Source organism: Ruminococcus flavefaciens (assembly GCF_900108555.1).
GTDB lineage: Bacteria > Bacillota > Clostridia > Oscillospirales > Ruminococcaceae > Ruminococcus > Ruminococcus flavefaciens_P.
In genome coordinates this window covers 115,343-173,013 of the sequence record NZ_FNWV01000001.1, presented here as the reverse complement: position 1 = coordinate 173,013, position 57,671 = coordinate 115,343, and the positions used below count along the sequence as shown (strand labels likewise).

The following is a 57,671-nucleotide window of genomic DNA, read 5'->3' as shown; positions in this document are numbered from 1 at the left end:
TATCGTTGCAAATAAAGCAAATGATGATCGTACAGAAAAGGTTACAATTGCAGGTAAATGCTGCGAGAGCGGTGACCTTATCGGCGAGAATATGCCGCTCCAGCACGCAGAGTCGGGAGATATTATCGCTGTATGTGCTACAGGTGCATATAATTATTCAATGTCATCAAACTATAACAGACTCCAGAAGCCTGCTGTTGTATTTGTAAACGAAGGCAAGTCGAGAATTGCTGTTAAGAGAGAGACACTTGACGATATCATAAGAAACGATATATAAAACGTAAAGGCAGGGAATATCCCTGCCTTATTTTTCTGTATATAGCCTGCCTTGCCATGTGTCAAGTTCGGCAAGCTTTTTGTCTATTCCTCCGAGGACTGCAATTTTGTCCGCACTCCACATAGGTGCAATAAGCTTTGATTTATCGCCGTCACCTGTTATGCGTTCAATAACTGTCTCAGGCGGTAATAATTCAAGCTGTTTTACGATGATATCTATGTATTCATCACGTTCTAAAAGCCTGAATTCATTATTATGATACATTATTTCAAGCTGTGTGTCTTTGATAACATGAAGCATTTGAAGCTTTACTGCGTCTGGCTTCATTGCTGCGACTTCATGTGCCGTTTCGAGCATCATTTCGGGAGTTTCAAACGGTAGTCCGTTGATGATATGCAGACAGACCCTTATGCCTTTGCTTTTGAGTTTGTAATAACCTTCAAGGAATTCCTTGTGGGTGCAGCAGCGGTTTATAAGCTTCAGAGTTTCTTCGTGACAGCTCTGCATCCCAAGCTCTACGGTAAGAGCAGTTTTTTCATTTATATCGTTTAATAGTCCGATGATATCATCTGACAGGCAGTCAGCACGAGTTCCTATGGATAAACCGCATACGTTAGGGAATTCCAAAGCTGAATAAAATAGCTCTTTCAGAACGCTGCAAGGGGCATATGTATTTGTGTTTGCCTGAAAATATGCGGCGAATTCAGCGTCAGGACCGTATTTTCGAGATATGCGTTCATATTCTTTTTCGAGCTGGTTTTTTACAGTGAGACCGCTGTGTGTGAAATATCCGCTGCCTCCGTCACAGAAAATACAGCCGCCTACACCTTTTGTACCGTCTATATTCGGACAGGTCAGACCGCAGTCTATAACGGCTTTGTATATTTTTTTGCCGTATTTGTTTTTGTTATAATAATTCAGCGTATAATAACGCTTGTTATCATTAGAAAATATAAAAGGACTTTTGTTCATTTTTTGCCTCCTTGTGTAAATATGTTACCATATCACTTTAGATTTGTCAATATTTAGTATATAAAAAATAAATATCGCAATATCTGGGCTGATTGTCTATTGACATTTTGCACAAAGTGCGCTAAAATATAAGAGTAATATTTTTTGAGGACCTGATGCTTTTATGGTGAAAAAGAATATTGTTTTAATAGGTATGCCGGGAGTAGGCAAAAGCACAGTCGGAGTTATTCTTGCAAAACTCTTAGGCTGCAAATTTATAGACACTGATCTGATAATACAGGAGCAGGAAAAGAAGCTTCTGAAGGATATCATTGCTGAAAGAGGTGTTGACGGTTTTGTTGAGACCGAAAACAGTATCCTCAGCAGGTTTGATGCGGAAAATTCAGTCATTGCTACGGGCGGAAGTGTTGTTTACGGCAAAGAAGCAATGAAAAATCTTGCTGATAATGGTGTTGTTGTTTATCTGAAACTTGATTACAAAAAGCTCAGATATCGCCTTGGCAACATAAAAAACAGGGGCGTAGTTATCCGTGACGGACAGTCACTGAGCGGACTATATAAAGAACGTGTGCCTCTGTATGAAAAGTATGCAGATATCATCATTGATGAAAACGGTTGCAACGTAGAGAAAACCGTAAGTAAAATAATGGCTGAAATATACGATCATTTGTAAGAAATAGACAATTATAAACCTACAAAAACACTGAATTGCACAATTTTCCTTTTCTATTCAAAAAGTTCTTTGACATTTAGGTAATTATGTGTTACAATGTATAGTAGGATTATTATTATTAATAATTATCAGAATTCGGTGCCGTTTATGCAGCAAAACTGCTTTGGCTTGCGGATATCGGAAAGGAATCGAAATGTCTAAAATTATTGCTATTACCTCAGGAAAAGGCGGAACAGGTAAATCAACAGTCTGTGCAGGACTTGGTTATACTCTCGCTAAACAGGGACACAGAACTCTTATAATCGAGCTTGATTTTGGCCTCAGATGTCTTGACATTATTTTCGGTGTGGAAGATAATATCAAGTATGATCTCGGTGATGTCCTCAGTGGAAAAAAGACTGCTCTCGAAGCTGTTGCTCAGATCCCTATGGCATCAAATCTTAATATTCTGTGTGCTCCCAAAACACTTACTTCTGTAAGTGCAGAGCAGATAGTAGAGATATGCCGTTCCGTAAAGAAGTATTTTGAGTACATCATTATCGACACAGGTGCCGGAATCAATTCTCATGTATTTGATATTGTTGAACAGGCAAATCTTATACTTGTTATCTCGACTCCCGATCCTGTCTGCATCAGAGACGCAAGCCTTATGTCAGATGAATTCTATAACAGAGGAAATAAGAGTCAGAGACTCATTATCAATAAGATCAGTAAACGTATCATCGGCAGTGAGCTCATCACAAACCTTGATGAAATTATAGACAAGGTCGGTGTTCAGCTTATCGGAGTTATCCCCGATGACTTCAAGATGACAGTTGCTACAGGTAAGGGCAATCCTATCCCTACTGACAGTGAGGCACTCAAAGCATTCGATGCTATATCAAAGCGTCTCGGCGGAGAATTCGTGCCGCTTACAGTAAAGACTGTATAAAAATGATAATTAATCCGCTAAGCGGGGAAAGGAAAGATATATGAAGATCGCAATTATAGCACACGACGCTAAAAAAGAGCTCATGGTGCAATTCTGCAGCGCATACTGCGGCATTCTGTCAAAGCATACTCTTATAGCTACAAATACAACAGGAAAACAGGTTAGCGAAGCTACAGGGCTTCCTATCAAAAGATATCTTAGCGGACAGGGCGGAGCTGAGCAGATACTGGCACTTCTTTCATGTAATGAAGTCGATGTTCTTCTCTTCTTCAGAGACCCTATAAACCCAAAGGCAGCAGATGTTCACGGAATGAATCTTCTCAGACTCTGTGACGTTCATAACGTACCTGTTGCAACAAATATCGCTACCGCAGAAGCATTGATCCTTGCACTCGAAAGAGGCGATCTGGATTGGCGTGAGGTCGGTAATCCGAGCATCTAAATGTTCAATTGTCCCTTCTAAAGGGACAATTTTCATGTAAAAAACAAACAGGAAAGGCTTGAAATATATGGCTATGAATATAAAACGTCCAAACGGTACAGAAGATGTTCTGCCAAAGGACGTTCACAAATGGAACACAGTCGAAAAGATAGCAAGAGAAACTGCTGAAAGCTTCGGCTTCTCTGAAATACGTATACCGACTTTTGAGAATACAGACCTTTTCCTTCGTTCTGTAGGCGAGACCACTGATGTTGTTCAGAAGGAAATGTATACCGTAAAGGCTAAGGAAACAGAGTTTACTCTTCGTCCTGAGGGTACAGCAGGTACTATCCGCGCAATGCTCCAGAACGGACTTCTCAATGAGGCACTGCCGCAGAAGGTATTTTATATGCTTTCGTGTTTCAGACATGAGCGTCCGCAGGCAGGCAGACTCCGTGAGTTCCACCAGTTCGGACTGGAAATGGCAGGAAGTGCAGCTCCTACAGCAGATGCAGAAGTTATCTCGCTTGCCAAGACACTTCTCACAAGACTCGGTCTTAAAAATATCGAGCTGTATATCAATTCTATCGGCTGTCCGACCTGCCGTGCTAAATACCATGAAGCACTCAAAGCTTATTTTGAGCCTCATAAGGAAGAGCTTTGCGATACCTGCAAGGAAAGACTTGTAAAAAATCCTATGAGACTTCTTGACTGTAAGAGCCCTATATGTCAGGAGATCGCTAAAGATGCTCCGCTTATCACAGATTATCTCTGTGAGGAATGTGACGATCACTTCAAGAAGCTTCAGACATATCTTACAAATCTTGGTATCGAGTATAAGGTAAATCCAAAGATCGTAAGAGGTCTTGATTATTATACAAAGACTGTTTTTGAATTCGTTACTACCGAGATCGGCGCACAGGGTACTGTCTGCGGCGGCGGAAGATATGATGGACTTATCGAACAGCTCGGAGGTCAGCATATCCCTGCACTTGGCTTTGCAATGGGAATTGAGAGACTTCTTCTCGTTATGGACAAGCAGGGCTGCGATTACCTCACACCTAAGAAGTGCGATATTTACTTTGCCACTATGGGCGATGCTGCACTTGAAAAGGCAATGGAGCTCACAAAGGGACTGCGTGAGTTCGGTTACTGTGCAGAGTATGACCTTATGGGCAGAGGTATCAAGGCTCAGATGAAGTATGCAAACAAGATAGGTGCAGCTTATACTGTTGTTCTCGGTGACAATGAGCTTGTAGAAGGTAAAGCAAGACTCAAGGAAATGGAATCAGGCAACGAGACCGAGATACTTCTTAACGATAAATTTACTGCAAATTTTGAGAATGAATACTTCAATAAAGTTCTCGACATAATGGACGATGAGAACGGCTCAATGTTCGCATTCACAGGGGAGGATAAATAAAATGGCAGACAGTATGAAAGGTTTAAAGCGTACACATTACTGTGGCGAAGTGACCGAAGTTGGCAAGGAAGTCGTTGTAGGCGGCTTTGTTGACAGAATAAGAGATAAAGGCGGCGTTATCTTCATTGTATTAAGAGACAGAACAGGCGTTGTTCAGCTCCTTTTCAATGACGAGACTGACCGTGAGATATTTGATAAGGCAGCTTCATGCAAGAGCGAATACGTTCTTATGGCTAAGGGCGAAGTTCGTGAGCGTGAAAGCAAAAACGATAAGCTAAAAACAGGTAATGTTGAGATATTTGTAAATGACCTCAGAGTACTTGCAAAGGCTCAGACACCTCCTTTTGAGATCGTAAACGAGACAAAGGTAAATGACGAGCTTCGTCTTAAATACCGTTACCTCGACCTCAGACGCGCACCTCTCCAGGAGAATATCATCAAGCGTCATGAGATAGCTAAAGTTACACGTGAGTACTTCTATGAGAAGGGTTTCCTTGAAATAGAGACACCTATGATGATGAAGTCCACACCAGAGGGCGCAAGAGATTATCTTATCCCGTCAAGAGTACATCAGGGCAAATTCTATGCACTTCCACAGTCTCCGCAGATATACAAGCAGCTTCTTATGGTATCAGGCTATGACAGATACATACAGCTTGCTCGCTGCTTCCGTGACGAGGACCTTCGTGCAGACCGTCAGCCTGAGTTCACACAGATAGACCTTGAGATGTCCTTTGTTGACGCGGAGGATATACAGGAGTGCGTTGAAGGATTTATCCAGCGTGTATTCAAGGAAGTTATGGGCGTTGATGTTCCAACTCCGCTTCCAAGACTTACATTTGCTGATGCTATGAACCGTTACGGTTCGGACAAGCCTGATACACGTTTCGGATTTGAGATACAGGATATCACTGATACTGTAAAGGACATAGATTTCGTTGTATTCAAGGGAGCTATCGAGGACGGCGGCACTGTACGTGCTATCAACGTAAAGAACGGTGCAGCAACATATACTCGTAAGGAGATCGACAAGCTTGTTGACCATGCTAAGGGCATTGGCGCAAAGGGACTTGCCTACATTCGCTGGGCAGATGAGCCTAACTGTTCATTCAAAAAGTTCCTTAAAGACGGTGAGCTTGAAAAGATATGCGCAGCAGTTGATGCACACGAGGGAGACCTTGTTCTTATTTGTGCTGATAAGACAAAGACAGTTCTTTCAACACTGGGAGCTATCAGACTTATCTGCGGCAAGAAACTCGATGTTATTCCTGATGATGTTTACAACTTCCTCTGGATAACAGAAATGCCTTTCTTCGAGTATGATGATGAAAATAATACATGGGTAGCAGCACACCACCCATTTACAATGCCTATGGAAGAATGCCTCGGTTATCTTGACACTGATCCTGCTAATGTTCGTGCAAAGGCATGGGATCTGGTACTTAACGGTACTGAGCTTTCAAGCGGTTCAATGCGTATAACTGATTTTGAGCTCCAGCAGAAAATGTTTGAGGCACTTGGCATGACAGATGAAGAGATACAGGCTAAATTCGGTTTCCTTGTTGATGCTTATCGCTATGGCGCACCACCTCACGGCGGAATGGGTATCGGTCTTGACAGACTTGCAATGATAATGTGCAAGGCTGACAGTCTCCGTGATGTAACAGCGTTCCCTAAGGTACAGAATGCGAGCGAGCTCATGTCCGAATGTCCGTCTGCTGTTGATGACGAGAGCCTTGAAGTCCTCGGAATAAGCGTAGTGAAAAAAGAAGATGAGTAATCGTTTTTACGCAGTATGCGGTATTCTCGATATTGACGGCAAGATTCTTTTCGTAAGACATACATATGGTCCTGCAAAGGAACGTATACTTATCCCGGGAGGCTACGTCAAGGAGGGGGAACTTCCCTCTGATGCGGTAAAGCGTGAATTCTTTGAGGAAACAGGCGTTAACGCAGAAGCTCAGTCGGTTTTTGCGGTCCAGTTCCGTTCAGAGCAGTGGATAATAGTATTTCGCCTTAAATATATATCGGGAGAACCTGTTTCGGACGGCTATGAAAACAGTGAAGTATTGCTCCTTACACCTGAGGAAGCTGTAATGAGGAGCGATATCACTAATATGAGCCGTGCGATCCTTAACGCATATATCAAAGATCGTGAAAATACCCTTGAAAAAGGAGATTATAAGTCGATTTCCTTAAAAGCAGGGGAGTATGAGATATTTGGTGTATAAAAATTAATTTAAAATTGAAAAATTTTTATTGACATTTTTATATGTTTGAGGTATAATATTAATTGTCAATGGATATTTGCAAGGGAGCTGTCTGTAGGGAAGGCTCCCTTTCTGTTTATTTTCAGAACTTATTAACATTTTGTCTATTGACTGCCTATATCATTTGTGATATACTAAGGAAGATGAATGACCGACGGTCATTTTTAAAAGGAGGCGTTTTAATGGCATCAGAAGCTGTAAAAAAGATACTTGAAGCTGAGGCGATATCCGACAAGAAAAATGCCGAAGCACGCAGGCAGCGCGATGATATAATCAGTTCTGCCTCGGGCAGTTCTTCACTTGCTATTCAGAAAAAGATCGCAGAAGCTACTTCAGAGGCTGTAAAGATCAGAGAAGGATATAATGAAAAGCTGAAAGAATACGAGAAAAATGCGGAGAGCGAATGTACGAAAAAGATCGGCAGTATAAAGCAGCTTGCTGAGAAAAATATGGAGTCAGCTGTTAATGAAATAATAAGTAGATTTTTCTGAATTTAGCTTTGTGAAAAGGAGAGTGATGTAAAATATGGCGAAGCTCAAAATGAAAAAGATCGAGCTTATTGCTATGCTTACGGACAGTAAAAAGATAATAGAGCTTCTTCAGCGGCGAGGAGTTGTTGAAATATCAAGAAATGATGATGAAGAGCTTGAAAATACGAATGTGACGGCAGTTGTGGGAGAGTTTGATAAATTCCGCAATACTGCTGTTCAGGCACTTGATATCATTGATAATTACGCTCCCGAAAAGGCAAGTATAACAGATATGTTCAGCGGTAAGACCGAGGTCGAAAAGCACGAGTTCGGCCGTGAAGCCATGCAAATGGAAAAGGTAATGAGTGCGGCAAATGAGATAATCAAAAATCAGCGTTTAATTACCGATTCTGCAAACTCTATATCACAGCTTGAAATAAAGTGTGATATGCTGCAAAGATGGCTTCCGCTTGATGTTCCGCTGAATTTCAAGGGAACTGCAACAACTTCGGCGTATATCGGTACTCTTCCGTATCAGATAACGGCAGAGTCACTGGAAGATCAGCTTCCCGATAATTGCAGCGTTGAAGTTGTAAGCGGCTCTAAGGAGCAGACAAATCTTTTTATCCTGTGCAGCAAAAGCTCGTATGATGAAGCAGGAGATGTTCTGAGAAGGCTTGCTTTCGTTTCAGCTTCAGAGCCTGAAAGTCATACTCCATTGGAACTGATATCCATGTATGAGCAGGAGATATCAGACCTTGAAAAGGGTACGGACGAGGCTAAGGAAAACATTGAAAAGCTTGCTGAAAATCGTAAGGAATTGCGTTTTGTCATTGACTATCTCCAGATGCGAAAAGAAAAATACGATGCTCTCAGCGGACTTGGATTTACGGAAAGTACATTTGTACTTACAGGATATATCCCCGAAAAGTACTGTGAGCAGCTTCGTAAAGAAATAGAAGCGAAATACACAGCGTCCATAACTTTCACTGATCCCACAGACGATGACGATGTACCTGTTTTGCTTGAAAACAGCAGTTTCTCATCACCAGTTGAAGGTATCACAAAAATGTATGCACTTCCGGGAAAAGGCGATGTAGACCCGACACCTGTAATGTCGTTCTTCTATTATCTCTTCTTCGGAATGATGCTTTCAGATGCAGGCTACGGACTTTTGATGCTCATTGGAACTACAATAGCATTGAAAAAATTCAAGCTTGAAACAAGTATGAGAAAAACTCTTACTATGTTCCGAAACTGTGGTATATCGACTATTTTCTGGGGCGCACTTTTCGGAAGCTGGTTCGGAGATATAGCGCAGGTCGTTGCAAGGAACTTCTTTGATAAAGAGATAGGCAGTCTTGCTTTATGGTTTGAACCTCTTACGGATCCTGTAAAGCTGCTGCTGGTATCATTCGGACTTGGAATACTTCATCTTTTGCTTGGTGTTGCGGTATCGTTCAAGATGACATGGGATACAGGCAAAAAGCTTGACGCCATATTTGACGCATTGCCAATATATCTCATAGTTATTGGAGTTGCTCCTATAGGCGCAGGAATGTTTATTTCAGTTCCGTCTGCACTTACCAATGCAGGACTCTATATGCTCATAGCAGGTGTTGTGATACTTGTTCTTACAGCAGGAAGAACTTCAAAATCCGTATTCGGCAAGTTCTTCGGCGGTCTGTACGCGCTTTACAATACAGCTACGGGATATCTCGGAGATATTCTTTCATATTCGAGACTTCTTGCTCTCGGACTTGCAACAGGAAGTATCGCAAGCGTTATAAACCTTATCGGTACTATGCCTGAAAACAAGGTATTCAAGCTCATACTTCTTATTATAGTATTTGTTGTGGGACATACCGCAAATCTGGCTATAAATCTGCTCGGCGCATATGTTCATACTGACAGATTACAGTTCGTTGAGCTTTTCAGTAAATTCTACACAGGCGGCGGCAGAGAATTCACACCGCTCACTGTAAATACAAAGTATATAAAATTCAAGGAGGAAAATACAAATGACTAATGGTTTAGTTTTAGCTTTAATCGGAGCTGCTCTTGCAGCACTTCTCGCAGGCATCGGCTCTGCTAAGGGTGTAAGCCTTGTAGGTGAGGCTGCATCAGGTGTCGTATCAGTTGATCCTTCCAAATTCAGCAAGGTGCTTCTTCTCGAGCTCCTTCCTGGTACACAGGGACTTTACGGACTTATCGCAGCAATGTTCATTCTTATCAAGACCAATGTTTTAAGCGGTAATGCTGCTGATCTTACTGTTCAGCAGGGACTTGCATTCCTTGCAGCTTCTCTCCCTATCGCTGTTGTAGGTCTTATCTCAGGTATCATGCAGGGCAGAACTGCTGCCGCAGGTGTAAGCATCACAGCTAAGAAGCCCGATCACAACGGCAAGGCTATCATTATGGCTGCAATGGTAGAAACATATGCTATCCTTGCTCTTCTTATTTCAGTTCTTATGATACTTAACATAGCTGTATAATGGAGGTGGAGATATGTCAGGACTTGACGATATCCTGAACCTCATCGAAGCTCAGCAGAAACAGGCAGAAGACAGTATTATGAAGGCTGCGGCAGACAAGGCTCGCAGAATACAGAACGAGGGCAACGAAAAAGCTCAGAAGGCTTATGAGGAGCACCTCGCTAGATCCAAAGCTCAGGCTGAAAAGGATTTTGAAAATTCATGCGCCTCAGCAGATGCCGCAATGAAGAGAAAAATACTGGCTTGTAAAGTTGAACTTATTGATGAAACTATTGAAAAGACTATAGATAAGCTGAAAAAACTTCCTGATAAGGAATATTTTGATCTTATCCTTAAACTTGCCAAGGGCCATATACAGTCCGATAAGGGCGTTATAGGTCTTGGAAAGGCTGATCTTGCAAGAGTACCAAAGGACTTTGAAAGTGAGCTCAATTCTTTTGCTGCTGAAAAGGGCGGAAGCATACAGCTTTCAAAAGAACCTGCCGACATAGATGACGGATTTATACTCAGCTATGGGCTTATATCTGAAAATTGCAGCTTCAGAGCCATCGTTGAATCGGAAAAAGATGAGATCAGAGATACAGCTGCACGAGTGCTGTTCAGGTAGGTGATAGCATGAACGGAACAAAATACGCAAATGCTGTCGGAGCTGTAAGAGCTATGGAGAACACGCTCCTCGGAAAGAGCGATATGGATCAGCTTATCAACGCAAGAAGCAAGGCAGAGGTCAATTCTATCATTGCTTCTAAAAACGGCGGCGGAGCAAAATCAGAAGATCTTGAAGATGTATGGAATATGCTAAGGGAATATGCTCCTGATTGCAAGGAACTGGAGATACTGCTTTACAGAAACGATTTTCATAATCTTAAAGCTGTATTAAAGGCGATCATTTCAAACAGAGATCCTCAGCAGTACTATATATCACCTTCAAACGTTGAGCTCTCTGTTCTTACAGAAGCCATAAATTCAAAGGAATACGATGCTCTTCCCGAGTATATGCGTGATGCAGCAGCTGAAGCTTACGAGCTCGTAACACGAACACTTGACGGACAGCTTTCCGATTCACTTATTGATACAGCTGCTTTAAAGGCAATGCAGAAAAGTGCGGAAAAGTTCGGCGGAGAGTTTATGCAGCAGTATGCTAAGCTTACAACTGTATGTTCAGATATAAAAACTGCTTACAGATGCTGTCTGCTGAATAAATCCTCACAGTTCATGGAAACGGCTGTATGCGGAAGTGAGGAGCTTGAAAAGAGTGAGCTCATAAAGGCTGCACTCAGCGGTACAGAAGGATTTTTCGGATTTCTTGAGACTACTGATTATGCAAATGCGGCTGCACTTCTTAAAGACTCGGCTGCACAGTATGAAAAGTGGTGCGATGATGTAATTATGGAGCTTGCTGACGGAGCACGTTCGCAGGCTTTCGGCTCAGATCCTCTTGCAGCATATTATATTGCCAAGGAGACAGAGATAAAAAATCTTAGGATCTTATCAGTATGTAAGGAGTTCGGTGCTGATAAGGAAACTATCACGGAAAGGATGAGAAAGCTATATGTATAAAGCAGCAGTTATCGGTGACAGCGCAAGTGTGTCAGGATTTGCAGCTCTTGGGCTTTCGGTATTCCGTGAGACCGAACCTGAAAAAATTACAAAGCTTATTTCAAGGCTTGCAGCCAATGACTTTGCGGTGATCTACATCACAGAGCCTGCCGCTGCACTTGTAAGCGATACAATAAATAAATATCGGAGCAGCAAGCTGCCCTCAATAGTCCTTATACCTGCCATCGAAGGTAATACAGGCGACGGCATGAGAGCTTTGCATGATGCAGTTGAAAAGGCTGTAGGCTCTGATATACTTAATTAGAAAAGAGGCGGATAAGCAGAAATGAACAGCAAAGGTACAGTAGTAAAGATATCAGGACCTCTTGTAGTTGCCGAAGGTATGAGAGATGCTAATATGTTCGACGTTGTTAGAGTTAGTGAAAAGCGTCTTATCGGTGAGATAATAGAAATGCACGGTGATCGTGCTTCCATACAGGTTTATGAGGAAACATCAGGTCTCGGTACAGGTGAGGCAGTTGAATCAACAGGCGAACCTATGAGCGTTGAGCTTGGTCCTGGACTTATCGGAAGTATTTTTGACGGTATCCAGCGTCCACTTGATGATATACGAAAGGTTTGCGGCAATAACATTGCAAGAGGTGTAGAAGTGCCCTCACTTAAACGTGAACCTCTCTGGAAATTCACACCTTCTGTAAAAGCAGGCGATAAGGTGGTCGGTGGAGATATTATCGGTACAGTTCCCGAGACTGATATAGTTCTCCATAAGATAATGGTGCCAAACGGCATTGAAGGTACGATCAAAAAGATATCCGAGGGAGAGTTCCATGCAGATGACACTGTTTGCATCATAGAAACAGAAAAAGGCGAAAAGGAGCTTTCACTTATACAGAAATGGCCTGTAAGACGAGGCAGACCGTATAAGAAGAAGCTTTCACCCGATATGCCACTTGTAACAGGTCAGCGTGTTGTTGACTGCCTTTTCCCTATAGCAAAGGGCGGTGTTGCAGCTATCCCGGGACCTTTCGGAAGCGGTAAAACTGTAACTCAGCATCAGCTTGCAAAATGGGCTGAGGCTGATATCATCGTATATATCGGCTGCGGCGAGCGCGGCAACGAAATGACGGACGTTCTTAACGAATTCCCTGAGCTTATCGACCCACATACGGGAAAATCACTTATGGAAAGAACCGTTCTTATAGCAAATACTTCGGATATGCCTGTTGCAGCCCGTGAGGCTTCTGTATATACAGGTATAACAATTGCAGAATACTACCGTGATATGGGCTATTCAGTAGCTCTTATGGCAGATTCCACATCACGTTGGGCTGAGGCTCTCCGTGAAATGTCAGGACGACTTGAAGAAATGCCGGGCGATGAAGGTTACCCTGCTTACCTCGGAAGCCGTCTTGCTCAGTTCTACGAGCGTGCAGGACGAGTTATCTCAAACGGTACTGACGGCAGGGAAGGAGCACTTTCAGTTATCGGAGCTGTTTCGCCTCCAGGCGGTGATATCTCAGAACCTGTTTCACAGGCTACACTTCGTATAGTAAAGGTTTTCTGGGGACTCGATGCAAACCTTGCATATCAGAGACACTTCCCTGCAATAAACTGGCTCACAAGCTATTCACTTTATGCGGATTCACTGGCTGACTGGTATAATAATAACGTATCAAAGGACTGGATGAAGTCAAGAGCAAGATTTATGTCTATACTCCATGATGAAGCCGAACTCAAGGAAATAGTAAAGCTTATCGGTATGGACGCTCTTTCGTCAAAGGACAGACTTAAAATGGAGACTGCACGTTCTATACGTGAGGACTTCCTCCATCAGCTTGCATTCCATGAAGTTGATACCTATACAAGCCTGAAAAAACAGCTTTACATGATGAAACTCATACTAAATTTCAACGATGAAGCAGCCAATGCAGTCGAAAAGGGTGCAGACATTGAAAGTGTTGCAAACCTTGCAGTAAGAGAAAAGATAGGCCGTTTCAAATATGTTGAAGAAGAAAAAACAGATGCAGAATTTGAAAAGCTCAGTGTGGAGATCTCCTCAGAGCTAAATGACCTGCTCACTAAGGAGGAAGACTGATGCCAAGAGAATACAGAACAATTGAAGAAGCAGCAGGTCCTCTGCTGCTGGTCAAGGACGTTGAGAACGTTACCTATGGTGAGCTTGCTGAAATAAGACTTAAAAACGGCGAAAAAAGACGCTGCCGTGTACTTGAGATAGACGGCACAAATGCTCTTGTACAGCTGTTTGAGAACGCCGCAGGTATAAATCTTCAGGACAGCAGTGTTGTTTTCTCAGGTCATCAGATGGAGCTTGGTGTATCCGAGGATATGCTGGGACGAGTTTTTGACGGACTTGGCAGACCTATAGATGACGGTCCTGAGATAATCCCCGAAATGCGTCTCGATGTTAACGGACTTCCTATGAATCCTGTTGCAAGAAGATATCCTCAGGAGTTTATCCAGACAGGTGTATCTGCTATTGACGGACTCAACACTCTTGTAAGAGGTCAGAAGCTCCCTATTTTCTCTGCCAGCGGACTTCCGCACGCACAGCTTGCTGCTCAGATAGCAAGACAGGCAAAGGTACGCGGAAAAGACGAGCAGTTTGCCGTTGTTTTCGCAGCAATGGGTATTACATTTGAAGAGTCGGAATACTTCGTTCAGAGCTTCAAGAGCACAGGCGCACTTGACAGAACAGTACTGTTCATCAATCTTGCAAACGACTCTGCTATCGAGCGACTTGCTACACCTAAAATGGCACTTACAGCTGCCGAATATCTTGCATTTGAGAAAGGTATGCACGTACTTGTTATCCTTACGGATATCACTAACTATGCCGATGCTCTTCGTGAGGTATCAGCCGCACGTAAGGAAGTTCCGGGAAGACGTGGATATCCTGGTTATATGTATACCGATCTTGCAACTATATATGAACGTGCAGGCCGTCAGAACGGCAAAGAGGGAAGTATCACAATGATACCGATACTCACTATGCCTGAGGACGATAAAACTCACCCTATCCCCGACCTTACAGGATATATCACAGAGGGACAGATAATTCTCTCCCGTGAGCTTTACAGAAAGGGCATAAATCCACCTGTAGATGTTCTTCCGTCACTTTCACGACTCAAGGATAAGGGTATAGGTGAAGGAAAGACACGAGCAGATCATTCCGATACCATGAACCAGCTTTTCTCGGCATATGCGCGAGGAAAAGACGCCAAGGAGCTCATGGTAGTACTTGGTGAAGCTGCTCTTACACCTACAGATCTGCTTTACGCAAAGTTTGCAGATGAATTTGAGAAGAGATATGTTTCTCAGGGCTTTGAAAACAACAGAAGCATTGAGGAGACTCTTTCTATCGGCTGGGAACTGCTTAAACTTCTTCCGAGAAGTGAGCTGCGCAGAATAAGAGAGGAATATCTTGTAAAGTATTATGATACTCAGAAATGAGGTGAGCTGATTGGCAAGACTAAATGTTAATCCCACCCGAATGGAGCTTAGCAAGCTCAAAAAGAAGCTCACTTCCGCACGAAGAGGACATAAGCTCCTTAAAGACAAGAGAGATGAGCTTATGAGGCAGTTTATGAATCTCATAAAGGAGAACCGTAAACTGAGAACTGAGGTCGAAGCTGCAATTTCAGAAGCAAACAGGTATATGGCTGTTGCTGGTTCGGTTATGCAGAGAGAAGTGCTTGAAACAGCTCTTATGCTGCCGAAGCAGGAAGTTGAGCTTGAAGTGACCGAAAAGAACGTAATGAGCGTTTATATCCCAGAATTTCAGACTAAGTTTCGTTCAGGCGATACAAACGACATATACTCATACGGTATGGCTTTCACATCTATCGACCTTGACGGTGCGGTCAGTGCTCTGAACTCTGTTTTGCCTAAGATGATAAGGCTTGCAGAAGTTGAGAAAGCTTGTCAGCTCATGGCTGATGAGATAGAAAAGACTCGTCGCCGTGTTAATGCACTTGAGCATATCATGATACCTGATTATGAGGAAACGATAAAGTATATCACCATGAAGCTTTCAGAGAATGAAAGAAGTACTACTACATCACTTATGAAAGTTAAAGACATGGTGCTTAAAGACAGTCATAAATATCATTAAAACAGGAGCGGTCAAACCGCTCCTTTCTTTATTATTAGTGTTGCTATTCATAGAAAAATGTGATATAATATAATTTAAGCTTTGAAAAAAGGGGGCGTGAAAATGGCTGATACAAAAGAGATACTTAACATTGTTCTGAATGACGAAAAGCTTTTGAAAAGCCGTGCATTCCGTGACAGAGTATATTCCGATGAACCGATAATTCGTCCCGCTTCACAGCTCATAAAGCCGCAGACACCCCCACAGATAAAGGAAATGAAAGGCATTGCCTTTACTCCCGAAGCGTATTGGAAAACATCTGCATGGCTGTTTTATACACAGGGAAAGTTTATGGAAAATTATGAAGATGATTTTTCGTATAATGAGGACTTTATCAAGTACTACCCTTGTTACCGTGATATGACTACAGAGCAGCTGAGAGGCTATTTTTCGTGGAGAACCGATGTCAGAAAAGGCAATATACATAAAGCCCCTTTACCCTATGTTTTTATTTATCTCTATGAGCTTTTAAACTGTATCGGAGCTGAAACGCCTGCTGAATGTTTTGATAAATTAAGCTGCTTTTGCAAAGAATACGTTAAAATTGATGATACTATAGAAAAGTACACAGATACATGGCTCATTGACTTTATTGTATATTACGACCTTGATCCGTCACTTGCAGATGCTATTGATGATATAAAGCATGATAAGGCTATTTTGACGCTTATCCGCTGGGAGGAACATTCAGAAGCCGAGATATTTGACGCAATAGATAAGCTTTCGTCTTATCAGCTGAAGAAATCACTTTATTACATCTCGGAAAGTGAAGATCTCAGAGAAGTACTGGTAAGATGCTTCATAAGGCTGTCGGAGTTTTTCAGAGATAAAAGAAAAAAATCCCTGTGCGAAAAGCTCTTTGGCAATACTGTAGAGTGTATGTATCATATGTTTTCGTCTGCTATTTTCTATGATAAGCAGACATTCAGAAACTGTGAATACAAGCTTAATGAAATTCATTCGTTTTCATGCAGTAATGGTAAGTGGTCGTGCAGAAAATATTACGGAAACCGAGGAAGAAACGGTCATCTCGGAGATATCGTAAAAGCAGTTGACAGCCTTATGCGTGATGAGATAGATTTTAAGTATAAAATAAGTTTTGACGGTATCTCAAAAAATACCGAGAAAATACTAAGATCAGAGATAGAACAGTTTTTTGAAGAAAAAAGACGCAAAGAGTCTATGAAGATTGAGATAGACCTTTCAAAGCTGAGCAGTATAAGAATTTCAGCGGACAAAATAAGAGAAAAGCTTATTGTGGAAGAAGAAACAGATACAGAAACAGAGGAAGTTTCGGTACAGGATAATGTATCGGAAACTGCAAATGATATGGTTCTGGACAAAGCTGAATATGCATTTATATGTGCTTTGCTTTATGACGGAGATCATAAAAAAGCTGCTGCCGAAAGCGGAAAAATGGTCTCTATCCTTGCTGACTCCATAAATGAGAAGCTGTTTGACGATTTCGGTGATACAGTAATTGAGTTTTCGGAAGATAAGCCTATAATAATTGATGATTATACAGAAGAGTTGAAAAAAATGTTTTCCATGCCGTAAAGGAGAAAGAATATGAAAATACCCAAACGAATCGCATCGGCGGTGATAAATTCCCTTAAAGGCGGTGTAGTGCCGCGTACAGGACTGCCGTATATAACAGTAGGCAGAGAAACAGAGATAAATGCTCTTCTGCACGATGTTGATATCATATCTGACGGAGGCGCGTCCTTTCGTTTTATCGTCGGAAAATACGGAAGCGGTAAAAGCTTTCTTTTGCAGACCATAAGAAGTCACGTCATGGACAGGAACTTTGTCGTAGTTGATGCAGACCTTTCACCTGAGCGCAGATTGCAGGGAACAAAAGGACAGGGACTTGCAACATATAAAGAGCTTATAAGAAATATGTCCACCAAGACAAGACCTGACGGCGGTGCGCTTACTCTGATACTTGACCGCTGGATAAGCAGTGTGCAGTCCCAGGTGATATCGGAGAGTGATATATCTGATAATTCGCCTGAGTTTGATAAAGCTGTAGAAAAGAAGATATACGAAGTAATAAACACTCTCAGTGAAATGGTGCATGGTTTTGACTTTTCAAAGCTTCTTACCATATATTATCATGCGTCCAGAGAGGGAAATGACGAACAAAAAGCCAAGGTCGTAAAGTGGTTCAGAGGAGAATACGTCAATAAGACTGAGGCAAAGTCGGAGCTTGGCATCAATATAATCATAACTGATGATGACTGGTACGAGTACATAAAGCTCTTTGCGATGTTCCTGAAAATGGCAGGTTATAACGGACTTCTCGTGCTTGTTGACGAGCTTGTAAATATATACAAGATACCTAATTCCATAACGCGCCAGTATAATTACGAAAAGATACTTACGATGTATAATGATACATTGCAGGGAAAAGCTAAGTATATCGGCATAATTATGGGAGGAACTCCTCAGTGTATCGAGGATACCCGACGCGGAGTATACAGCTACGAAGCACTTCGTTCAAGACTTGCAGACGGACGTTTCGGACGTGAAGGCATAAAGGATATGCTTGCTCCCGTTATACATCTTACTCCTCTGACTTATGAGGAAATGCTCGTCCTTACTGAAAAACTTGCTGATATCCATGCTCAGCTCTTTGATTATCAGCAGAAGATAACCCAGGAAGATATGATATGCTTTATAAAGCTGGAATTCGGCAGGATAGGCTCGGACAGCCATATAACGCCGAGAGAAGTTATCCGTGATTTTATAGAGCTCCTTGATATCATTTATCAAAATCCGAATATAAACATAAGCGAATTCATCTCATCGGAGTCGATAAGCTATTCAAAGCCTGCTATAGAGGAAAATGCAGCAGAAGAAGATGAATTTGCGGAATTTGAGATTTAACAGTTATTATGAGTATTTTTGAACGCTATGCACCCTTTATACAGGACTATATCTACCGAAATAACTGGGAGTCGCTCCGTGCAATACAGACAGCGGCTGCGGACGCTATATTCAATACAGATGAAAACGTGCTTTTATCAGCTTCTACAGCATCGGGAAAAACGGAAGCAGCTTTTTTTCCTATACTGACGCTTTTTTCGGAAGATATGCCGCGTACGGTAGGAGCTATATACATTGGTCCGCTGAAAGCACTTATAAACGACCAGTTCATACGTCTGAACGAACTCTGTGACGAAGCCGATATACCTGTGTGGCATTGGCATGGAGATGTTGCGCAGTCACACAAGAATAAAATGCTGAAAAAGCCTTCAGGCATTTTGCAGATAACTCCCGAATCTCTTGAAGCAATGCTTCTTCGCAAACACGCACTGATACCCAAGCTGTTTGGTGATCTTCGTTTCATAGTCATAGATGAGATACATTCACTTATGCGCGGAGACAGAGGCGGACAAACCATATGCCTTATTGAACGTCTATGCAGAATGGCAGGTGCTGATCCGAGAAGGATAGGGCTTTCAGCAACAATAGGTGATCCCGAAGCAGCAGGAAGATTTCTTGCATATGGTTCTCACAGGGGGACTGTGATACCCAAAATAGAAGCAAAAGGCGTTAAATGGCGGCTTTCAATGGAGCATTTCTACATCAGCCAACAGAATACTCCCGAGGGAAAAGAAGCTCCCGAAGCTCTTCCTGTGCTTGATGAAAAAACAGATATCGCACCCGAGAACGCAGATTCGGGAATGGGATATATTTTTGAGCATACTCGCGGAAAGAAGTGTCTTATTTTCGTTAATTCACGAGAAGAATGTGAAGCAGTCACAACGACTCTTCGTTCATACTGCGAAGCAAAGCACGAGCCTGACCGTTTTCTTATACATCATGGAAATCTTTCGGCAGCCTATCGTGAAACTGCGGAGCAGGCTATGAAAGACGAAGACATATTTATGACGACCTGTACTACCGCCACGCTTGAACTTGGAATTGACATAGGAAGGCTTGAACGAGCCTTTCAGATAGATGCACCGTTTACTGTTTCGTCTTTCTTGCAGCGTATGGGAAGAACGGGCAGGCGAGAGCTGCCGCCCGAAATGTGGTTCGTGATACGCGAGGAGCTTCCCGAGCCTCGGTCAATGCTTCCCGAAACTATTCCGTGGAAGCTTTTGCAGGGTATAGCACTTATACAGGTCTATCTTGAAGAAAAATGGGTAGAGCCGCCAAAGCTTGACCGACTTCCGTATAGTCTGCTCTATCATCAGACTATGAGTACTCTTGCTTCCTGCGGTGAGCTTACTCCGTCTGCACTTGCGTCAAAAGTGCTTTCACTGAGCTATTTCAACAGGATAAGCAAGGATGATTACAAGATACTGCTTCGGCATCTTCTTGAAAAAGACCATATCCAGCGCACAGAAGAAGGCGGACTTATCATCGGCATAACAGGTGAAAGAGTAGTCAACAGCTTTAAATTTTATGCGGTATTTCAGGAAAATGAGGAATACACGGTACGCTGGGGTTCGCAGGAACTGGGTACTATCGTATCACCGCCGCCTGTTGGTGAAAAGGTCGCAATAGCAGGTCATGTGTGGATAGTCGAAGAAGTCGACCATAAAAGAAGGCTGGTGTACTGTGAACAGATCAAAGGTAAAGTCCCTGCTTACTTTGGCGATTGCCCCGGAGACATCAACACAAAAATATTAGAGCGTATGAAACAGGTGCTTATAGAGGACAAGAGTTATCCGTATCTGATGAAAAATGCAGTACTGCGGCTTGATCAGGCGCGGCAGACTGCACGTAATTCAAGTGTTACTGAACGTCCTCTCATATGCCTTGGCGGAAATATGTGGTGCTTATTCCCGTGGGTAGGCACATATGCTTTTTTCGCAATGGAACGCTTTTTAAAGATAAAATGCGCGGAACGACTTGGACTGCGCGGTCTGGACTCTGCAAGACCATACTATATACAGTTCACAATGAAGGTCTCTGCTGAGGAATTTTTCTCAATAATTGCGGACGAAGCAGAAAAAAATTTTGATCCGCTGGAGCTTGTTTATAACGGCGAAGTTCCCGTGTTTGAGAAGTATGATGAATTTTTACCCGAAATTCTGGTAAAAAAAGGCTTTGCTTACGGGATACTCGGAGTTAAAGAAATGAAGGAACGCATTAAAAGCTGGGAATATTTAATTAATTAATCGCAATTTTTGTCTTGATTTCTCAGCAAGAAAGTGATATAATATATAATAATGAATATAGAATAGGATAGGTAGGATGTTTTATGAAAATTCAGCAGCTTGAATATGTAATTGCAGTAGCGAGAGAAGGCAGTATTACTAAAGCAGCAAAAAAATTATACCAGGCTCAGCCTAATATAAGTATTGCTCTTAAAGAGCTTGAAGCTTCTTTGGGAATACAGATCTTCAATCGTTCACCCAACGGAATGATACTCACTCCCGAAGGAGAAGAATTCCTTGCAAGAGCGCAGACGATAGTAGACGAAATGCAGAGCCTTGAGCGTGACTACGCACAGACTCCAGAAAATGAGCTTAAACTTAAAGTAGCAGCAGCTCGTTCAACTTATGCGACATCTGCTATGGGACATCTCATCAGTGAGTATTCCGAAAAAACAAATAAGCTTGAAGTACACGTTATGGAAACAAGTACAGCAAAGGTAATGGAAGATATATGTGCAGGTAAATTCGATATAGGCTTTATACGTATCCCAAGCACATATGCAGACATGATCGAAAGCCGTCTCAAGGCAAGAAATCTTGTGGGAAGAACTATCATGGAGTTCCCGCTCCAGATCGTTATGAACATGAATCATCCTCTTGCCGAATATGATGATATCCCATATGAGGAGCTTAGCAAGTATCCTGAGATCATTCACGGTGATGATGAGCCTGAAATGGTCAGAAGAGCTTCTATCAATCAGGATTATGATGATAAGCGTTCAACAAAGAGAATATTCATCTACGACAGAGGAACACAGATCAGTATGCTCAAGACAGTAAAAAATGCATATATGTGGGTGTCACCTATGTCACAGAGCAGTCTTAAATATAATGACCTTGTAGTTAGAAAGTGTTCATACGCTAATAACCTTAACCGCGATATGATAATCTATCGTAAGGCAAGCGAAAACAGTACACTTATTTCCGATTGCGTAAGAACTGTTTACGAGTACGCAGACAAGATCGAAGGACTTGAAATATAACAGGACTTGAAATATAATTATACCCCGATCAGGCGGTTCACCGTCTTTGATCGGGGCTTTTTTGTAAAAAAAAGAATGAGAGCCATTAGGGGGGAGGTTCTCATTCTTAATAAGGGGATATGAGATTGTCATTTATGAAAGAATGACTTTCCATAAATTATTATAGCATAGTGGGGTATATATTGCAAATATAAAATATTAATCTCTTTATATGTTATATATATTATGCGTTATTTAAGTAAACAATTTACGCTTTATTAATATTTACGCCATTTTTTGGAAATAACTTCAAAGTTATAAAACGTCATTATTAATCAGCGGCACGGAAAATTCCTCCGTGCCGCTGATTTCTCATATACTTATTTATATGTCTGACTTTAGATGAGTCCGTACTCATAATCTATTCCATGTATGGGTAAATTGTATTCTCTTGAAAATCTCACTTTATACGAATGATTTCTTCCGTCATACACGACATTAAGTGTAAAGAGGTCAAGCTCCTCACCAAGTTCGATGATCTTGTGAGATGCCTCACCATTCTGCCATTGCTTTACCTGTATTCCTTTGTCCGTGAAGTCTATTATTTCAAGTATGACAGGGGAGTCTGTTAAGTTGGCAGACAGCACCTTAGTCCATGTTCCGTCCGTTTCCTCACAGAAGATATCTCCTCTTGAAATGCTGTACTCATACTGGAAATTTTCGCTTTTAAGTTCCTTGCCGTCGAAACCGCGCCCACCGTAATGCACATCAACAGTCATGGTATAATCATAGTTATAAGGAGAAGTTAGTTTTCCTCCGCAAATAGTGATAAGCTGTTTTCTAAGCATACAAAGATCGAAAACGTCTATATTGCCGTCTCTGCAAATGTCAGCCGCTGTCCAGTCGGAGATCGTTACATCTCCCGAACCCTCAAGCCATTTCTGTAGAGTCAGCATATCAGCGATACCGAATACCTTGTCGCCGTTTACATCGCCGAGACACTTCCATTTAACATCTTCACCATGGTATGCGTTCTTGGGAACAGCAGCCTGCATGATACAGAAGTAATCCGTATTGCATATTCCGTAATCAGGAGATGGCTTGATATAATATAAGGATATCTTTCCGTTAGATAAAACGGCATCATCTATTGTTATGCTTTTTCCGCCTGTGGATTCAATGGTGAAATCAATGAACAGCACATTATCAGCGAAAAATTTATCATCATACTTTGCGAGAAGATTTTTTTGAAGTTCATCTGCAATATAGCGTGAGAGCACTTCTGAAAGCTCAGCTGTTGAAGTAACTACCGCAGACTTTAAACCATTTATTATGCCTTCTTCTTTTAAACCTCGTGTTGTCGAAATTTCATCTATTGCGCAAGCGATGCCGATAGTTCCACCCGACTTTCTTACATTGAAAACGATATCGGCAGAATTATTAGCATATTCGTTTATCACTACAGCATTTTCGCTGCACGGCGTATATCCTTCGGGCAGATAATCTGTATTGAGTTTAAGATCAGTCAGTTCAGAAACAGGTGTCTTTGTATCGAAATAATATGGATCATTGCCCTCACAGTTTTTAACTGCACCCGAGAATAGTTTCTGTATGTCGTCATATGGTATATCTATGGGCTTTCCAGTGTCAATATCTATGACACTGATACGTTTGAGGTCGTCCTCAAGTATCTCCTCGTCCTGCCATACGACCTCTGAGCCATTATACTTATCCTTTGGTATTTCCACTCTGAGGATATCAAAGTATGATGTTCTCATACGAACTGCATTTACGACAGAGGTATGATCTATCACCAGCTTGCCGTCCTTGTATACTGCATCTTTCAGTCCGTGCTTGAAAACACGTCCCTGATATGGATCAAGATAAGTACTCAGCATAAGTACATAATTCTCGAAGTATTTGTCTGAATACTGAGACACGAAATTATCCAGTGCTTTTTCTTCAAGGAATTCTGAAAGAAATTCCGAAAGTTCCTTTTTGGAGGTGATAACAGCAGATTCAGAGCCCTTATACTGGTCATATATCTCAGTTGATGAAGCCTTGAGCTCTCCCGAATATAGGCTGTAGCTTGTATATGAGAAATAAGCATCATTAATATACGAATTGTCGAGTTTGATTTTATATGTATCAGCGGCTATGGAGCAATCGGCAGTCAAAGTCTTAACGGCAGGGGCTACACCTTCGTCAACGTAGCCTGCAAGCTCCCAGCGTATAATGCCATTACCCTCAGATTTAGCTTTATAAGCTGTAATAAACTTCTGTATGCCTCCGTCCAGAAGTCTTGATGTTTCCATTGAACAAGACGACTGACAAGCTTCTCTGAACATATTCTTATCCACAGTTGAACTCCAGCTGTATGCCGTTCCGATAGCTCTGTCTATACAGAATACAACGAGATCATCTTTTGCGGATACCTCACCGTTCTTTTTCTTGTAAGCCTCATATTCGGAAGCACAGTCGGGAAGCCAGCCGTAAATATCAGTCTCGGTGATCTCCATATCCTCGTCTATAGCAAAGGAGTAGAAAGCAGCAGCGTTAACGCCGCCCAGATCAAGACCTGCTTTCTGGGCAAGGGTATTATTTTCCAAAACAGGATCGTATCCGTCCACGGGCATTATGCATATCTGTATCCATTTGTCGGTGAGGGCAACTGCAAAATCACCCTGTTCCTTTGGAGCGTAGTATACTGCCACTTCATAGCAGTCACCTGTCTCCGAGGTATCAGAGATGTATGTCTCACGTTTGAGCTCGCTCATAATGCCGTCCGTTGTCCTTATCTCGTAACGTGACGCTTCCAGCTCGGCATTTTCAGACATTCCCGCCATACTTTCCTTGAAAACTATACAAACAAGACCGTCCTTTACAAGAGTAGCTCCATAGGTGTTTCTGAATTCCAGAGCACTGTCAAAGCTATTTGGTATCCAGTCGGGGAGAGCAGCTCCCGTGGCGTGGTCGGCTGCATAAACAGCTGTAGGGACGAATACAGAGGGGATATTTGCTGAAATAGGGGGAATTGCAGCTGCAACTGCGGTAAATGCAGCTGCTATTTTCTTGATTTTCATATAATTCACCTGCCATTCTTAATATTTACAGTACTGACTGTTTAGTTCAATTATATAACGTTATTTCACTGAATGCAAGAAAAATCGCATTTTAGTCTTTATACGATATAACGTATCGGAATGGTAAGATGTGCGGCTGAAATCGTAAACTTTTTATGAACGAGTATCAGTTAACACAGAAAAATACCACAGCACAAGGCTGCGGTAATATATAGTGAGAGGGGATCGGGTAACTTAATTCTGTGCGGCTACAGCTTCGTCAAGTGTTACTGTGACCTTATTTTCAACGCCGTCTCTGACGTAGGTAAGCTCGATGGTTTCGCCTGCTTTATGTTCGTTTTTCTTGGCAGTCAGTTCTTCATAAGTTGTAACACTTTCACCATTTACCTTGATGATTATATCGCCTGACTGTATTCCTGCATTTGCAGCTGCACCGTCCTGTTTTACTTCAGTAACATATACTCCCACAGGAAGATCATACATTCTTGAAATGTTCTCGGTAACGTCCTGACAGCTGATACCTAACTGAGGCTTGCCTGTTACATAGCCGTATTCCATTATATCTTCAACGATCCTTGATGCTTCGTTTGAGGGGATAGCGAAGCCGATACCTTCGATGCTTGCCTCAGAATATGATGCAGACATCTTGGAAGAGTTGATACCTATTACCTGACCTTTCTTGTTGATGAGAGGTCCGCCTGAGTTGCCTGAGTTGATAGCTGCATCTGTCTGGATAAGAGTCATTGATTTTTCGTTTATGGTGATCTGTCGGTTAAGTCCCGATACGATACCGCTTGTGACAGTGTTCATAAGGTCAAAGCCAAGAGGATTACCTATGGCAATAACATTCTGACCGAGCTCAAGGTCATCACTGTTGCCGAATTCGGCTGCAACAAGATCCTTAGCGTTTATTTTAAGTACAGCAAGGTCATAATCTGTATCATATCCGATGACCTCTGCATCATAGCGGTCTTCTTCATTGACGATAACGGATATGCTGCTTGCCAGACCTGAGTTATACTCTGTATCATAGATAACGTGAGCGTTAGTTACGATATAACCGTTAGTTGTGATAACTACACCTGTGCCCGTAGCTGTTGCAGTGGAAGTCTGCGGCTGCTGATTTTGACCAAATCCGCCAAAGTTAAAGTAACCGCCGCCGTTGCTCTGTGAAGTCATTGTGAAAGTGGACTCGATACCTACAACAGAAGGGAGTACCTTCTGGACTACTTCTTCTGTGGTGAGTTCATCGCGGTTTGTTTCTGTAAGGTTAGTATAGTTTACGGTTTTAGCTGAGATAGTGGACTCAGCAGCTTTTTCAGTTGTTTCTTCCGTTTCTTCAACGGCTAATGTTGTCAGGTTATTATTTGTTCCGAATGCGTAATGGTAGATACCGATAGAACCACCGGATACAAGAACCATTGCCATGATCGATGCTGCTATCTTAGCAGTCATACGTCTTTTGAATTTCTTAGATACATTGCTGTCTGTTGAAAAGCAGGTATATTCACTGTAATTATTATTCATACCGTTTACCTCATTGTTTTCGTTGTTCTCGTTCATGCCTTTTACTGTGTATTTGTACTCGTTTTTCATAATATTCACTATTCCTTTCAGAATTTTATTTTCGCTTTTATCGGGAGTCTTTCCCGTTGCTGTGATTATATTATATTTCCTCTGTGTGAAATAAATTTGCAATGAATGTAGATTTTTTCTGGATTTTGGGTGTTGTATTTTTCACATATATAAAAGCTGTGTGAATGAATGCGAAAGTTTTGTTAGTGTGTTCTTCACAGTATGAACACTTTTCGGTTCAAAGCACAAAAAAGCTCCCCTCATCAAACAGAGATTCTTCTGCTTGATGAGGGGAAGATAATTATTGTATTCTATTGTGATCGTTATTATCAGGAGCAGTATATCCTGTGGCATCAATTACGTCAGGATTAGAATAATTTGAAGAATTACGCTGATTTATGACGTATGCTACGTAATAGTTGAATGCAGCAAACAGAAGCATTACTATACCGATTATAATGCGAATGATATTTCCGCCCTTGAACGGATTGAATACAAGGAATATAGAGCTTATAAGGAGCAGAATCCCGAATATGAGCTGCAAAAGCTTCAATCCGTTTGTGAAATCCTTGCTCAACGCCTTTACTATCTGAGTAATTGCGACTATTCCTATTATAATGCCTGCAATGAGGGAAAGCTGAGCTGTAATGAACTTCGGGAGATACATGACGAATAATCCGATGAGGACTCCTATTATACCTGCCGGCATGAGACCGGCACCGTCACCGCTGCCAAGTCCGCCCAATACTGTAAAAGCACTTCCCACTATGATTATTCCGCCGATAATATAGAACACCCACGAGAGCACTCCGGGAAAGAATGTAAACAGAATACCGCAGACTGTTAGCAGGATACCTTTAAAAATGTAGTTTGAATTATCTATTTTCACAAAATCCCTCCTATTTCAGTACATTTATGAACTTGAGCCTTAATCTCTGAATGAAGTTTGCGTTATTGTAAATTTTTGCAGAAATATCTTCAACTGTTTTCCTGCACATCTTCAGTTCATCTTCATCGGGAACACCTTGTCCGTAGCAGGCTCTCAGAGCGATATCGGTGAGCTTTTCAAAGCTTCCTGCTTCAAAATAATCTCCTGCAAGCTTTTTCTCGACTTCTTCAGCGAAAGATTTGTAATTACCGTTTTCGCTCGTAAGCTTCAATGAAGCAAGGAGCTTTTCGGAATATGAATAAATATTTTTGACTCTTGAAGGAGTTTTGCCTGAATTGAAATTCTTCTCACGTTTTTGGATTATAAGATATCTTCTTAATGCGATTATAAGTGCAGTAAGGAGAAGAACAAGTAAGAAATGCAGGATATATTTTACAGCCTTAGGCATAGCTTTACCATTGCCTTTTCCTATACCGACACCACCGACTTTGGAAGTAACAGTCTGTGTTGCCTGAGAAGTAGTAAGAGTAGTACGTTTTCCGCTTGTACGTGCTGCTGAACTCAGAGTAGTACTTGCTTGTGTATTTTGTTGTGTAGTTGAAGTAACACTATTTTCAGAAGTTGATTCAGCAGGTTTTGTAGGTTCTGTGTTGATCTCCTTTGCAGAATAGCCTGATGTAAACTCATAAGGGATCCAGCCTATTCCGTCAAGATAGATCTCTGTCCATGCATGGCTGCGGTTATCCTTAACTTCAACAGTAACAGAGTTATCTGAATTTTTCTTGCCTGCGGTCACATCGTCCTCTACGATTATGTATCCTGTAGCATAACGAGCGGGGATACCAGCCATTCTTGCAAGAATAACGCCTGCTGTTGCGAAATTTATACAATAGCCCTTGTGATTTTCTAACAGGAAGTAGTTTACAAAATCACGGTTGGAAGGGGTTTTTCTTGGATAAAGGGAATATACACATTCACCCTGCATTTTATCCTTTATCGCTTTGAGAACTTCCAGCTTTCCTTCGATAGATGAAGTATCGCCTTCAAGAACTTCGGCATATGCTTCTTTAACTTCCTTCATAGCCTTTGTATTCGGAACATCAAGGTATTCATCGTAAACAAAATCCTTATAGCTGTTCTGCAAAAGCTGTGCCATGATAGTGGCACCGTTCTCCAAAACATACTCTCTGTTATATGGGATATCATAGTCTATTGAGAAGAAATCATCATAGGTCAACAGATCGTTTTCGGTACAGTATTCAAGAACATCTTCACGACAGAGCTTATCGTGTATATCGGAAGCAGAAAATACTTCACGGAGATTATGGTTCCTTTGTTTTAATGAGGCTATAGATTCAGATATTGATTCAATATCTATATGGAAGAACTTATATGATGATTCGCCCTTTTTTCCATTCTGAGGAGAAACAGTAAGGTCATTCTGATATGAAAGTCCTCCGAAATTCTCCGTGCCATACGGTGCGTAGACGTATTTCATCTTCTTTTTGCTGTTCTTGATCCATATTGTGTTATCATTGCCACTGTAGATAAGCTTCGTAAATATGGCAGGAAAATCCTGTGGGTATATATCATATTTTTTGAAGTCATCAAATATCTTGTTTTTGTATGCAGATTTAGGAAGCTTGAACCATTCATTATCCTTATAGATAGAACCTACATAGTTTTTTAGATATATAGCACCCTTGACTGGCTGTTCGATCGTAACAGTCAGATCTGTAACATTTTTATAACGTACATGATCGTTTGTGCCGAGCTTGTGATTTTCATATTCAAAATCAAGTCCGAAAGCACTTGTAAGGCTTGAAAGACTTTCTGCAAGATTTTCAAAAGTAAAATCATTCATTGCCTCGGTGATATCACGGCGTTTTTCGTTGATCGCATCGCTTCTTTTATAATGTGTGATCTTCAGGAAGCTGTAAGATACAGCTGTTACCAGCATAACGCTTGCGATAATAAATATACCGCATTTCTCAGTAACTTTAAGCTTCATATGCCGTTTCGGGAAGAAAAGGTTATTCTTCCTTACAAAGCCGCTCTGTCCGCCCGAGTATTCACCAACGTCTATAGTTGACATTGCAAGAAGTGAGAGCCAGTATGCGATACAGAGCATACCCCAGAATACCGAGACTTCTATACCGTTGTACATTCCGAGCTCGAGAAGAGGGAATGTTACCATAAGCGGAAGTACGGGATTTGGACGGCATATAGTAAAGAAATACAATACTATGGCAAGCAGCCATACATAAAATACAAACAGCGTCGTGACAGACTTTATCTCGGAGGATTTTATTATGGTTTTGTAGTAATTGATCTCCGAATGGTACGAGGTTTTATATATGATATTGTAAACGAACTTAAAGCCCATAGAGATGAGCGAAGATTTTTTATACGCATAAATAACAAAAGCTGCTATAGAACCGCCGTACACCCAAAGTGCTTTTTTACCTAAAAGCGATAGTGTAAGGTAAAATATCGAGAAGCCTATTGCAGCCATTGCAACTGTCTTTCCGTTAAAACGGAAAGGGAACATTCCGAAGAATGACATCAGAACTGACGTAAAGCCTATAACAGCAATAAGTGCGGAAAAAGGCTTTCTGTAGTTAGCGTTTTTTCGTTTTACCGACATTACTATGCTGTCACTTATAGAAATGCCGTTTATGTTTTGCGAATTCTTTCTTTTCATTATATATCTATATCCTTTATAGAAGCAGATATTTTGCCGACGATTACGGGGATAATATTAAGAGAAGAAAATCCCGAACTGATATCGGATAGTTCTTCCACAGAGTCAGCAACGATAACTGCATTTTTGAAGTCAGCATCTACATTCTCATCAATATCTCCAAGTATGGATTGGTCAGCAAATGAACTGATATACGTAAATGAAGCAAATGAAAGAGAATTGTTTTCCAGGAAATATTGTTTCGGAGAATGGCTGAACATATTGTCATTTATAGATGTTATAATATTTCGTATAACAGCTGAAAGGTCAGAACTGTCATTGATATCCTGTTCTGCGAATTGATCCTGAGCAGCGTTATAGAAAGTTACTGAATGTACTCTTTCGTTATCAAGAAGGAATTGTGAAATAGAAAGGAATGTCTCAATAAGTGTGTCGAATACAGGAAGAGTGAGGTCGTTATCTTTATAACACTTCAGATCAAGGAACAATGAGCACGGAACATCAATAGGAAGGCTGTATTCCTTTACGATAAAATCGTCTTTCTTTGAACTCAGCTTCCAGTGGATACGGTTGAGTTTGTCACCTGGATTATATTCTCTAAGGTCGAATACCTCTGAGGGATCGTCACCTGGACGATATTCGGAAAACATATCGCTTTCTTCGTTTACACGGTCGCTGTAGTGGACTATTCCGCTGACTTCATGTCCTTCGGGCATTATGACAACTTCGGTATTGATATTCTTTCCTGTTTTGAACTTGAATATCCTGAGTGGATCGTATATATTTAAATAGGAAGTCTTGATCTTTATTATGCCGCAGAATTTTGATTTGAGCTGGAAAGTTATCCTCTGTGAATTGCGCGGCTGTATAGGAAGGTAAAGATCGAATGCCGAAGTCTGATTGCTGAATACATTATAATATATAATATGTGCCTCAGCTTTTCCGATAGGGAAGATGCTTCTGTTGTTAACTACCAGCTGAACGGCAAAATCTTTATTTTTAGCAGCGTTCTTATCTTTGACTGCAAATTCTACCGAGATCATTCTCTTTGTTATATATGTGGTGATATACATTAATATAGGTAAAGCTATCATCACGATGAGCAGTACCAGTGCAAAATCCCATATATATAATATATAGAAGGCAGCACATACAAGTATCAGAACAATGAACAGTATTTTTGTAAGTAACATGATGCCGCCTTACTTTTCAGTTATACCCGGAACAGGAACTGATCTGAGTATCTCTGTTATTATATCAGAAGCTGATGTATCTGAGAGCTTTGCCTTAGAATTGAGCATTATACGGTGTTCAAAAACATCGTTGCATATATAAGAGATATCTTCGGGGATAACGTAATCACGTCCCATTGCAACAGCGATACCCTTTGAAAGCTGCATAAGAGCAAGAGTTCCTCGTGGGCTCACACCGAGCTTGAGCATGGGGTGATTACGAGTAGCTGCTGAAATTGATACGATATATTCATATATCCTGTCGTCGATATATATATTTGATATGTATTCCTGAAGTTCCTTTATAAATGAAGCGTCAGCAACGGGTTTTACGTTTTCAAGTGGATTTTCACTGTGTTTTGCTTTGAGGATAGAGACTTCACCGTCAAAATCAGGATAACCCATACTGAGCTTTATCATAAAACGGTCAAGCTGTGAATCGGGAAGATTATGTGTACCAGCCGAACCAATAGGATTTTGTGTAGCGATTACTGTATAAGGCTCGGGAAGCTTGTATGTATTACCGTCAACAGTGATGCTTTTTTCTTCCATAAGCTCAAGCAGAGCAGACTGTGTCTTGCTTGATGTACGGTTGATCTCGTCAGCAAGGAAGAGGTTGCAAAAAGCTACGCCGGGACGGAATTCAAACTTGCCGTTTGATTTGTTATACACAGAAAAACCTGTAACATCTGACGGAAGTACATCAGGAGTAAACTGCATACGATTATGTTCAAGTGAAAGTGCTTTTGAGAAAGCAAGAGCAAGAGTTGTCTTACCAACACCAGGGATATCTTCAATGAGGATATGTCCCTTACACAACATTGCAAGAAGCACCTTGATAATAATAGCGTCCTTGCCGATAACGGCTTTTTTTACTTCGCTGATCACAGAATTGATCTGGTTTGTATAATATGTATTGTTGTTCATATTGTCTCTCCTATGAAATTTGTTTATACCTAATTATTATATCATTAATAAATGGTTTTTGCAATAGCAATCTGTATATTTTTATAAAATGGAATGTCATCATTCAGTTACCAATTACGGTGTCAAAATATGCTAAAAAAACGTTAATTTCACGTAAAATTGGGCTTTGATTATACCATTTGTCATTTTTTATACCCTCTATATTGTTACTGATTTGTAACAAACTGCTGTTAAAACAGCATATATATTAACATTGAGTTCATAAAATATCCATAGAATATCAAACTAATATGTGCATGATTACTCCGAGGAGTATTTTATTGTGGAAAAATCACGCCAGAAAATGGAAATAATCCTGAAAGTATTGCTATTTCGGGGGAGATGTGTTATCATAACAACAGCCCGAAAAATTTGAAAATGCTTTTTTCAGGAAAGGATGAGTTGATGGGTAATCTTAAGACCGCGGCGTTAGCTTGCGGAGTAGTTGTATCAGTATTGGGCGGAGGAATAGGAGTTGCATATATAACTTCATCTACCGTAAGAAGTGCTGATATGTTAGTTAAGGAGGATGTTGTTCTTCCGATCAAGGCGAGCACATCGAATTTAACAGCTGCAACTATTGCAGATGACATAAAAGCAACTACAAATAACAGAACAACCACCAAGAAATCTTATACAGCCGAAAATACAACGGCTGCAAGCAAAAACTACGTTGCCGCTCAGGAAGGCACAACTTCTCAGCGTGCTACACAGGCAGCTACAACAGCTGCTCAGATTTCAAGATCGGTGCCAGCACCGGCACACGCGCCGGCTGCAATCACAGAGCCTGTAACACAGGCAGCCACAACAGCTGCGATCGTAGCAAAGACCGTAAACGATGCAGCAAAAATTACGTCATTGGTTACAAAACCTGTGACAACTACAACGAAAGCTACAACAACTACTACGACAACAACAGTTATCGAAGAAACTACTACGGAGACAGAACCTGTTGAAACACCAACAGAGGCTCAGGATTTGACTGACGCATACGTTGAACCTGAAGCAGAACTGATAGTAACCGATATCGAGCCTGTAGTTGAAGAGAGCTCACTCGGAATTTCTGATTCGGATTACATACTTCTTTGTAACGCTGTTGCTCACGAGGCGGGCAGCAACGGAATCAGTACATACGATAAGGCACTTGTAGTAGAGGTTATTATGAATAGAGTTAATTCGCCTCGCTTCCCGAATACTATTTATGATGTTCTTACACAGAGAAATCAGTTTACGGGTGCATGGGGATATGTTGATCTGGGCACATATTCTTCATTTGTCACACAGAGTGTTAAAGATGCTGTTACCTATTATTTTGACAACCAGGAATCCTTTACTCAGGGTTACTTTAGTTTCTGGGGTGACGGCTACAGAAATCATTTTAGCTAAGATATTAAACAGTCGACATACGGTCGGCTGTTTTTTTATGTCCGTTTATGTTATAGTTGCGATTTTTGAAGGTGTGTGTTATAATTGATATACTATATAATAAGGAGTTTATCATGGATATAAACGTTAGAAAAATAGCTGACCTTGCGGCTCTTGAAATTGATAAGGAAAAATATTCGGACTTTGAAGCTCAGTTTATGGATATGATCAAAATGGTGTCTGATCTTCCTGAATGTAGTGAATATGACATCATACCTGAACCGATGGAACTCCGAGATGACATTGTTGAGTGCAGCGATATCAGTCAAAGCGAGCTTTTGGGCAATGCCTGTGAGATCGTAAAGGACTGTTTTACAGCACCTCAAACGGTGGAGTACTGATGAGGCTTTGTGATAATACCGCGCTTGAACTTGCTCAGATGCTCCGTAAAAAGCAGTGCAGCGCGAAAGAAATATACCTTGATACCTTACAGAGAGCGATAGAAAAACAGGATACGCTAAACGCATATATCACCTTTAACGATGATGCTGAGAAGGCAGCCGAAGCCGTTGACAGAAAGATAGCAGAGGGAAAAGAACTTCCGCTTATTGCAGGTATCCCTATAGCTGTAAAGGATAATATCTCTACAAAAGGATCAAGAACTACTTGTGCGTCAAAAATGCTCTGTGATTATATCCCGCCATATGATGCGTTTGTGATCGAGAAGATAAAAAATGCTGGCGGAGTTATTATCGGAAAGAGTAACATGGACGAATTTGCCATGGGCTCTGCTTCTGATACAGGATATTTCGGAGCTGTAAGAAATCCTGTAGACTGTAATTATTCAGCAGGAGGCTCGTCCGGCGGTTCAGCCGCAGCAGCTGCAAGCGGCGGAGCTGTACTGTCACTTGGCTCTGATACAGGCGGTTCTGTACGTCAGCCTGCGTCATTATGCGGAGTTGTAGGCTTTTGTCCCTCATACGGGACTGTATCAAGATATGGGCTCATCGCCTTTGCTTCTTCACTTGACAGGATCGGCACCATTGGAAGAACAGTAAAAGACACACATCTCCTCCATAATATAATATACGATGCAGACATCAAAGATGTAACAGCTTTTTATAAAAATTATTCATTTAACTTAAAAGGCGCACTTAATGGCGTAAAAATTGGTGTCATAAAGGAACTGATGAGTTGTTACATGGAAGATGATGTAAGATCATCTTTTATGTCAGCCATAAAGCTTATGGAAGAAAACGGTTCTGTAGTAAAAGAGATATCACTGCCTGATATAAAAGCGGCTGTAAATGCTTATTATATTATATCATCTGCCGAGGCTTCTTCAAATCTTGCCAGATATGACGGTATAAGATATGGCTATCGTTCGGAGAAATGCGGAAGTCTCAGTGAAATGTACAAAAACAGCAGAAGCGAAGGCTTCGGCGATGAGGTCAAGCGCAGGATAATGCTCGGTACTTTTGTTCTCAGTGAGGGCTTTTGCGATGATTATTACAAACGTGCAGCTTCTCTGCGCAGAAGCTTATGTGCAGGATTTGATGAAGCTTTTCAGCAGTGTGATATCATCGCTGCTCCCGTATATCCCAAAGCTGGTTTTAAACTTGGCGAGAGCGCGGTCCCTGCGGAAGTATACTCGGCAGACATATTCACAGTGCCGTCAAGTCTGGCAGGGCTTCCTGCTATAAGTGTCCCATGCGGTAAAAATAAAGAAGGATTGCCTATAGGTTTGCAGCTAATAGGCAGTAGATTTTGTGATAATAAAGTATTTGACGCTGCATACGGATATGAGCTTATCGGAGGTGGATATAATGGCTGAGCTTGAAAGTGTTATAGGTCTTGAGATACACGCTGAATTAAAGACAAATACAAAGATATTCTGCGGCTGTAAGAATTCATTCGGTGCTGCTCCAAATTCTCAGATATGTCCTGTGTGTATGGGACTTCCCGGAACACTTCCGCGTCTCAACAGTAAAGTGTGCGATTATGCTGTAAAAATGGGAATTGCACTTAATTGTGAGATAAATAAAGTCAGCCGAATGGACAGGAAGAACTACTTTTATCCTGATCTGCCCAAAGCTTATCAGATATCTCAGTCTGACATACCTATATGCGGTAAGGGAAGCCTTGATATACTTGTTAACGATAAGGTCAGGACTATAGGCATAACGCGTATACATATCGAAGAAGATGCAGGTAAGCTTATCCATGATGATGAATACAGCGGCACTCTCTGCGACCTTAATCGCTGTGGTGTTCCGCTTATTGAAATAGTTACAGAGCCTGATATAAGGAGTTCCGAAGAAGCAAGGATATTCCTTGAAAACATAAGGAGCATACTTCGTTATATCGGAATTTCCGACTGCAAAATGCAGGAGGGAAGTATCAGGTGCGATGTGAATGTTTCAATGCATGAAAAAGGAACTCCTCTCGGTGTACGCTGCGAGCTTAAAAATGTCAACAGCTTCAGTGCGGCAGTCAGAGGCATTGAGTATGAGATAAAGCGGCAGACAGCGATCATAGAGAATAATGGACAGATCGAACGTGAGACAAGACGTTGGGACGATAAAAAGGGTGTAAGTATCCTTATGCGCAATAAAGAAAATGCTCAGGATTACAGATTTTTTCCCGAGCCTGACCTCGGAGCGGTCGTTATCAGTGATGAAAGGATAAATGCACTTAAAGCTGAGATACCCGAACTTCCTAATAAGAAAATGATACGTTATGTATCCGAATACGGACTGAATTATTTCGAAGCATTTATGATAGCCGATGTTCCTGATAAAGCCGAACTGTTTGAACATTGTATCAAAACAGGAAAATGTTCTCACAGGTCTGCGGCAAACCGTATTGTAGGCGAGATAACAAAGTATGTGAATGATACGGGAAAAAGCGTATCGGAAACCATGCTTACAGCTAATGAGCTTGCTGAACTGTGTCATTCAGCCGAAAAAGGAGTTATCTCAAGTTCAAGTGCAAAAATAGTTCTTTTGGAGCTTTTAAGCAGCGGCGGCAGTACGGAAAACATCATCAGCAGACTGGGACTTGCACAGAATTCAGATGATGAATACCTGAGTAAGCTTGCTGATGAAGTCATTGCAGATAATAAGAGATCAGTTGATGACTTCAAAAACGGTAAGACCAATGCCATTGGTCATCTTATTGGACAGGCTATGAAGCTTTCAAAAGGAAAAGCAGATCCGCAGAAGATAAAAGAAATAATACTGAATAAATTAAAAACGGAGGAATAAAAATGAATTTTATATGTTATCCTAAATGTACTACCTGTCAGAAGGCTAAGAAGTGGCTCGATGAAAAGGGTATATCCTATGAGTTGAGGGATATCAAGGAAAATAATCCGAGCTATGACGAATTGAAGAAATGGTATGAGCTTAGCGGTTTGCCGCTGAAGAAGTTTTTCAACACAAGCGGACTGCTTTACAAATCAATGGAGCTGAAAAACAAGCTCCCGAATATGAGTGAAGAGGAACAGCTAAAGCTTCTGTCAACTGACGGAATGCTTGTAAAAAGACCTCTCCTTATCTGCGATGATACAGTACTTGTAGGATTTAAAGAAAAAGAGTACGAGGAGTTATTTAAATAAAAAACAGGCGGACAATAGTCCGCTTTTGTTCACTCTAAATACTTGACAACTGTCAAGTATTTTGATATAATTTGTATATGGAAATGGAGGTTTAGTTATGAAGCAATACAATGTAACAGGTATGAGCTGCGCTGCTTGCAGTGCGAGAGTAGAAAAAGCAGTTTCCTCCGTTGAAGGTGTTTCATCTTGTTCCGTCAGTCTGCTGACCAATTCAATGGGAGTTGAGGGGACAGCTTCTGATACTGCAATTATTGAAGCAGTAAAAAATGCAGGCTACGGCGCATCGCTGAAAGGTGCAAAGACAGCAGCTAAAACGTCAGATGATGAACTTAAAGATACAGAAACTCCTGCTATGAAGCGCAGACTTGCAGCTTCTCTAATATTTCTGATCGTTCTCATGTATATCTCTATGGGACATATGATGTTTGGAGCACCGCTTCCTGCTTTTATGGAAGGAAATCATATAATGATGGGACTTGCTCAGCTTTTGCTTGCTGCAATTGTAATGGTCATAAATCAGAAATTCTTTATAAACGGCTTCAAGGGGATTATACACCGTTCTCCCAACATGGATACTCTTGTGGCTCTTGGTTCGGGAGCTTCATTCATATACAGCACCTGTGTACTGTTTGCCATGACTGATGCGCAGTTGAAAGGCAATAACGATGCTTTGATGGTTTATATGCATGATCTGTACTTTGAGTCAGCGGCAATGATACTGACTCTTATCACTGTCGGAAAAATGCTTGAAGCAAAGTCTAAGGGAAAAACTACAAATGCTTTGAAAAGCCTTATGAAGCTTTCGCCAGAAACTGCTGTTCTCATAAGAGACGGCGCTGAAGAGGAAGTTCCTGTTGAACAGGTAAAAAAAGGCGATATCTTTTCAGTACGTCCAGGAGCAAATATCCCTGTTGATGGTATTGTTATCGAAGGCGAAAGTGCAGTTAATGAAGCTGCACTGACAGGCGAAAGTATCCCTGTTGATAAGACAGTCGGAGACAGCGTATCAGCAGCTACTATAAATCAATCAGGCTATCTGAAATGTGAAGCCGCAAGAGTAGGTGAGGACACTACATTATCTCAGATAATAAAAATGGTCAGTGATGCGGCAGCAACGAAAGCTCCTATTGCCAAAATAGCCGATAAAGTCTCAGGTGTATTTGTGCCTGTTGTCATTGGTATCGCTCTTGTTACATTTGCAGTATGGCTCATATTGGGAAAAAATATCGGATATTCTTTGGCAAGAGCCATATCAGTCCTTGTAATCAGCTGTCCGTGCGCACTCGGTCTTGCTACACCTGTAGCAATTATGGTAGGAAACGGTGTAGGAGCAAAGAACGGATTGCTTTTCAAGACTGCCATATCCCTTGAAGAGACAGGAAAAGCACAGGTGATCGCGCTTGATAAGACAGGTACAATTACAAAAGGAGAGCCGCAGGTCACTGATATTATAACAGCTGAGGGCTTTGACGAGAAAGAATTGCTGAGTATTGCGTATTCCCTCGAAACGAAAAGCGAGCACCCACTTGCAAAGGCTGTTATAAAATACGGAAATGAAAAAGGAATAACAGGTGAGGAGTTATCGGAATTCAAAGCACTTGCAGGCAACGGTCTGACAGGTAAGCTTAATGATGTAACTTTCAGAGGCGGCAATTTTGAATATATAAGCTCCGCAGCAGCTATTGATGACAAGCTTCAATCAGCGGCAAGGGAATTGTCGGAGCAGGGAAAAACTCCGCTTTACTTTTCAAAGGATGATAAGCTTGCAGGCATTATCGCTGTTTCAGATGTCATAAAGGAAGAAAGTACAGAGGCAATACGTGAATTGCAGAACATGGGTATCCATGTTGTAATGCTTACAGGAGATAATGAGCGGACAGCTAACGCCATAGGCAAGCAGGCAGGTGTTGATGAAGTCATCGCAGGAGTGCTTCCTGACGGCAAGGAAAGTGTTATAAGAAAACTGAAGAAAAAAGGAAAAGTTGTAATGGTTGGCGACGGTATCAATGATGCACCTGCGCTTACTGCTGCTGATACAGGAATTGCTATCGGAGCAGGTGCAGATGTAGCTATAGATGCTGCCGATGTAGTCCTTATGAAAAGCAGTCTGCGTGATGTTCCTGCTGCTGTAAGACTTAGCCGTGCAACTCTGAGAAATATACATCAGAACCTTTTCTGGGCATTTATCTACAATATTATCGGTATCCCCCTTGCAGCAGGTGCTTATTATAAGCTTTTCGGCTGGCAGATGAATCCTATGTTCGGAGCAGCAGCCATGAGCCTTTCCAGCTTTTTTGTTGTTACAAATGCTTTGAGACTTAATTTCTTTAAGCTGCATGACAGCAGTCACGATAAAAAGAGAAAAAATACCGCCGAGAAGAATGTCAATGAAACTGCGGACATAGTAACTGTAAAGATCAAGGGAATGATGTGCGGACACTGCGAAGCACGAGTGAAAAAGGCACTTGAAGAGCTTCCGTTCGTTGATGAAGCAGTTACAAGTCACGAACATGGAACGGCTGTATTGTCAATTTCAAAAGAAATGGACGAAAAAGCCGTGAAAAAAGCAATTACTGATGCAGGATACAAGTATCAGGGCATAAAATAGTAAATAAAGTTGAAAAAGCAGTCTTTATGGCTGCTTTTTTTCAATATATGGGTAAAATGTTACTGCGGACTTGCAAAAAAAAAATAAATGTGATATAATATCTGAGTATGTATAAAAACATGACCGAAAGGCAGAGGATTATGGCTAAGAAACAAGATTACGGCAACGACAGTATATCAATGCTCAAGGGCGCGGACAGAGTCCGTAAGCGTCCTGCTGTTATATTCGGCTCTGACGGATTGGACGGCTGTGAGCACTCGATCTTTGAAGTCATCTCAAACTCTATAGATGAAGCCCGTGAGGGTTACGGCAATAAAATAATAATTACTCATTACAGGAATAACGACATAGAGGTAGAGGACTTCGGCAGAGGCTGCCCCGTTGACTATAACAACAACGAAAAACGTTATAACTGGGAGCTTGTCTACTGTGAGCTTTATGCAGGCGGTAAGTATGATACTGCTGCTGAATCTTATGAATACTCACTTGGTCTTAACGGACTTGGTCTGTGTTCTACGCAGTATTCATCTGAATTTATGGACGTTCAGGTAATACGTGACGGTTTCAAGTACGATCTGCACTTTGAAAAGGGCAATAATGTAGGCGGTTTAAAGAAAGAGCCATGCAAGAAAAAGCAGACTGGTACTAAAACACGCTGGCGTCCCGACCTTGAGGTTTTTACTGATATCAATGTTTCTGACGAGTTCTTCTGTGATATCCTTAAACGTCAGGCTATTGTAAACCCTAATATACTCTTTGTTTTCCGCAGTGAAAATGAAGCAGGCGGTTTTAACGAGCAGGAATTCTTTTACGAATCGGGTATAACCGAGTATGTTCAGGAGATAGCAGGCGAAGGAGCTCTTTCTTCCATACAGCACTGGACTGCCGAGAAAAAGGGAAGAGACCGTGATGACAAGCCTGAATATAAGGTAAAGCTTGATGTTGCACTTACTTTTTCAAATAAGGCTAAACTGACAGAGTATTATCATAACTCAAGCTTCCTTGAACACGGCGGTTCACCTGCCGAAGCTGTAAAGCGTGCATTTCAGGCTCAGATAGACAGCTATATCAAGTCCGTGAACGGCTACCAGAAGAACGAGAGCAAGATAACCTACGCTGATGTTGAGGAATGTCTGATACTTGTTTCATCATCATTCTCCACACAGACTTCCTATGCAAACCAGACCAAAAAGGCGATCACAAATAAATTTATCCGTGAAGCTATGACTGAATTCCTGCGTCATCAGCTTGAAGTTTACTTCATTGAAAATCCTGATGAAGCTCAGAAGATAGCAGAACAGATACTCATAAACAAGAGAAGCCGTGAAAATGCCGAAAAGGTTCGTCTTAACGTAAAGAAAAAGCTTACGGGAACTATCGACCTTGCAAACATGGTGGAGAAGTTTGTTGACTGCCGTACAAAGGACGTTTCACGCCGCGAGATATACATCGTGGAGGGCGACTCGGCTCTCGGTTCTGTAAAGCTTGCGAGAAATGCTGAATTTCAGGCTATAATACCTGTCCGTGGTAAGATACTCAACTGCCTTAAAGCTGAATATTCCAAAATATTCAAGAGCGAGATCATAACCGATCTTATCAAGGTACTTGGCTGCGGAGTTGAGGTAACCACAAAGGCGAACAAGGAGCTTTCAAACTTCGATATAAACAACTTCCGCTGGAGCAAGATCGTTATCTGTACCGATGCGGATGTTGACGGCTTCCAGATAAGAACTCTTATCCTTACCATGCTTTACAGGCTCACACCTACGCTTATTGAGCAGGGCTATGTGTATATTGCTGAGTCTCCGCTCTTTGAGATAAACACAAAGGAAAAGACATATTTCGCTTATACCGAACAGGAAAAGCAGCGTATACTTGAGATAATCGGCGATAAAAAGCATACTATACAGCGTTCTAAAGGTCTCGGTGAGAACGAGCCAGATATGATGAGCCTTACTACGATGAATCCCGATACCCGTCGTCTTATCAAGGTCACAGCTGACGATATAACCGAGTCTGCCGAGGTATTTGAGATGCTTCTCGGCGATGATCTTCAGGGACGTAAGGACTATATCTCGGAATACGGTGCTGATTATCTCGAACTTGCTGATATAAGCTGATGTCTTGGTGATTATTTATGAAAAAGATAAAAATGACAAAGTGCCGCTTCTGCGGCGGAACTGAATTTATAACAGGCTATCAGAACTTTTACGGTGCAGTTTACAGTGCTGACAGTATACTCAGATCAACATCTCTGTATCATACCATATGCAGAGATTGCGGAAGTGTCGTAAGAACTTATGTAAAAGATCCTGAGAAGCTGATAAAGAAAAAAGACAGAAAATCATCACAAGGAGAAGAGTAAATGCCAAGAAAAAAGGAAACTCCCAAAAAACAGCCTGTCTTTAAGCATGAGGCTTATATAGAAGGTTCAGGCAGTGTAGTTGATGAAAAGATAACGGATACTCTGAAAAAGAATTATATGCCCTACGCCATGAGCGTTATCATCTCAAGAGCACTTCCTGAGATAGACGGCTTCAAGCCTTCTCACAGAAAGCTCTTGTATATGATGTATAAGAGAGGACTGCTCAATCCCGAGAAGGAACGTTCAAAGTCCGCGAATGTTGTGGGCGAGACCATGAAACTCAATCCTCACGGCGATCAGGCTATATATGAGACTCTTGTTCGTATGACACGCGGTAATGAAGCTCTGCTCCACCCATATATCGACAGCAAGGGCAACTTCGGCAAGCAGTATTCAAGCAAGATGCACTTTGCTGCACCTCGTTATACAGAAGTAAAGCTTGAAAAGATATGCAACGAGCTTTTCCGTGATATAGACAAGGAAACGATAGACTTCGTACCAAACTACGATAATACGATGCAGGAGCCTACTCTTCTTCCTGCAACATTTCCTACTGTGCTTGTAAACTCAAATACAGGTATTGCTGTATCTATGGCAAGCAATGTATGTCCGTTCAACCTTGAAGAGGTCTGCGAGACAACTATAGCTCTTATGAAAGATCCGAACCATGATATACTCAGTACCCTTAAAGGTCCTGATTTCCCCGGCGGCGGACTTATGCTCTATGATGAAGCAGAGCTTAACAAGGTCTACGAGACAGGCAGAGGAAGTATCAAGGTACGTGCAAAATTCAGTTATGATAAAAGTGCAAACTGCATAGAAGTAACTGAAATTCCGTATACTACAACTGTAGAGGCGATAATCGAGAAGATAATAGATCTTGTAAAACAGGGAAAGATCAGAGAAGTTTCGTATATACGTGATGAAACCGATATCGAAGGCTTGAAGATTGCTATAGACCTCAAACGCGGAACAGATCCCGAAAAGCTTATGCAGAAGCTTTATCGCCTTACACCTTTGCAGGACAGCTATCCGTGTAACTTCAATATACTTATTGCAGGTACTCCAAAGGTAATGGGAGTACGTGAGATACTTACGGAATGGACTGCATTCAGAGAAGAATGTATACAGCGCAGAACATACCATGATCTTCAGAAGAAAAAGGAAAAGCTTCACCTTCTCGAAGCTCTTTCAAAGATACTTCTTGATATCGACAAGGCTATAAAGATAATCCGCGAGACCGAGAATGAAGCAGACGTAGTACCTAACCTTATGATAGGCTTCGGAATCGACGAGATACAGGCTGAATATGTTGCTGAAATAAAGCTCCGCAATATCAATAAGCAGTATATCCTTCGCCGTATCGAAGAAGTTGACCAGCTCAAAAAGGATATCGAGGAAATGGAAGATATTCTCCGCGATAAGAAGAAGATACGTAAGATAATCGTTAACGAGCTCCGTGATGTTATAAAGAATTATGCTCAGCCGAGAAAGACGATGTTCTATTATCTTTCAGATGTTGAAGATGCTGAGGAAGTTGATGATACCCCCGATTATCCAGTCAATATATTTGTATCTGACAGCGGTTATTTCAAGAAGATAACTCCTCAGTCACTGAGAATGAGCGGTGAGCAGAAGCTTAAAGAGGGAGACTTCATCAGCCAGACCTTTGAAGCTACCAACAAGACCGATCTTGTTTTCTTCTCGGATAAAGCTCAGGCTTATAAATCGAGAGCAAGTGCATTTGATGATACAAAGGCAAGCGTAATGGGTGATTATATACCTGCAAAGCTAAGCTTTGATGACGGAGAACTGCTTAAAACACTTGTTCCAACAACGGACTATAGTGGATATATCCTTTTCTTCTTTGAAAACGGTAAAGTCGCAAAGGTTCCTATGAAGTCATACGAAACAAAGACCAACCGTAAAAAGCTTGCAAAGGCTTATTCGGAGAAGTCGCCTCTTGTTGCGGCTATATTCACAGCTGAGGACAGCGATATACTTCTCAGAACTACAAGCGGTCATGCACTTGTATTCAATACAGGCATGATACTTCCTAAGTCAACAAGAGATTCTCAGGGCGTACAGGTCATAAATCTGCGAAAGAAAGCATTGCTTTCATCTGCATCGCTTATTGCTCCGGAAGAACTTCCCGAGCTTGAGAAATATCGTTCAAAGAGTGTCCCTGCCGCAGGAAAGCCTGCCAAGGAACTCGGTGACAGCAATCAGCTTACATTTTAATAATAGAAAAGCCATAGTTTTGACTAAATGCGAAACTATGGCTTTTATAAAATATATCGGGGTGAAAACAATGAATAAAGAATGGTCAGAACTTAATAAAACAATTCAGGATCAGCTTAAAAAGTCGGAAACATACTGCAATGGCATAGAAACACTATTTGAACTCAGAAAACAGCTTATGCAGACATTAGATCTGTTCAGATGTGAGCTTTCAAGAGATGACTTCAATGCTATCCCTTTTATTAATATTGACGGTTATCATTCAAAAACAATTGCATATTCGATTTGGCATATTTTCCGCATAGAAGATATCGTTGCACATTCCCTTATAAATGAAGATGAGCAGGTGTTTTTCTCACAGCGATATAATGAACGTATAAATTCACCTATAATTACAACAGGAAATGAACTTGTAAAACAGCAGATAGCCGACTTTTCGGAAAAATTAGATATAGATGAACTTTATTCATATATCCACGATGTAAAAGAAAGCAGTGAAAGTATCATAAAAACTCTTTCATTTGATGTGCTGAAAAAGAAGTTTATCGAAGAAAACAAGGAATATCTTCGCAGTCTGAATGTGGTAAGTAACGATGAAAGCGCGATATGGCTTATAGATTACTGGTGCGGAAAGGATATACGCGGACTTATACAAATGCCGTTTTCAAGGCACTGGATAATGCATATAGAAGCTGCACTGCGCATAAAAGCGAAGCTAAAGAAATAAAAGCAGCCGAGAACGGTTTTTATACCGTATCTCGGCTGTTATATTTACAGAATGAGTTATTATTCCTGAGAGATTATCTCCTTGTAGAATTCAGAAATATCATTACGATTGTCCTTGGTATACTGGATAGCTGTTCTTGGGTGCTGATTGAAAAGACCTGTGAGCAGATACTGGAGATCATAACCCCATACAGCTCCTTCTTCACGTAATTTATCCATGTGCTTTTCAATGAACTGGAATACAGGATATACATTGTACTTTGGATTTTTCAGGAAGCCGAGGAGAAGCTCCATTGCGCAGTTGCCTGCACCTCTTCCCATTGATGAATATGTTGCGTCGAGCCAGTCTACGCCGTCTCCGACAGCTTCGATAGTATTGGCGAATGCGAGCTGCTGATTGTTATGTGCGTGTATACCCACCTTTTTGCCGTATTTTGCAGCAATTTCACAGTAAAGATCAGCAATACGTGCGATCTGTTCCGGATATAATGAACCGAAACTGTCAACGATATAGAAAACATCAACAGGGGACTGACCAAGAATATCAAGAGCTACCTTTATATCGCTTTCCTGAGCATTTGAGATAGCCATTATATTACAGCTTACCTCATATCCCTTATTCTTTGCATCTTCTATCATATCAACAGCTGTTGGTATCTGGTGGATATATGTAGCTACACGGATAAGGTCAACAGGACTGTTTTCGCGCTCAACTATATCCTGCTTGTAATTACAGCGTCCTACATCTGCCATGATAGCGATCTTAAGATCAGTGTGATTTTCACCGACTATTGAGCGGATATATTCGTCATCACAGAACTTGCATGGTCCGAAATCTTCTTCCTTGAACATTTCCTTGTCGGCTCTGTAGCCAAATTCCATATAGTCTACGCCTGCCTTGATGTTTGAAAGGTAAAGGTCTCTGACAAATTCGTCACTGAATCTGAAGTCATTAACAAGTCCGCCGTCTCTGAGAGTTGCATCTACAACTCTTACATCTGATCTGAAATTCATAAGCTTAGATAACTCTTTCATAATTTTTCCTCTTTCTTTTACGCTATAAAGCTTTAAGCTGTAACGCTTTAAAGTGCTTCTGTATATAGTATAGCACAGTTTTTTTCGTTTGTCAAACGTTTTCTTGAAATTTCTGAAAAAAAGGAGACAAAACGTCTCCTTTTTTCACAGCGTTATGAACTGACTGCTCGAATAGCCGATGATACCGTTGTAATTTACTACATACCAGCCGTCAGTTTCACCATTTATCATAACGTTTGCTCCGTCAGGCATGGAGCCGATTATTTTGCCTGAAAGACTCGGATAATCCCGTATATTCAGATTGCTTCCGTCAGTGGTAACTGTTCCCCAGCGGACAGCTCCTGCTGATATGAACGGTATACCGAAATAATCACACAGAGAATTTACAATATTACGTGCTATGGCTTCGAGATTGTTTTTCAGCCATGCTTCATCTGCGTAATTGTCGTGATAGCCAAGTTCACAAAGCACAGCAATAGCTTTGGTCCTTAACACCTCTCCGAGAGAGTATGTGGGTATTGCTCGTACTTTATCAGGCAGGGGATATATTGATTTAAGATTATTGGCTATTATATTGGCGAGCCGCTCGCTTTGCGAACTTTTTGGTGCGTAATATATATCTATCCCACGAAGTCTTCCTGCGAGATTTTCAGGGGCAGCATTTGAATGAAGTGCAAGATGAACATCGTATACACCTGCGTTTGAGTCTGCGATAGCACCTGTAACATTTCGTACAGGATCATTCCTTACAAAACTTATTCCGCAGGAGCGAAGATAAGGTTCTATCCTGTCGGCAAGTAAATTCATATACAGTTCTTCATTGCCGTCTGTAGCATATTTATTCCATTCCTGTGTGGAAGGACTTAAAAAGACCTTTGGCATAAAATCATCCTATTCTGATTAGTTTTGAGATATATCTCATTTTATTTTATGCTTTTATGGAACAAATTGTTATTATATCAATAAATAAAAAAGTGATTTGCTATTGACTTTTTTATTTTAAAGCGTTATACTTTAAATGATAAAAGAACATCGGAGGTAATATTCTATGAAAATACTTGTTGTCGGACTTGGTCTTATAGGCGGTTCACTTTGTAAGGCACTAAAAAAATATACATATCATACAGTTGTCGGCTGTGACCTTAACCATGACATAGAAAATGCTGCACTTCGTGATGTAGCACTTGATGAAGTTTTTGACGGTAATTATAATGGCTATGATCTGATCATAGCAGCTCTTTTCCCCGAGGCAACAGAAAGATTTTTCAGAGATCACGCTGCTGATATAAGCAAAAACACTCTTATTACCGATGTCTGCGGTATAAAGGGAGCATTTTCCGAGCGTATGAAGAATATTGCCGAGACAAACGGACTCAGATATGTGGGTATCCACCCTATGGCAGGCAAGGAGTTCGGAGGCTATTACAATAGTACAGCTGATCTCTTTGTAAAAGCCAATTTTATTATTGCTCCGTTTGAGGACAGCAGAGAAGAGGATACAGAACTGCTGCGAAAGCTTGCGAGTGAAGTAGGTGCAGGAAAGATAGTTGTTACAACTCCCGAAAACCATGATAAGATGATAGCTTATACGTCTCAGCTTGCACATATCGTTTCAAGTGCGTATGTAAAGAGTCCGGAGCTTGGGCTTGAATGTGGATTCAGCGGCGGAAGCTTCCAGGATATGACTCGTATTGCGACCATGAACGAAAGAATGTGGACCGATCTTTTCATGCAGAATAAGGAAAATCTACAGTATGAGCTTGATACCCTTATCAAAAATCTTTTGAAATACAGCGATGCACTGAAAAATTCAGATGCTGATACTATGCGTGCTCTCATTGCGGAAGGAAGAGAGCTCAAAGAAGAAAACCTCAGACACAGAGTCGGACAGCCTAACTAAAAAAGTTTCTTTTCAAAATCAGGTGTTGGTGCTTTTAAAACTAATGTATTCAGATAATGCATATCTGAGCTTTCGGGTATATGAAACTCAAGCGAAAAGGCACAGAGTGCCTGACGGAATACACCGTATCGCTTATTTGCAGCGACAGAGCCGTATTTGCCGTCACCGAGGATAGGTGCGCCTATATGTGCAAGATGAGCGCGTATCTGGTGAGTTCTGCCCGTATACAGCTTAACTTCCACAATGGAAAGCGGACCTTTTTCTGAAAGCACTCGATATCCTGTTTTAATATGTTTATAACCGTCAATAGGCGAGTCGGAGATCTTTACAAGATTTCTTGACTCGTCTTTTTGATGATATGCTGTGATAATATCTTCTCTTTTCGGCAGCTTTCCAACAGTTACGCAGTGATATATCTTGTGGATATTTCCTGCGCGTATGGCTTCATTTATGTCTCTTAAAGCGGAAGCGGTCTTTGCAGCAGTAACAAGTCCGCAGGTATTTCTGTCAAGGCGGCTGCAAAGAGCAGGAGCGAAAGAGTTTTCAGAGTCGGGAAGATATTCTTTCTTATTATATAAGTAGTGTTTTATCCTGTCAATAAGGGTTTCGGTCATAGGACTTCCGTTTGAGTGCGAGTCAAGACCAACAGGCTTATTGACGATAAGTACATTTTTATCCTCATATACTATTTCAATGTCAGGGGAGCATTTAAGAAAACTCATATCGTGTTTTTTCTCAGCTGATACTTCATCTTTCACATAAATAGTTATAACATCACCTGTATTGAGTCGGTCGGATATATCGCACCTCTTACCGTTTATCTTTATGTCTTTTTTACGAATTAGTCGATACATCATACTTTTAGGGAGGTTTGGGAGAGCTTTTGCAACAAATTTATCAACTCTCTGGCCACTGTCATTGTCATTAATTACAAATTCTTTCATCTTTATATCACCTAAATATTACAAAAAAGTATCTATAAGTTACAAAAAATATTTGCTTTTTTCTTCATACCTTACAAAATTTAATGTTTAAATCTGCTTTTTTTCTTTTAGAGGTTGAATTATCTCAGAAAAAATGTTATAATATACAAAATTGAAACGAAATTGACGTTTTCTTTTTGTTACGTTTATGAAAAGGAGTTAGATCAGCCATGGGCAAATTAAAAAGCTTGCTTTCAGTATTGATGGTTAGTACTGTTATGTGTTCGGCAACAGCGTTGCAGGCTTTCGCTGCGAACGATCCTGTTACTGATATATATGATAGCACAATTTTTTCGGAAAGTAAAGAGCCTGACAGCAGTGGGATATCCTCAAATGTATGGGCAGTCGGCAGTTCATCAGATGTAACGGTCGATGCTGCGGATACTAATGTTGAAGCCACATCTGAAATACCTTTCAATGTATTTGATATTTATGATGCACATCAGAAGTATGTAAAGATCCATTCGGGTGATCCAGAGCTGATGTACAGAAGATCGGAAGGTATTGATGTTTCCTATTCACAGGGTAAGATCGACTGGAAGACTGTCAAGGAGAGCGGAATTGATTTCGCTATTATAAGGGCAGGCTACGGCAATGCCTATAAGTATCCAAATCAGATGGATACATGGTTCAAATACAATATCGAAGAAGCCCAGAAGGTGGGCATGAACGTTGGTATCTACTGGTACAGCTATGCTGACAATGCTGAAGATGCTCGTCAGGAAGCAGAGGGCTGTTATCAGATAATAAAGGACTATTCCATTCAGTATCCTGTTTATTTCGATATTGAAGAGCCAAAGCATAAAAAAATGTCTACAGCTGAAGTATCGGCTATGATAGATTCTTTCTGCTCAACTATCGAGTCAAAGGGATTTCATGCAGGTGTATACAGCTTTTCAAGTCTCCTGACAACTAAGGTATATCAGCAGGTCCTTGATAAGTATGCTGTATGGGTGGCTCACTGGAATGTTAAAGTTCCCGGATATACTGGAAATTACGGTATGTGGCAGCACTGCGAGGTCGGAAGAGTAAACGGTATCAATACAGATGTTGATCTCGATCACTGTTACATAAATTATCCTTACATCATTTCTCCTGATACTTATGATCCTGACGGTACAGAGACAAATGTTTCTTCCGTGCAGTATCCTGCATCTACGGAGAAGGTGGTTGCCAAGGGTATAGATGTTTCGGTATGGCAGGCTAAGATAGACTGGGACAAGGTCGCAAAATCAGGTGTCGATTTTGCTATAATACGTGCAGGATACGGTAATCTTTCATCACAGAAGGATAAGTATTTTGAGGCAAATATCGAAGGTGCAGCAAAGGCGGGTATCGACTGCGGAGTTTACTGGTACAGTTATGCTTCATCACCTGAAGACGCTGTGCTTGAGGCAGAGGCTTGCTACGAAGTTATAAAGGATAAAAAATATGCTTATCCTGTATATTACAGCCTTGAAGATGTCTGTCTGAATTCTCTCAGCAATAAAGAGCTTTCGGAAATAGCTAAAGCTTTCTGTTCAACTCTTGAAAAGAAAGGCTACTATGTAGGTATAAAGAGCAATGTAAACTTCCTCAGCACAAGACTTGATGAATCTTTATTCAAGTCTTATGATGTGTGGGTAGCTCATTACGGAGTTACAACGCCAAGCTTTACTAAGAACTATAATATGTGGCAGTATTCAGGTACAGGCAAGATCAACGGTATAAACGGGATCGTTTGCTGCGATTACGCATATATCAATTTCCCGAAGGTAATGAAAGAAGCTCATCTTAACGGCTTTTAAGCAATGAAATTCAATATGCATACCGTGTTTTGCGGTATGCATATTTTGTATAACAGGAGAAATTATGGTAGAATTTATTATCGGTCCGTCAGGCAGCGGAAAAACAACGAAGATGTTCGGACGAATAGAAGAAAAGTGTTCTGCTGCCGATAAATTATGTATTTTAGTTCCCGAACAGTATTCTCAGGATTTTGATAAGAAGCTTTATTTCTACCTCGGAGCTGAAAACTTCAATGAATTGTTTTCACTGAGCTTTACAGGTCTTGCGAGACAGCTTTTTCAGATCTACGGTGATCCTGACAGAAAAGGTGAATTTGCTGATGAAATGGCTAAGATGATACTTGTGTATCAGGCTGTTTCATCAGCTTTGTCGCGTCCTGAGTCTCTCAGCAGTTTCCGCAGACAGAGTATGCAGAGCGGCTTTGCAGAGGAGATAACTACACTTATACGTGATATGAAACGTGCAGGAGTTACTCCCGAGGAGCTTGTACAGCGTTCGCAGCTCCTTGACAGAAGGCTTATGGACAAGACAAATGATGTTGCTGCCATATACCTTGAATATCAGCGATTAATGGAGGAATACGGTTTTAAGGACGAACTTGACAATATCCGCGAAGCCGCAAATGTTGCAAATCTGAACAGATACTTTTGCGGAAAGACTGTATTTCTTGATGAGTTCGAGAGCTTTACCGCCGATCAGTATGAGATGCTGAGAGTAATGATCTCTTCCTCGGAAAATGTTATTATCACATTGAGAACAGATGATGTCAATGCAGGCGAATACACTCTCTTTGAAACTGTTAACGATACGTACAGAAAGCTTTCGGGTATATGCCGTGAGCTTGGCAAAGAATGTATGATCACACAGTGCAATGAATATCACAGATTTAAAACTCCCGATCTTGAATTTGTCAGCAGCCGTGGACTGAGAAATTTGAAAAATGAACCTGATAAAGCTCCAAAAGCTGAGAATGTGCATATTTTTGAAGCAAGAGATATGTACAGTGAAGCGGAGTATGTTTGTGCTGCCGTAAAACATCTGCTGTATGAAGATCATTCTCTGAGATATCGTGATATAGCTATAATCTCAAATGATATCGCAAGCTATTCAGATGTACTTAAAGCAGCATTCAAGAGATATGATATCCCGTACTTCCTGAGCCTTGAAAAAGCTGTTGATCATACGGCTGTTATGGTGTTTTTTCTTACGCTGCTTGATATACTTGTAAGCCGTAAATTCAGGTCCGAACAGATATTCAGGCTTTTGAAAAGCGGACTCCTTGATGTATCGCTTACAGAAACGTCGCTGCTCGAAAACTATTGCTATAAGTGGGACGTTGACGGTGATATGTGGACTGAGCCGTTTACTGCGCTGGATAACGAGCTTGAACTCCTCGAAGGAATAAGAGTGCGTGTTATCGAGCCTGTCATAAAGCTGAAAAAGTGCCTGAAACGTGATAAAACTGCTGACAAGATATGTGTGCATCTGTACGATCATCTTGTTGAATGTGGTGCGGAGAAAAATACTGCCCGTCTTATGGGAGAGCTTATAGATCTGGACAAGGATTACGAAGCAGCAGAGCTTAAAAGATTATGGGGGTGTCTGATAGATATTCTTGACTGTATCAATGATACTCTCGGAGAACATGAAATAAGCTTTTCAGAGGTAAACAGGATCATCAGATCAATGATAGGCAGGATAAAGTATTCGGTTCCGCCGCAGACTCTTGATGCTGTCACAGCAGCTTCTGCGAGAATGGCACGACTTGATTCTCCGAAAATAGTTTTCATAATGGGAGCTAATGACGGCGATTTCCCAAATCAGATAAGTCTGCACGGACTTTTTTCGGAAGCGGATAAAACAAAGCTTGCTGAACACGGGATAGAGTTGTCCACACCTCTTTCGGAGCTTATCGCATCGGAGCGTCTTGTAGTATATAAGGCTATATCAGCTGCTTCGGATAAGCTTTTTATAACCTATCCGCTTTCTGATCTTGGCGGACAGGCTAAATATCCAGCACCGATAGTGGACAGGATAATTGGAATGTTCGGTGATAAAAGCATCAGAAAAAAAGATGAGGAAATACCTGTTGATTTCTATGCGGTCACTCTTCATTCAGCCTTTTATCACTATATGCAGGAGCGTAATACCGCAGATGCTTCGGTTTCGTCCATAAGGAGTCTGCTAATGAGTGATCCCGAGTACCGAAGAAGACTTAATTATGTTCTCAGCAGGGGAGATCATTCTCAGAATTACAAGATAGACAGGAATATTATGGAGAAGATACAGGATTTTGAGCCGTTCAGGCTTTCTTCAACAGGTCTTGAGGAGTATAATCTCTGCCACTTCAAGTATTTCTGTGATAAATGCCTCAGGTTAAGACTGAATGAAAAGGTCAGTCTTGACGCAAGGATAGCAGGTGAACTTACACATGAGTGCTTCTACGGTATACTTGCTTCACGTACAAAGTCTGACTTTGTAAATATGTCGTATGATGATGTACAAAATGAAGTGAATAAGTGCGCTGAAAAATATAAGAATGAAACCCTTGCAGGTGATTTCGGTAAAGATGCGAAGTTTGAGCTTATATTCAATAAGCTTACCGAGCGAATGTCAGATGTATTCCTATATACTCAGCAGTCGCTTATGGCTTCTGATTTTGTGCCTCATGATTTTGAGCTTGATCTGCGTGAAAGCCATTCTGTCATTCTGCCGTTCGGAGATGATAAGGAGCTGAGCTTCGGCGGAATAGTTGACAGAGCAGATGTTTGCAATATAAACGGCGAGGATTACCTCAGAATAATTGACTATAAGAGCAGCCGAAAGGAGATAACTTCTGAAACTCTTGCTTGCGGAATAAATATGCAGATGCTTCTGTATTTGTTCGCTTCTACCGATAAAGGCGGTCTGTACGAAGGATATGAGCCTGCGGGGGTACTTTATTCTCCTGTAAGGATAGCAGATGTACACCTTGAACCGCATAAAGTTTCATCAAGAAACAGCAGTGCAGTTAAGTCATCTCTGAAAACAAGCGGACTTGTTCTCGGGGATATGGCTATACTTGAAGCTATGGAAAAAGATGTTGGCGGAGAGTTCATACCTGTAAAGCTCGATAAAAACGGTGTTCCCGATAAGAATTCGTCATGTGTATCGTCTGAGGGAATGACACTGCTGAGAAATTATACGTATTCAAAGCTTATCAGTATGGCAGAGTCACTTCTTGACGGAAATGCAGAAGCTGAACCGCTCGTTATCGACGGTAAGATCCCCTGCACATACTGTGAGTATGTAAATATATGCGATAATTCCGAACTTGAACGGAAAAAGGTTCCTGATGCATCTGAAATTGCAGAAGCAGAAGAAATACTCGGTAAAAAATTCAGCGGAAAGGAGAAGTGAACATGAGCTGGACACAACAGCAGCAGAATGCCATTGATGCAAGAGACACATCGCTTATTGTCTCGGCTGCGGCAGGAAGCGGCAAAACAGCAGTTCTTACAGAAAGACTCGTAAAACTCATTGCAGACAGCAGTTCAGGCGTAAGAGCAGACAGAATGATCGTTGTAACGTTTACCAATGATGCAGCTTCCGAGCTAAAAAAACGTCTTGATATAAAGCTCAGAGAGCTTATAAACGAACGTCCTGATGATAAGCATTTGCTGAAACAGCAGATACTTCTCCAGAGTGCGAGGATATCTACTATCAACTCTTTTTGTTTTGACTTGATACGTGATAATATGGGCGATACAGGAGTTACTTCGGGATTTGCAGTTCTTGACGACAGTGATAATAAGGTTCTCAGAGCACGGGCTATGGACGAGCTTATAAACTATTACAGCGAAAACGAGTACGAAAAGATATCGTTCATGTATGACAGGTTTTGTATAAAAGACGAGAAAAGGCTTATTGAAGTAATAGAAAGAGCAGACAATTTCCTTTCATCTGTTCCTTTCAGGGATAAATGGCTCGATAAAGCTGTTGATATGTATAAGGGCGATATAAATGACTCGTTTTATTTCAAGAGCCTTATGGCAGCTATGATATCAGAGCTTGAAAAGGCTCTTAAAACAGCTGATGATAATATCGGACTTATAAACAGGATATTCCCGGATATGTCATCGGCTGCCGCTGCGAAATCATATGCTTTGGCGGAAGAGGATTATGACAGGATATCTGATCTGCTTGCAGTTTTCAGAACCAACCGACTTCCCGATGAAAGAGAAGCTGTAAAAGCACAGGATTTTTCTGATCTTGTAAGAGTTGGAAAAACGCCTCATGATAAAGCTTTGCGCGAGATATACAAGAAAAAGCGTGACCTAATAAAAAAGACTGCGGCAAAGGTAATAAACAGTGTTTTGTCAGTTGAGAGCGATTACAGGGAGTGCGGTGAAGTAACTGTAATTCTTGCGGAAATGCTCAAAAAATATCAGGAGCTTATCTGGGAAAAGAAATGCGAAAAGAACGGTCTTTCTTTTGATGACGGTGAACGAATAGCCTTAGAGCTGCTTACGGAGTCAGATGACAGCGGTGATATTGTCAGAAGCGAAATTGCCGAGAGAATATCCGATTATTACGATATAATAATGATAGATGAGTATCAGGACTCCAATAATAAGCAGGATCTTATCTTTAAGCTTATCTCGAAGGATTTCCGAACAGATGAAAATGGTGAGCCGCTTTACGGAAGTAATGTATTTCTTGTGGGAGATGTTAAGCAGTCCATTTATCGTTTCAGACTTGCCAATCCTCGTAATTTTATAAATACATTGCACAGTTCAGAGCCATATTCTCCTGACAGTAAATGTAAAAATCAGGCTATTATCCTGAATAAGAATTTCAGAAGTTCTCCTCAGGTAATAGATTTTGTAAACTTTGTATTTGAGCAGATAATGTCGGAAAAGTGCGGAGATATACATTATACAGATGATGAAAAGCTGTATTTCGGTGCTGGGCAGTATGCGGACGATGATGCATCACAAAGGATTACTCATTTTGCGTTTATAAAAGATGATGTTGTTGAAGATGAAGAAGCTGAAAAGCTTAATATGGAAGTACTGTATACAGCAAAAAAAATATCTGACATGATCGGAGCAGGCGTTGCGGTCACTGAAAGAGATGGTACAAGTCGTCCATGCTGTCCCTCTGATTTCTGCATACTTGTAAGGAATAACAAGCATATAAACACATATGCGGAAGAACTGAACAAAATTGGTATTCCTGCAAAAGGAAGTGAAGAAACAGGGTATCTCAAAGCGCGAGAGATAGCAGTGCTTATTGATCTTTTAAGAGTTATCAGCAATCCGATACAGGATATATCTCTTGCAGCTGTAATGACTTCGCCTATGTATATGTTCAGTATTGAGGATATAGCTGTAATAAGATCATATGACAAAAAAAGACCTTTGTTTTCTATAATTCAGGGTATTGTTGGCGGGGAGTACAGCGAATGTGATGATATGTTCCTTTGCGAGAGATGCAGGGAGTTTCTGGAGTCTATCGATGCATTCCGACTGGATTCTGTCACCATGAATATAGGAGAGCTCATAGGTGAGATATACGACTCTACAGACTTTATCTCTGTAATGCAGCTTTACAGTGACGGCGAGAAAAAAAGAGCTAATCTGCGCGCACTTATACAGTATGCTCAGAATTATGAAGCTACAGCTGCATTTGACGGCTCAGGCGGTCTTAATGGTTTCCTGAGACATCTTGATAGAGTAATGGAAAACGGTGACTACGCACAGGGAAAAGTCGCAGCTTCCTCAGGTGATTATGTTTCTGTACTTACTATGCACAGATCAAAAGGATTGGAATTTCCTTTTGTTTTTATTGCGGAAACGTCAGTGAACTTTCAATTTGACTCAAAAACAGTAATGTGCAGCCCAGACGGACGCATAGGCTATGTACTTTATGATCCGAGTCTTTACAGAAAATACAAGACCTTTCAGCAGGTAATGCTTTCCGCTGAAGAGGAAAGAGACACAAGAAGTGAAGAAATGCGATTGCTTTATGTTGCCCTTACAAGAGCAAAGCAGCAGCTTTTTATAAACTTAAAATGCGGCGAAAAGGCATTGAAAAGAGTTAATTCCATTATTGAAAGCTGTGTATTGCATAATGGAGATATAACTGACAGTGTTAGCGAGGCAAAGAGCTTCTCTGACTGGTTATGGGCAAGTATAATACGCGAAAAATCTTTTGCGGAAATTTCAGAGCATTTAGAGCTTGGAGCAGGTGCGCCTAAAGGCTGTAATGATGAAAAAAATCTTTTTGAATATGAATTTGTGGACAGTATAGATGCAGCAGATGCGGAGCAGGCTGATGAAGATAAAGAACAAGCTGCGGACGAGAGTATCATATCACAGATGAAAAATATAATTTCATACGAATATGATAAGACGCTTTCGGAAACTCCTGCAAAGCTAAGTGTTACAGAAATAACCAAAAAGCTTAAAAACAATAAAGAGATATTTGATTTCAAGCTGAAAAGACCTAAATTCAAATCAACCGGTTCAAGGCTCAGCGGAGCTGAAAGAGGTACAGCTATTCATACATTTTTTCAATACTGCGATTTTGAAAATGCGATCAAAGATACAAAGTCAGAGATAGAGAATGTAATGAACAAAGGATATATATCTTTAGCAGAATCCGAGTCGATAAATCTCGAAAACGTTAAAGCATTCTTTGAGAGTTCACTTTATGAACGTATATGTTCTTCACTGTCATATGTCAGAGAAAAGAAGTTTATGGTGGCTGTGTCACAGCTTGATGTTGAGAATGAAGCTCTTGAGAAACT

General features: G+C 41.1%; 44 protein-coding genes (2 of these 44 running past the window's edge). 34 read left to right on the top strand and 10 right to left on the bottom strand.

Going from position 1 to position 57,671, the window contains the following annotated elements; all coding sequences use genetic code 11:
• Window positions 1-277, top strand: partial view of a diaminopimelate decarboxylase gene (gene lysA, locus BLW60_RS00700; RefSeq protein ID WP_074713996.1) — the final stretch only. The gene continues 1,022 nt to the left of window position 1, outside the view; the window shows 277 of its 1,299 coding nt (coding positions 1,023-1,299); the start codon falls outside the window, past its left edge; its stop codon occupies window positions 275-277.
• Between the two features lie 27 nt (window positions 278-304).
• On the opposite strand, the gene BLW60_RS00695 is transcribed toward lysA, so the two are convergent.
• On the bottom strand, window positions 305-1,249 hold the full coding sequence (locus tag BLW60_RS00695; RefSeq protein ID WP_074713995.1) for a tRNA modification radical SAM protein MnmL/YtqA: 945 nt from the start codon (window positions 1,247-1,249) through the stop codon (window positions 305-307).
• 166 nt (window positions 1,250-1,415) lie between these two features.
• Here BLW60_RS00695 and BLW60_RS00690 point away from each other — a divergent pair, with 166 nt between their 5' ends.
• The 19 genes from BLW60_RS00690 (at window position 1,416) to BLW60_RS00600 (ending at window position 21,820) form a co-directional block, all read left to right on the top strand.
• Window positions 1,416-1,922 carry a shikimate kinase gene (locus BLW60_RS00690; RefSeq protein ID WP_431768005.1) on the top strand — a complete coding sequence of 169 codons (507 nt, stop codon included), beginning with the start codon at window positions 1,416-1,418 and terminating at the stop codon, window positions 1,920-1,922.
• A 193-nt stretch (window positions 1,923-2,115) separates the two neighbouring features.
• A complete protein-coding gene (locus tag BLW60_RS00685) occupies window positions 2,116-2,853 on the top strand; it encodes a nucleotide-binding protein (RefSeq protein ID WP_074713993.1) in 738 nt (245 codons plus the stop codon).
• Between the two features lie 40 nt (window positions 2,854-2,893).
• Entirely contained in the window at window positions 2,894-3,295 is a 402-nt protein-coding gene (locus tag BLW60_RS00680; protein WP_009984662.1) for a methylglyoxal synthase, read from the top strand.
• A gap of 67 nt (window positions 3,296-3,362) precedes the next feature.
• Entirely contained in the window at window positions 3,363-4,697 is a 1,335-nt protein-coding gene (gene hisS, locus BLW60_RS00675; RefSeq protein WP_074713992.1) for a histidine--tRNA ligase, read from the top strand.
• A gap of 1 nt (window position 4,698) precedes the next feature.
• Entirely contained in the window at window positions 4,699-6,477 is a 1,779-nt protein-coding gene (aspS, locus tag BLW60_RS00670) for an aspartate--tRNA ligase (protein ID WP_074713991.1), read from the top strand.
• Window positions 6,470-6,928 carry an NUDIX domain-containing protein gene (locus BLW60_RS00665; protein ID WP_074713990.1) on the top strand — a complete coding sequence of 153 codons (459 nt, stop codon included), beginning with the start codon at window positions 6,470-6,472 and terminating at the stop codon, window positions 6,926-6,928. Before aspS ends, BLW60_RS00665 begins: the two co-directional genes overlap by 8 nt.
• Window positions 6,929-7,149: 221 nt before the next feature.
• Window positions 7,150-7,458 carry a hypothetical protein gene (locus BLW60_RS00660; RefSeq protein ID WP_081348063.1) on the top strand — a complete coding sequence of 103 codons (309 nt, stop codon included), beginning with the start codon at window positions 7,150-7,152 and terminating at the stop codon, window positions 7,456-7,458.
• Between the two features lie 34 nt (window positions 7,459-7,492).
• On the top strand, window positions 7,493-9,466 hold the full coding sequence (locus BLW60_RS00655; RefSeq protein ID WP_074713988.1) for a V-type ATP synthase subunit I: 1,974 nt from the start codon (window positions 7,493-7,495) through the stop codon (window positions 9,464-9,466).
• Window positions 9,459-9,932 (top strand): V-type ATP synthase subunit K, encoded by a 474-nt coding sequence (locus tag BLW60_RS00650; protein ID WP_028516623.1) that lies wholly within the window; start codon window positions 9,459-9,461, stop codon window positions 9,930-9,932. Before BLW60_RS00655 ends, BLW60_RS00650 begins: the two co-directional genes overlap by 8 nt.
• Before the next feature lie 13 nt (window positions 9,933-9,945).
• Window positions 9,946-10,539 (top strand): V-type ATP synthase subunit E, encoded by a 594-nt coding sequence (locus BLW60_RS00645; protein ID WP_074713987.1) that lies wholly within the window; start codon window positions 9,946-9,948, stop codon window positions 10,537-10,539.
• A gap of 8 nt (window positions 10,540-10,547) precedes the next feature.
• Window positions 10,548-11,492 carry a V-type ATPase subunit gene (locus tag BLW60_RS00640; RefSeq protein WP_074713986.1) on the top strand — a complete coding sequence of 315 codons (945 nt, stop codon included), beginning with the start codon at window positions 10,548-10,550 and terminating at the stop codon, window positions 11,490-11,492.
• Window positions 11,485-11,796: a V-type ATP synthase subunit F gene (locus BLW60_RS00635; RefSeq protein WP_074713985.1), complete on the top strand. Its 312-nt coding sequence runs from the start codon at window positions 11,485-11,487 to the stop codon at window positions 11,794-11,796. Before BLW60_RS00640 ends, BLW60_RS00635 begins: the two co-directional genes overlap by 8 nt.
• A gap of 21 nt (window positions 11,797-11,817) precedes the next feature.
• Window positions 11,818-13,587: a V-type ATP synthase subunit A gene (locus BLW60_RS00630; protein ID WP_074713984.1), complete on the top strand. Its 1,770-nt coding sequence runs from the start codon at window positions 11,818-11,820 to the stop codon at window positions 13,585-13,587.
• Window positions 13,587-14,963, top strand: coding sequence for a V-type ATP synthase subunit B (locus tag BLW60_RS00625; RefSeq protein ID WP_074713983.1), 1,377 nt, complete (start codon window positions 13,587-13,589; stop codon window positions 14,961-14,963). Before BLW60_RS00630 ends, BLW60_RS00625 begins: the two co-directional genes overlap by 1 nt.
• Before the next feature lie 10 nt (window positions 14,964-14,973).
• Window positions 14,974-15,624, top strand: coding sequence for a V-type ATP synthase subunit D (locus tag BLW60_RS00620; protein ID WP_074713982.1), 651 nt, complete (start codon window positions 14,974-14,976; stop codon window positions 15,622-15,624).
• Window positions 15,625-15,726: 102 nt separating this feature from the next.
• Window positions 15,727-17,220: a TerB N-terminal domain-containing protein gene (locus BLW60_RS00615; RefSeq protein ID WP_074713981.1), complete on the top strand. Its 1,494-nt coding sequence runs from the start codon at window positions 15,727-15,729 to the stop codon at window positions 17,218-17,220.
• A 12-nt stretch (window positions 17,221-17,232) separates the two neighbouring features.
• Entirely contained in the window at window positions 17,233-18,552 is a 1,320-nt protein-coding gene (locus BLW60_RS00610) for an ATP-binding protein (RefSeq protein ID WP_074713980.1), read from the top strand.
• 8 nt (window positions 18,553-18,560) lie between these two features.
• On the top strand, window positions 18,561-20,798 hold the full coding sequence (locus tag BLW60_RS00605) for a DEAD/DEAH box helicase (protein ID WP_074713979.1): 2,238 nt from the start codon (window positions 18,561-18,563) through the stop codon (window positions 20,796-20,798).
• 83 nt (window positions 20,799-20,881) lie between these two features.
• Window positions 20,882-21,820 carry a LysR family transcriptional regulator gene (locus BLW60_RS00600; protein WP_074713978.1) on the top strand — a complete coding sequence of 313 codons (939 nt, stop codon included), beginning with the start codon at window positions 20,882-20,884 and terminating at the stop codon, window positions 21,818-21,820.
• A gap of 377 nt (window positions 21,821-22,197) precedes the next feature.
• On the opposite strand, the gene BLW60_RS00595 is transcribed toward BLW60_RS00600, so the two are convergent.
• From BLW60_RS00595 to BLW60_RS00570, 6 genes are all read right to left on the bottom strand, one after another.
• Entirely contained in the window at window positions 22,198-24,882 is a 2,685-nt protein-coding gene (locus BLW60_RS00595; protein ID WP_074713977.1) for a dockerin type I repeat-containing protein, read from the bottom strand.
• 234 nt (window positions 24,883-25,116) lie between these two features.
• On the bottom strand, window positions 25,117-26,478 hold the full coding sequence (locus tag BLW60_RS00590; protein ID WP_074713976.1) for a S1C family serine protease: 1,362 nt from the start codon (window positions 26,476-26,478) through the stop codon (window positions 25,117-25,119).
• A 280-nt stretch (window positions 26,479-26,758) separates the two neighbouring features.
• Complete coding sequence (locus tag BLW60_RS00585; RefSeq protein WP_074713975.1) at window positions 26,759-27,346, bottom strand: DUF308 domain-containing protein; 588 nt, start codon at window positions 27,344-27,346, stop codon at window positions 26,759-26,761.
• A gap of 10 nt (window positions 27,347-27,356) precedes the next feature.
• Window positions 27,357-30,050: a transglutaminase-like domain-containing protein gene (locus BLW60_RS00580; RefSeq protein ID WP_074713974.1), complete on the bottom strand. Its 2,694-nt coding sequence runs from the start codon at window positions 30,048-30,050 to the stop codon at window positions 27,357-27,359.
• A complete protein-coding gene (locus BLW60_RS00575; protein WP_074713973.1) occupies window positions 30,050-31,243 on the bottom strand; it encodes a DUF58 domain-containing protein in 1,194 nt (397 codons plus the stop codon). Before BLW60_RS00575 ends, BLW60_RS00580 begins: the two co-directional genes overlap by 1 nt.
• Window positions 31,244-31,252: 9 nt before the next feature.
• The gene (locus BLW60_RS00570) at window positions 31,253-32,209 is read right to left on the bottom strand and encodes an AAA family ATPase (protein WP_074713972.1); all 957 of its coding nucleotides are present in this window, start codon (window positions 32,207-32,209) and stop codon (window positions 31,253-31,255) included.
• A 444-nt stretch (window positions 32,210-32,653) separates the two neighbouring features.
• On the opposite strand from BLW60_RS00570, the gene BLW60_RS00565 reads away from it, so the two are divergent.
• From BLW60_RS00565 to BLW60_RS00520, 10 genes are all read left to right on the top strand, one after another.
• On the top strand, window positions 32,654-33,634 hold the full coding sequence (locus BLW60_RS00565; protein ID WP_074713971.1) for a cell wall hydrolase: 981 nt from the start codon (window positions 32,654-32,656) through the stop codon (window positions 33,632-33,634).
• A gap of 113 nt (window positions 33,635-33,747) precedes the next feature.
• Window positions 33,748-34,014: an Asp-tRNA(Asn)/Glu-tRNA(Gln) amidotransferase subunit GatC gene (locus BLW60_RS00560; protein ID WP_074713970.1), complete on the top strand. Its 267-nt coding sequence runs from the start codon at window positions 33,748-33,750 to the stop codon at window positions 34,012-34,014.
• On the top strand, window positions 34,014-35,447 hold the full coding sequence (gatA, locus tag BLW60_RS00555) for an Asp-tRNA(Asn)/Glu-tRNA(Gln) amidotransferase subunit GatA (RefSeq protein ID WP_074713969.1): 1,434 nt from the start codon (window positions 34,014-34,016) through the stop codon (window positions 35,445-35,447). Before BLW60_RS00560 ends, gatA begins: the two co-directional genes overlap by 1 nt.
• Window positions 35,440-36,879 carry an Asp-tRNA(Asn)/Glu-tRNA(Gln) amidotransferase subunit GatB gene (gatB, locus tag BLW60_RS00550; RefSeq protein ID WP_074713968.1) on the top strand — a complete coding sequence of 480 codons (1,440 nt, stop codon included), beginning with the start codon at window positions 35,440-35,442 and terminating at the stop codon, window positions 36,877-36,879. Before gatA ends, gatB begins: the two co-directional genes overlap by 8 nt.
• Before the next feature lie 2 nt (window positions 36,880-36,881).
• Window positions 36,882-37,232: an arsenate reductase family protein gene (locus tag BLW60_RS00545; protein WP_074713967.1), complete on the top strand. Its 351-nt coding sequence runs from the start codon at window positions 36,882-36,884 to the stop codon at window positions 37,230-37,232.
• 97 nt (window positions 37,233-37,329) lie between these two features.
• Window positions 37,330-39,840 (top strand): heavy metal translocating P-type ATPase, encoded by a 2,511-nt coding sequence (locus BLW60_RS00540; RefSeq protein ID WP_074713966.1) that lies wholly within the window; start codon window positions 37,330-37,332, stop codon window positions 39,838-39,840.
• Window positions 39,841-39,980: 140 nt separating this feature from the next.
• The gene (locus tag BLW60_RS00535) at window positions 39,981-41,960 is read left to right on the top strand and encodes a toprim domain-containing protein (protein WP_074713965.1); all 1,980 of its coding nucleotides are present in this window, start codon (window positions 39,981-39,983) and stop codon (window positions 41,958-41,960) included.
• Between the two features lie 17 nt (window positions 41,961-41,977).
• Window positions 41,978-42,205: a hypothetical protein gene (locus BLW60_RS00530; protein ID WP_081348062.1), complete on the top strand. Its 228-nt coding sequence runs from the start codon at window positions 41,978-41,980 to the stop codon at window positions 42,203-42,205.
• Complete coding sequence (locus BLW60_RS00525) at window positions 42,206-44,446, top strand: DNA gyrase/topoisomerase IV subunit A (RefSeq protein WP_074713964.1); 2,241 nt, start codon at window positions 42,206-42,208, stop codon at window positions 44,444-44,446.
• 70 nt (window positions 44,447-44,516) lie between these two features.
• On the top strand, window positions 44,517-45,173 hold the full coding sequence (locus BLW60_RS00520) for a phage head-tail adapter protein (protein WP_074713963.1): 657 nt from the start codon (window positions 44,517-44,519) through the stop codon (window positions 45,171-45,173).
• Between the two features lie 59 nt (window positions 45,174-45,232).
• Here the strand turns inward: BLW60_RS00520 and BLW60_RS00515 are convergent, their stop codons facing one another.
• Window positions 45,233-46,207: an aldolase catalytic domain-containing protein gene (locus BLW60_RS00515; protein ID WP_074713962.1), complete on the bottom strand. Its 975-nt coding sequence runs from the start codon at window positions 46,205-46,207 to the stop codon at window positions 45,233-45,235.
• Between the two features lie 144 nt (window positions 46,208-46,351).
• Window positions 46,352-47,089 carry an N-acetylmuramoyl-L-alanine amidase gene (locus BLW60_RS00510; protein ID WP_074713961.1) on the bottom strand — a complete coding sequence of 246 codons (738 nt, stop codon included), beginning with the start codon at window positions 47,087-47,089 and terminating at the stop codon, window positions 46,352-46,354.
• Window positions 47,090-47,255: 166 nt separating this feature from the next.
• Here BLW60_RS00510 and BLW60_RS00505 point away from each other — a divergent pair, with 166 nt between their 5' ends.
• Window positions 47,256-48,107 (top strand): prephenate dehydrogenase, encoded by an 852-nt coding sequence (locus tag BLW60_RS00505; RefSeq protein WP_074713960.1) that lies wholly within the window; start codon window positions 47,256-47,258, stop codon window positions 48,105-48,107.
• Here the strand turns inward: BLW60_RS00505 and BLW60_RS00500 are convergent.
• Window positions 48,104-49,051: an RluA family pseudouridine synthase gene (locus BLW60_RS00500; protein ID WP_074713959.1), complete on the bottom strand. Its 948-nt coding sequence runs from the start codon at window positions 49,049-49,051 to the stop codon at window positions 48,104-48,106. The genes BLW60_RS00505 and BLW60_RS00500 overlap by 4 nt on opposite strands.
• A 209-nt stretch (window positions 49,052-49,260) precedes the next feature.
• Between BLW60_RS00500 and BLW60_RS00495 the strand changes: the two genes are divergently transcribed.
• From BLW60_RS00495 to addA, 3 genes are all read left to right on the top strand, one after another.
• Window positions 49,261-50,877 (top strand): glycoside hydrolase family 25 protein, encoded by a 1,617-nt coding sequence (locus tag BLW60_RS00495; protein ID WP_242872797.1) that lies wholly within the window; start codon window positions 49,261-49,263, stop codon window positions 50,875-50,877.
• A 64-nt stretch (window positions 50,878-50,941) separates the two neighbouring features.
• Window positions 50,942-54,277 carry a PD-(D/E)XK nuclease family protein gene (locus tag BLW60_RS00490; RefSeq protein WP_074713958.1) on the top strand — a complete coding sequence of 1,112 codons (3,336 nt, stop codon included), beginning with the start codon at window positions 50,942-50,944 and terminating at the stop codon, window positions 54,275-54,277.
• A 2-nt stretch (window positions 54,278-54,279) separates the two neighbouring features.
• Window positions 54,280-57,671, top strand: the 5' portion of a protein-coding gene (gene addA / locus BLW60_RS00485) for a helicase-exonuclease AddAB subunit AddA (protein WP_074713957.1). Its footprint extends 238 nt past the window's final position; only the first 3,392 of its 3,630 coding nucleotides appear in the window; its start codon is at window positions 54,280-54,282; its stop codon lies off the right edge, out of view.

Coding starts and splice junctions, on each gene's coding strand:
- BLW60_RS00695 (WP_074713995.1), bottom strand. CDS start 1,249: ATGAACAAAAGTCCTTTTATATTTTCTAATGATAACAAGCGTTATTAT.
- BLW60_RS00685 (WP_074713993.1), top strand. CDS start 2,116: ATGTCTAAAATTATTGCTATTACCTCAGGAAAAGGCGGAACAGGTAAA.
- BLW60_RS00680 (WP_009984662.1), top strand. CDS start 2,894: ATGAAGATCGCAATTATAGCACACGACGCTAAAAAAGAGCTCATGGTG.
- hisS (WP_074713992.1), top strand. CDS start 3,363: ATGGCTATGAATATAAAACGTCCAAACGGTACAGAAGATGTTCTGCCA.
- aspS (WP_074713991.1), top strand. CDS start 4,699: ATGGCAGACAGTATGAAAGGTTTAAAGCGTACACATTACTGTGGCGAA.
- BLW60_RS00665 (WP_074713990.1), top strand. CDS start 6,470: ATGAGTAATCGTTTTTACGCAGTATGCGGTATTCTCGATATTGACGGC.
- BLW60_RS00660 (WP_081348063.1), top strand. CDS start 7,150: ATGGCATCAGAAGCTGTAAAAAAGATACTTGAAGCTGAGGCGATATCC.
- BLW60_RS00655 (WP_074713988.1), top strand. CDS start 7,493: ATGGCGAAGCTCAAAATGAAAAAGATCGAGCTTATTGCTATGCTTACG.
- BLW60_RS00650 (WP_028516623.1), top strand. CDS start 9,459: ATGACTAATGGTTTAGTTTTAGCTTTAATCGGAGCTGCTCTTGCAGCA.
- BLW60_RS00645 (WP_074713987.1), top strand. CDS start 9,946: ATGTCAGGACTTGACGATATCCTGAACCTCATCGAAGCTCAGCAGAAA.
- BLW60_RS00640 (WP_074713986.1), top strand. CDS start 10,548: ATGAACGGAACAAAATACGCAAATGCTGTCGGAGCTGTAAGAGCTATG.
- BLW60_RS00635 (WP_074713985.1), top strand. CDS start 11,485: ATGTATAAAGCAGCAGTTATCGGTGACAGCGCAAGTGTGTCAGGATTT.
- BLW60_RS00630 (WP_074713984.1), top strand. CDS start 11,818: ATGAACAGCAAAGGTACAGTAGTAAAGATATCAGGACCTCTTGTAGTT.
- BLW60_RS00625 (WP_074713983.1), top strand. CDS start 13,587: ATGCCAAGAGAATACAGAACAATTGAAGAAGCAGCAGGTCCTCTGCTG.
- BLW60_RS00615 (WP_074713981.1), top strand. CDS start 15,727: ATGGCTGATACAAAAGAGATACTTAACATTGTTCTGAATGACGAAAAG.
- BLW60_RS00610 (WP_074713980.1), top strand. CDS start 17,233: ATGAAAATACCCAAACGAATCGCATCGGCGGTGATAAATTCCCTTAAA.
- BLW60_RS00605 (WP_074713979.1), top strand. CDS start 18,561: ATGAGTATTTTTGAACGCTATGCACCCTTTATACAGGACTATATCTAC.
- BLW60_RS00600 (WP_074713978.1), top strand. CDS start 20,882: ATGAAAATTCAGCAGCTTGAATATGTAATTGCAGTAGCGAGAGAAGGC.
- BLW60_RS00595 (WP_074713977.1), bottom strand. CDS start 24,882: ATGAAAATCAAGAAAATAGCAGCTGCATTTACCGCAGTTGCAGCTGCA.
- BLW60_RS00590 (WP_074713976.1), bottom strand. CDS start 26,478: ATGAAAAACGAGTACAAATACACAGTAAAAGGCATGAACGAGAACAAC.
- BLW60_RS00580 (WP_074713974.1), bottom strand. CDS start 30,050: ATGAAAAGAAAGAATTCGCAAAACATAAACGGCATTTCTATAAGTGAC.
- BLW60_RS00575 (WP_074713973.1), bottom strand. CDS start 31,243: ATGTTACTTACAAAAATACTGTTCATTGTTCTGATACTTGTATGTGCT.
- BLW60_RS00570 (WP_074713972.1), bottom strand. CDS start 32,209: ATGAACAACAATACATATTATACAAACCAGATCAATTCTGTGATCAGC.
- BLW60_RS00565 (WP_074713971.1), top strand. CDS start 32,654: ATGGGTAATCTTAAGACCGCGGCGTTAGCTTGCGGAGTAGTTGTATCA.
- BLW60_RS00560 (WP_074713970.1), top strand. CDS start 33,748: ATGGATATAAACGTTAGAAAAATAGCTGACCTTGCGGCTCTTGAAATT.
- gatA (WP_074713969.1), top strand. CDS start 34,014: ATGAGGCTTTGTGATAATACCGCGCTTGAACTTGCTCAGATGCTCCGT.
- gatB (WP_074713968.1), top strand. CDS start 35,440: ATGGCTGAGCTTGAAAGTGTTATAGGTCTTGAGATACACGCTGAATTA.
- BLW60_RS00545 (WP_074713967.1), top strand. CDS start 36,882: ATGAATTTTATATGTTATCCTAAATGTACTACCTGTCAGAAGGCTAAG.
- BLW60_RS00540 (WP_074713966.1), top strand. CDS start 37,330: ATGAAGCAATACAATGTAACAGGTATGAGCTGCGCTGCTTGCAGTGCG.
- BLW60_RS00535 (WP_074713965.1), top strand. CDS start 39,981: ATGGCTAAGAAACAAGATTACGGCAACGACAGTATATCAATGCTCAAG.
- BLW60_RS00530 (WP_081348062.1), top strand. CDS start 41,978: ATGAAAAAGATAAAAATGACAAAGTGCCGCTTCTGCGGCGGAACTGAA.
- BLW60_RS00525 (WP_074713964.1), top strand. CDS start 42,206: ATGCCAAGAAAAAAGGAAACTCCCAAAAAACAGCCTGTCTTTAAGCAT.
- BLW60_RS00520 (WP_074713963.1), top strand. CDS start 44,517: ATGAATAAAGAATGGTCAGAACTTAATAAAACAATTCAGGATCAGCTT.
- BLW60_RS00515 (WP_074713962.1), bottom strand. CDS start 46,207: ATGAAAGAGTTATCTAAGCTTATGAATTTCAGATCAGATGTAAGAGTT.
- BLW60_RS00510 (WP_074713961.1), bottom strand. CDS start 47,089: ATGCCAAAGGTCTTTTTAAGTCCTTCCACACAGGAATGGAATAAATAT.
- BLW60_RS00505 (WP_074713960.1), top strand. CDS start 47,256: ATGAAAATACTTGTTGTCGGACTTGGTCTTATAGGCGGTTCACTTTGT.
- BLW60_RS00500 (WP_074713959.1), bottom strand. CDS start 49,051: ATGAAAGAATTTGTAATTAATGACAATGACAGTGGCCAGAGAGTTGAT.
- BLW60_RS00495 (WP_242872797.1), top strand. CDS start 49,261: ATGGGCAAATTAAAAAGCTTGCTTTCAGTATTGATGGTTAGTACTGTT.
- BLW60_RS00490 (WP_074713958.1), top strand. CDS start 50,942: ATGGTAGAATTTATTATCGGTCCGTCAGGCAGCGGAAAAACAACGAAG.